The sequence below is a fragment of the Nocardia sp. No.11 genome (genome assembly GCF_038752175.1).
GTDB lineage: Bacteria > Actinomycetota > Actinomycetes > Mycobacteriales > Mycobacteriaceae > Nocardia > Nocardia canadensis.
The window spans coordinates 1-43,107 of sequence record NZ_JBCGFB010000047.1; the positions used below are offsets into that span (position 1 = coordinate 1).

Consider the following 43,107-nt stretch of genomic DNA (forward strand, 5'->3'; position numbering starts at 1 on the left):
CGGCGCCGCCGCCCGCTGCCGCCGCGCCTGCGCCCGCCGCGAAGCCGAATCCCGAGTTCAAGCCGACCAGCGACAACAGTGGTCTGCCCGAACCCGAGCTGCTGTCGGTGATCGGTGGCCTGATCGCGTTGACCCTGGCCGGAACCGGTTCGGGCGCAGTGAGTTTCCAAGGTGCCGCGGCAGCCCAAGCTCGGGTGAACGCGGCGCGTGCCGAATTCTTCGGACCGAGGTCGTGAGGGGATCTTCGATGAGCAAGAGCAAGACCCAGAGCACCTCCAGGTCCTATCGCCGCGTCGCCGCCGCCGTCGACGCCGTATGCGCGGTAGCCGCCGACTCCGACGCGACCACCCTCGATGAGGTGGTCGCGGCGATCTCGCTGGAGCGTCAGCGCGAAATCGAGATCACCAGTGCGCAATTGGGCCCGGGCGTGTGCGGTCAGCGGCGGTTCTACCCGGAACGCGACATCATCGTCCTGGCCGACGCCCTGCCGAGCCGCGATCACACCCTCGCGCACGAACTGGGCCATATCGTCTTCGACCACGAGGGTGCCCCCGCGGTCGAGACCACCCTCGAGGTCAGCGACGACCTGATCGCCTACATGCTCAGCCAGCGCGCCCACGCGCAGATCGTCGACGACGGCGCCGACGATCTCGCCGAGTGGGAGGCCGAGACCTTCGCGGCCATGCTCATGACCCGGCTGCGCGTATTCAACAACCGGGGCGCAGGCGTCTCGGTCCTTCGATTCGATGAGGCACTCGGATGACACTCTGGTTGACAGCCCTGCTGGTCTGGGTTGCCGCGGGTGCGCGAGTGGGGCGCGTGCTGGTGAAGCCCGCGACGACCGCCCGCGTCGCCATCGTCGTCGCGGTCTCCGCTGTCGCGCTCGCGGCGACCGTCGCCATTCCCGATATCGCGGTGGCGATCGATAATCTGCTGCCCGGCGGGGTGCGTAGCGGGTGGTTGTCCACCGGCATCGTGGATTCGGCGTGGATTTTGTTCACCACCGCCACCTCGGTGGTCGCCTCGGCTGCGTGGCCGGTGGTCTCGCGCCGCAATCTGCGCCAGATCGCCATGGTGGTCTACGGCATCGGCGCGCTCGCCATCGCCATCACCCTGGGGTGGTCGTTCACCTTCGGCTGGATCGTGGTCGCGCTCGGCGCGGTGTTCGTCGTGACCACCGGTCTGCGCAATCTGGACTGGACCACCCTGGGTCGCGGTATCGCGATCTACACGGCGGGAACGGCTTTGGTGGCCGTGCTCGCGGTCGCCAACGCGGGCCGCGCCTTCCAGCACGCCGAGCCCACCCCGCCCGGCGAGCCGACCTGGGGCTGGCAGGCCTGGGAGATCGCGAGTCTGCTCATCGCGTTCGGTGCGGTGTCGATCGTGATCGAGTTGTGGTGGCGGGCCCGGATTCTGCTGCGCCGGATCCGGCCGCTGCACAAGCTGATGATCGGCCGCTTCCCCGATGTGGTCGCGCCCGAACAGAACGCCACGTCGACGCAGCTCAAGGCATCCGACCACGTGGCCCAGGTGATGGACGCGCTATACCTGCTCTCCGGCAGCGGCATCGTCATCCCGGCGGCGGGCGAGCCGCCCACGTCGGTCGCGGAGCGGGCCGCGGTCGTCGCCGAGTGGGTACGAGATCCGTTGGGGGACTTGTTCGTCGACGCGCGCTGGATCGCGCCGCCGCCCGGGGTCAGCCCGCGCGGTTGGGTGCTGGCGATCGCGTCCGAGTACGACGCGGCGGTCGCCGCCGCCGGCGCCGCGCCGAAGAGCACCGCCGCCTCGAACTGAGCCGGGCACAGAGAACGGGCCTGAGCTGGTGGATCACACCGTCTCAGGCCCGTTCACTGTGCACGTATCCGTCTTTCACGGCCGGTCCCAGGACACCATCAGGTGCGTCAGGCCGACCGCGCTGTGGTTCCTATTCCGTTCCGTCCGGCGGAATTTCGGGCAAACCTTCGCTGGCCCGCAACTTCTCCGCCATGGAGGTGAGCAAATTCTGTGATTCTTCCGAGAGGTCGAATGCCCTGCTGGACAGTCGACGCAGCCCGTAGCCCTGCAGCTGCGCGAGCAGCTCCAGGTCGTGATCGATCTTGGCCGCGTAGATGTCGTTGAAGAAGTAGTCAGGCTTGACCTTGAAGAACTTCGCCAGGGCGGCCACCGTCTCGTCGGACGGGTTCGTTCGTTGTCCCGACCGCAACTGCGAGAGATACGGCTTCGAGATCGGATGCCCGGAGGCAGTCAGCGCAGCCGCAACCTCTGCGTTGGTGTGCGGCTTGCGCCCCGGGGGATGCACGGTTTCGAACAGCTTGTTCAGCCGCGCCGCGAAATCAGCCATTGTGAGCCGCCCAATTCCCTTCACTGTACTAACAGTCGTTATCTCGGATACGTATCATTGATATTAGCGGCTCAGTAACTGAAAACCTACGCCTGATTCGGGATTTCTCTACGGTTTCCGACGCTCACCTGCGTGCAGGGGCCGCGACGGTCGCGTTTGCGGGTCACGCCAACGACTCTTGTGGAGCCGGAGGGTGTCCGGGTTCGTGCCCGTCGCGGGGGTCTTCAACCTTAGGTCGATGGTAGCCCAATGTTAGCTGATGTCTCATGTTCCCCCTCGCCCCCTGGATTGTGTGGCGTACGACACGTTCCGGGCGCCCTGGGATGAATGTTCAACCTGGGCGCCCGGTTTCGGTGATCGTCAGTCTACAGGCGTTCGATGATCGTTCCGGTCGCGAGTGCGCCGCCTGCGCACATGAGCACCATGGCCGTGCCCTTGCCGGTCCGCTCCAGCTCGTGCAAAGCCGTGGTGATGAGCCGGGAACCGGTGGAGCCGACCGGATGCCCGATTGCGATCGCGCCGCCGTTGACATTTACCCGGTCCATGTCCGGCTGATGTACAGAAGCCCACGAAAGTGCAACGGAGGCGAATGCTTCATTGATCTCGAAAAGGTCGATATCCGAAATCTTCATTCCGGAGCGCTCGAGCAGCCGGGTGCACGCCTGCACCGGGCCGTCGAGGTGGAACTCCGGCTCCGCGCCGACGAGCACCTGGGTGTGGATGCGCGCCCGCGGCCGCAAACCCTTGTTGCGCGCGACGGTTTCGTCCATCAGCAGTACGGCGGCGGAGCCGTCGGAGATCTGCGACGAGGTGCCCGCGGTGTGGATGCCGTCGGCGACGACCGGCTTGAGCGCGGCCAGCCCCTCGAGCGTGGTGGCGCGCAGACCCTGGTCCCTGGTCACCTCGAGCTTCTCGCCGGTGGCATTGCCCTCGCTGTCGAGCACGGGCGCCGAGATCGGGAGCACCTCGCGGTCGAAGCGGCCCTCGGCCCAGGCCTGTGCCGCCAATCGCTGTGAGCGCACACCGAATTCGTCGATATCGGTGCGGGTGATGCCGCGCCTGCGGGCGATTCGCTCGGCCGCGCCGAACTGGTCGGGCAGGTCGATCGACCACGACGCGGGCCTGCGTGTGCCCGCCTCGGTGCCGACGTTCGCGCCCAGCGGCACCCGGCTCATGGCCTCGACGCCACAGGCGACGCCGACGTCGATCGCGCCGGTGGCGATGAGGCCCGCGATGAGGTGGTTGGCCTGCTGGGCCGAGCCGCACTGGGCGTCGACGGTGGTGGCGCCGGTCTGCCAGGGCAGCCCCGCGTGCAGCCAGGCCACCCGGGTGACGTTGTTGGACTGCTCGCCCGCCTGGGTGACGCAGCCGCCGATCACCTGCTCGACCTCGGCCGGGTCGATGCCGGCCCGATCGAGCAGGCCGCGCTGGGTCAGGCCGAGCAACTCGGCCGCGTGCAGTCCCGAAAGCTGTCCGCGGCGCTTGCCGATCGGGGTACGCACGGCCTCGACGATCACGGGTGTGCCCATGTGATTCTCCCTCGTAACTGCAACAAGTTCTGTTTCTAGGCCCAGGGTAAAACCGCGTGGTTCTTCCGTCACGGCAACCCCTGTGCTTGAATGATTGTAGAACGTGTTTCAGTTTGTCGAAGGAGACATCTGGTGGTAGATCCGCGCACCGAACACGCCGGCCCCGGTCACACGACGGGTTCCCGGCCGAACCTGCCGGACGGGTTCGACGTCACCGACCCCGATATCTACGCCGAGCGTGTCCCGGTGGAGGAATTCGCCGAGCTGCGGCGGGCCGCCCCCATCTGGTGGAACGCGCAGTCGCCGGAGGTCGGCGGTTTCCACGACGACGGCTTCTGGGTGGTGAGCAAGCACGCCGACGTCAAGGAAGTGTCGCGACGCAGCGACGTGTTCTCCACGTACGAGAACACCGCCATCCCGCGCTTCAACGACGACATCCAGCGCGAGCAGATCGAGCTGCAGCGCTTCGTCATCCTCAACAAGGACGCGCCGGAGCACACCAAGCTCCGCAAGCTGATCGCCAAGGGCTTCACCCCGCGCGCGGTCAACGGCCTGCGCGCGGAGCTGTCGGACCGGGCCGAGAAGATCGTGAAGGCCGCCGCCGAGGCGGGCTCGGGCGACTTCGTCACCCAGGTCGCGTGTGAGCTGCCGCTGCAGGCGATCGCCGAGCTGATCGGCGTGCCGCAGGAGGACCGGATGAAGGTCTTCGAGTGGTCCAACGACATGACCGGCTACGACGACCCCGACAACGTCGACATCGATCCGGTCGCCGCGTCGATGGAGCTGCTCGGCTACTCGTACCAGATGGCCGAGGCGCGCAAGGCCAACCCGACCGACGACCTGGTCACCACGCTGATCGAGGCCGACGTCGACGGCGAGGCGCTCACGCCGGAGGAGTTCGGCTTCTTCGTCATCCTGCTCGCGGTCGCGGGCAACGAGACCACGCGCAACGCCATCAGCCACGGCATGATCGCCTTCATGGAGAACCCCGACCAGTGGGAGCTCTTCAAGAAGGAGCGCCCGGCCACCGCGGTGGACGAGATCATCCGCTGGGCGACCCCGGTCACCTCCTTCCAGCGCACCGCGCTCGAGGACACCGAGCTCGGCGGCGTGCAGATCAAGAAGGGTCAGCGTCTGGTGATGCTGTACCGCTCGGCCAACTTCGACGAGGACGTCTTCGAGAACCCGGAGAAGTTCGACATCATGCGGGCCGACAATCAGCATCTGGCCTTCGGCGGCACCGGCGCGCACTTCTGCGTCGGCGCGAACCTGGCCCGGCTCGAAGTCGACCTGATCTTCAACGCGATCGCCGACCACCTGCCCGATATCACCAAGATCGGCGACCCCAAGCGCCTGCGCTCGGGCTGGCTCAACGGCATCAAGGAACTGCCGGTCGACTACAAGACCGCGGGCTGCCCGGTCGCGCACTGAGTTTTCGGAGCGCTGGCGCGCTCGAGGTCGCGGCCTCTTGGTCCCGCCGGTCAGGCACCGTTGCTTGCTCCGTCGTCGCCTACGCAACAGTGCCTGACCGGCGGGACGGCCGCGACGGCCGACTTCGTCGGCCTGCCCCTCCTCGGGGTCGGGGCGTGGTGGTCGGTTTGTCTTGATATGCAGAAAGCCCCGGTACCTCAACGGTGCCGGGGCTGTTCTGTGTGCTGTGTCAGGACACGGGACGGGTGGTGGCCATGGCGCGGTCCACCTCCCAGAACGCGCGCAGGGCGGCGATCTTGCCCTCGGCGTCGACCTTGTAGGTGAACACGCCCTCGGCGTCGATCACGTGGCCGGCCATGGTCGTGCGGATCATTCCGGTGAAGGCGATCTCGTTGCCGCAGGCGAAGGAGTCCTCGAAGAGGAACTCGATCGACTCGGTCAGCGCGATCGCCTTGTCCCAGAACGCGCCGATCGCCTCGTGGCCCCGGTGGCCGACGCCCTCAGGGTCGAAACCCGAAGGGCCGACGGGATCTTCGACGATCCCGTCGGTGGCGAACAGGGCGACCCAGGCTGCCCGGTCCTTGGCGCGCACCGCGGCCTGGGAGGCCAGGCCCGCCGCGCGCGCCGAGCGGTCGACGGCTGTCTCGGTCATGACTCGTCCTTCCCGATGACGGGGTCGGCGATGTACTTCGCGGCGAACTTGCGCAGCGAGTCCTGCTTGGCGGCGAGTTCGCCGTCGAAGCCGATGCCGTCGGACAGCCACGGCACCACGATGGTGTCGGTGACGCCGGCGTCGGCCAGATCCTGGTAGCCGTCGCGGCCGAACTTGTCGATGCACACGGCCTGGATCTCGAACGGCACGTCGGACCGGTCGTACTCCGCGCGCAGTTCGCGCAGGGTGGCGATGGTGGTGACCAGATCGTCGAACTTCATCATCGCCGAGGTCCAGCCGTCACCGATCTTGGCGGCCCGGCGCAGCGCCGGACCGGTGTGCCCGCCGACGTAGAACGGCACCCGCTCGCTCGGCGCCGGGCTGATCTGCAGCTCGTCGAAGTCGAAGAACTCGCCGTGGTACTCGACCATGCCGCCGTCGAGGACCAGCCGGATGATCTCGATCATCTCGTCGACGCGCGCGCCGCGGCGGGCATACGGCACCCCGCACCACTCGAATTCCTCCGGTGCCCAACCGATCCCGATGCCGAAGCCGAAGCGGTTGCCCGACATGTTGGCGATCGAGCCGACCTGGCGGGCCAGCAGCAGCGGATTGCGCGAGCCGAGCTTGAGGACATTGGTGTAGAACCGCAGCGTGCTGGTCACGGCGGCCATCGACGCCGCGGCGATCAGCGGGTCGACCCACGGCGTCTCCGGACCCCAGAACCGGCTGCCGTCCGGCGTGTACGGATAGTCGGCGGCCTGTGACTTCATGTAGAACAGCGAGTCGGGCAGGCCGATCGAGGTGAATCCGCACTCTTCGGCCGTCTTGGCCAGCTCGGTGAGCTGGTCGAGCGGGCTCAGCGCGACACCGAGGGTGAACTTCATTCCGGTCGCTCGCTTCCCACGACCCACATCGAGAAGTACTGGGAGCCACCGCCGTACGCGTGTCCCATCGCCTTGCGGGCGTTCTCGACCTGGTAGGCGCCCGCCCGGCCCATGACCTGCTTGGCCGCCTCGGCGAAGCGGATCAGGCCGGAGGCGCCGATCGGGTTGGAGGAGAGCACGCCGCCGGACGGGTTGACCGGGATCCGGCCGCCGATCTCGGTCTCGCCCTTGTCGGTGAGCTTCCAGCCGTCGCCCTCGGCCGCGAAGCCCAGGTTCTCCAGCCACATCGGCTCGAACCAGGAGAACGGCACGTAGATCTCGGCGACGTCGATCTCCTCGAGCGGATCGGTGATCCCGGCGGCCTTCCACAGCGCGGCGGCCGCGTCCCGGCCCGCCTGCGGATTGACCTGGTCACGACCGGAGAAGGTGGTCGGCTCGGTGCGCATCGCGGTGCCGTGCACCCACGCGACCTTCTTGCCCTGGGCCTCGACCGCCGCCGCGGCCTCGGCATTGCCGATCACCAGGGCGCAGGCGCCGTCGGAGGACGGACAGGTCTCGTCGAAACGGATCGGGTCCCACAGCATCTGGGAGGCGAGGACCGACTCGAGGGTGATGTCGGGCTGGTGCAGGTGGGCGAGCGGGTTCTTCGCGCCGTTGCGCCGGTCCTTCACCGCCACCATCGCGCCGATGTGCATCGGGGCGTTGGAGCGCCGGATGTAGGAGCGCACGTGCGGGGCGAAATAGCCGCCCGCGCCCGCGCCGACCGGCATGGTGAACGGCACCGGAATCGACAACGCCCACATGGCGTTCGACTCCGACTGCTTCTCCCACGCGATCGCCAGGACCTTGCCGTGCACGCCGGCCTGCACCAGGTTGGCGGCCACGACACCGGTCGAGCCGCCCACCGAGCCGGCGGTGTGGACGCGCAGCAGCGGCTTGCCGATGGCGCCGAGGGCTTCGGCGAGATACAGCTCGGGCATCATGACGCCCTCGAAGAAGTCGGGCGCCTTGCCGACGACGACGGCGTCGATCTCGTCGATGGTCAGGCCCGAGTCTTCGAGCGCGCGATCGATCGCTTCACGGCACATGCCCGCCATGGACACGTCCGCGCGCTTCGTCACGTGATGAGTTTGGCCGGTGCCGAGCACCGCCGCGGGGAAGCTCATCGTGCCTCCGATTCCAGAACGGCGACCAGGTTCTGCTGCAGCGCGGGGCCGCTGGTCGCATGAGCGAGGGTCCGGTCGGCGGTGCCGGAGATGATGGCCGTGGCGGCGTTGCCGATCCGCTCCAGGCCCGCCGCGAACATCGGGTTGCCCGCGAGCGCACCGCCGGACGGGTTGACCGGGGTCTCGGGGGACAGGCCGATCGCCTCGGCCAGGATCAGCTGCTGATGGCTGAACGGCGCGTGCAGTTCGGCCAGATCGAAGCTGGTCTCACCGCGGGTCGCGGCCGCGGCCGCCCTGGTGGTGGATGGCGAGCGGGTCAGATCGCGGCCACCGAGCGCCTGGGCGTCGATATTGTGCGCGATCCCGGTGATCCACGCGGGACGCTCGCACAGCTCCCTGGCCCGGTCGCCGACCGCGAGCACGATCGCGGCCGCGCCGTCGGTGATCGGCGCGATATCGTGCGCCCGCAGCGGATCGGCGACATACGGTTCGGCGAGCAGGGATTCGATGTCACCACCGGCGACGGCGGCCATCTCCCGCTCGGTCCAGCGGCCCGCGTCCAGTCCGGCGCGCGCCTGCAGGCCCGCGACCGAGACGGCGTCGGGCCACAGCGGACCGACCAGATACGGATCGAGCTGCCTGCTCAGCACCTGCCGCAGGGTGCCCGCCGACGACTTGCCGAAGCCGTAGACGAGCGCGGTCTGCGCCTGACCGGAGAGCAGCTTCACCCAGGCCTCGTAGAGCGCCCACGCGGCATCCATCTCCACATGCGACTCGTTGATCGGCGGCACCGCGCCGATCGCGTCGACGGCGGAGATGAACGAGAACGCCCGTCCCGCCAGGTAATCCGAGGACCCGGAGCACCAGAAGTCGATATCGGTCTTGGTGATGCCGAGGTCGGCGTAGAGCTGCTGGAAGCACGGCACGAGCATCTCGACGCCGTTGGTGGTGCCGAAGGTCTCCGGCACGTGCGGTGCGTGGGCGAACCCGACCACCGCGATTTCTGGTGTACTCAACGTCGCCTCTCAGAGGTGGTGCTGGTAGGACTCGTACGGAGCATCGGGCTCGCCGCTCGGCCGGAAGTGGTCGATATTGGCCAGCGCGTGGCCCCATTCCGCACGCGGTTTCCATACGGCTTCGACCCGCATGCCCATGCGTACCTCGGACGCCTCGCAGCCGAGGACCAGGTGCAGGAACGGGATGTCGGCGCCGTCGAGGAGCACGTAGGCGGCCACGTACGGCGGCTTGATCCGCTGGCCGAGGAACGGCACGTTCACGATGCAGAAGGTGGTCACGGTGCCCTTGTCGGGCAGCTCGACCAGGTCGTCGGTGGGCGTGCCGTCGGTCGGGTTGGCACCGCGCGGCGGGAAGTAGACCCGCCCGCCCGCCTCGGAGCGGCCGCCGATCAGCTTGCCCTCGGCGAGACCGCGCAGGTAGGCGCTCTCCTGCGGCGACGCCGTGTGCTTGTAGTGCATGTCGACCGGTGTGGTCAGCATGGTCACCGGCTCGGCGGTGTCCGCGGACGTCTCGGCCGGTGCCGCGGCACCTTCGCCCGGCTCGAAGCAGGCGATGTCGTGGATCGTGCCGGTCCGTTCCTCGGCCCAGCGCACCCGCACCCGCAGGCCCGTGCGCACCTGGCTCGGGTCGGTCACATCCAGCGCGTGCAACATCGCCGTGTCGGCGCCGTCCAGCTGGACGAGGGCCCACGCGAACGGGCGATCGAACGGCTGTCCGGGCAGCGGCTCGGCCACCCATGTCCACGACTGCACCGTGCCGGTCGGTTCGACCTGGACCAGCTCGGCCAGCGGGGCCGAGGTGATCGGGTCGTATTCCTGCGCCGGCACCAATACCCGGCCGTCACTGCCACGCACGCCGAGTATCCGGCGGTCGCGCAGTCCGGTCAGAAAGGCGCCGATGATGGGTCCGACGGACCTGGTGTAGTCGAACTGCACCCGAAGGGGTGCACTCAATACTTCCACTGCGGTATTCCCCTGGGTCACGATATCGAGTAGAACAGGTTCTTATTCTGCTGGCAAGGATTCGCCGGAAAGGGCGTCGGTCATGAAATTCGGACTGCAACTCGGTTACTGGGGTGCGCAGCCGCCCGCCAACGCCGGCGAGCTGGTGATCGCGGCCGAGGAAGCGGGCTTCGACGCGGTGTTCGCGGCCGAGTCGTGGGGCTCGGACGCCTTCACGCCGCTGGCCTGGTGGGGCTCCTCGACCGAGCGGGTGCGCCTCGGCACCTCGGTCGCGCAGCTCTCGGCCCGCACGCCCGCGGCGGCGGCGATGCACGCGCTCACCCTCGACCACCTCAGCGGCGGCCGGGCCATCCTCGGCCTCGGCGTCTCCGGCCCGCAGGTGGTGGAGGGCTGGTACGGGCAGCCGTTCGCGCAGCCGCTACGCCGCACCCGTGAGTACGTCGACATCGTGCGCAAGGTGCTGGCCCGCGAGGCCCCGGTGACCTCCGATGGCAAGCACTACGGCCTGCCCTACACCGGACCCGGCGCCACCGGGTTGGGCAAACCGCTCAAGCCGATCGTGCACCCACTGCGCGCCGACCTGCCGATCTGGCTGGGTGCGGAGGGGCCGAAGAATGTCGCCCAGACCGCCGAGATCGCCGACGGCTGGCTGGCCATCTACTACGCCCCGCGCCTGGCCGGCATGTACAACGAGTGGCTCGACGAGGGCTTCGCGCGGCCGGGCGCGCGGCGCGGCCGGGCCGATTTCGAGATCGCGGCGAGCGCACAGGTGGTGCTCACCGACGACCCGGCCGCCGAGATCGAGCGGATGCGGTGGGTCACCTCGCTCTACATCGGCGGTATGGGCGCGCCGGAGCTGAACTTCCACGCGCAGGTCTACAAGCGGATGGGCTACAGCGCCGAGGTCGACGAGATCTCCGCGCTGTTCCAGTCCGGCCGCAAGGCCGAGGCCGCCGCCGCGGTGCCCGACGAGCTGATCACCGACACCGCGATCTTCGGCGACGAGGCGCACGTGCGCACCCGGTTGAAGGAATGGGAGGACGCCGGCGTGACGATGATGCTGATCTCGGTTTCCGATGCCGAACAACTTCGTCGACTCCAAGCCCTTGTAACGGAGTAGAACAGGTTCTAAATTCGATGGGGTGAGCAGCCAGCAGACAACGGAAGTCCTCGGACTGTGGAATATCGCCGCGGCCGATCCCGAGCGGATCGCCGTCGTCGACCCGGACGGCAGGGAGATCACCTATCGAGAATTGGCCACCCTCGCCAACCGCTACGCCAACGGACTACGCGGCATCGGATTGCGCACCGGCGACGTGGTCGTCAGCATGCTGCACAACGGTGTGGAGGCGATCGCCGCGTACTTCGCCGCCTACCAGGCGGGCCTGTACATCGTCGCGGTGAACTGGCACCTCACCGCGCCGGAGATCGCCTACATCCTCGGCGACAGCGAGGCCTCGGCCTTCCTGGCCAGTGAGCGGTTCGCCGCCACCGCCGCCGAGGCCGCCGACCTCGCCGAACTGTCCGCCGACGCCCGCTTCTCCGCGGGCACCATCGAGGGTTTCCGCCCGGTGTCGTGGCTCGGTGCCGCCGACACCGGTCGTCCCGACGAGCGTTCGGTCGGCGCGCCGATGCTCTACACCTCGGGCACCACCGGGCGCCCCAAGGGCGTTCGCCGCCCGCTGACCGGCGCCGATCCCGACCAGGTCCCCGCGCCGAACAAGGCCTTCTTCGCCCTGTTCGAACTCGCGCCCTACGACGAGCACGTGCACATCTGCGGCTCGCCGCTCTATCACACGGCCGTGTTGAACTTCTCGACGATCTCCATCCAGATGGGCCACAAGCTGGTGCTGATGGACAAGTGGGACCCCGAGGACATGCTCGCCCTGATCGAGCGGCACAAGGTGACCCACAGCCACATGGTGCCCACCCAGTTCCACCGCCTGCTCGCCCTGCCCGAGGACGTGCGCGCTCGCTACGACGTGTCCTCGCTGCGCAGCATGGTGCACGGCGCCGCGCCGTGCCCGCAGGCCACCAAGCGGCAGATGCTCGAGTGGTGGGGTCCGGTCGTCACCGAGTACTACGCCGCCACCGAGGGCGGCGGCACGGTGATCAACGGGACCGAGTGGCTGTCCAAGCCCGGTTCGGTCGGCAAGGCCTGGCCGTGGTCGGTCATCAAGATCCTCGACGAGACCGACGGCTCCGAACTGCCCGCGGGCAAAGAGGGCATGGTCTACATGAAGATGGGCGTCTCCAGCTTCGAGTACCACCACGCCAAGGAGAAGACCGAGGAGTCGCGCGTCGGTGACCTGTTCACCGTCGGCGACATCGGCTACCTCGACGAGGACGGCTACCTGTTCCTCTGCGACCGCCGCTCCGACCTGATCCTGTCCGGCGGCGTGAACATCTACCCGGCCGAGATCGAGGGTGTGCTGATGAGCCACCCGAAGGTGGCTGACGTGGCGGTTCTCGGTGTGCCCGACCCGGATTGGGGCCAGCAGGTCAAGGCGTTCGTGCAGCCGGTCGACGGCACCGCGGGCGACGAGGCGCTCACCGCCGAGATCCTCGAGTTCGCGGCCGGTCAGCTCGCCAAGTACAAGCTGCCCCGCACGGTGGAATACCGCGCGGAGCTGCCCCGTGATCCCAACGGCAAGCTGTACAAGCGCCGCCTGCTGTGAACGATGTTCCCGCTCAGACGGCTTCGCGCCACTCCGGCGCGAGCCCGAAGAGCGGGAACAACTTCTCGGTGTCGAGGAAGAAGTTCAGGCCCGAGATGATGTCGCCCTCGAGCTCGAGCACCGTGATCGACCACGGCACCCACACGCCGGGCTCTTCGCTCGGCTTGTAGTGGCCGAAGGCGGGCAGCCCGTTGGCGCCTTCCAGGGGAACCATCCGCGAATTGCGGCACGCGCTGCCGGTGCTGAGCATGAACGCGGCCACATTCTCCGGCCCGGAGATCCAGAGATCGAACGGCGGCATCGACAGCGCCACATCGGCTTTCAGCAGGGTGGTGAGCGCGTCCATGTCGTAGGCCTCGAAGGCCTTCACGAAATCGTCGACCAGCTTGCGCTGCTCGGGATCGCTCTCGTCGAACCCGTCGGTGACGGTCGGCTGCACCTTCGACATGGTGGCGCGGGCCCGTTGCAGCGCGCTGTTCACCGACGCGGGCGACATCATCAGCGCCTCGGCGGTCTCGCCCGCGGAGAAGCGCAGCACCTCGCGCATGATCAGGATGGCGCGCTGGGTGGCGGGCAGATGCTGGCAGGCGGCCACGAAGGCCAGGCGCAGCGTGTCCTTGGCCGAGGCGTGCTCGGCCGGATCGGCGCCGAAGGCCAGGGCGTTGGGGATCGGCTCGATCCACACGTAGTCGGGCTGCGGGGCGGGCAGCGGGGAGTCGGGGCGACCCGGACCGTTGAGGTCCATCGGTCTGGCTCGGCTCTGCGGCCGGTCGAGCATGTCCAGACAGATATTGGTGGCGATTTTGTACAGCCACGAGCGCAGACTCGCGCGGCCCTCGAACGAATCGTAGGAGCGCCAGGCGCGGGTGAAGGTCTCCTGTACCGCGTCCTCGGCCTCGAACGAGGAGCCGAGCATGCGGTAGGCGTACGCGCACAATTCGCGCCGGTGAGTTTCGAATTCGGCCAGTACGGCGGGGTCCGGGCCGGTGGTAGCGGTTGTGGCGTCGCTCATAGTTTCCCACGATGCCACAGGGGTCCGACAGCCGACAGAGGAGAAAACGGACCAGCGAGATTTCGGGAAGTTCACCGCTCGGCGATGAATCGGCGGGCATCGCGGCGTCTACATGAACGAGACCGCAACGACGCCCCCGAAAGGCTGACACCCATGAGCAGCAAGATGATCTTCATCAACCTCCCCGTCGCCGACCTCGACCGCTCGAAGAGCTTCTACGAGGCGCTGGGCTGGAAGGTCAACGAGGACTTCACCGATCAGAACGCGTCGTGCATCGTCATCGACGACAACATCTGTCTGATGCTGCTGACCAAGCCGTTCTTCTCGACCTTCAGCACCCGCCCGATCGCCGACACGATCACTACCGCCGCCGCGGGCTACGCGCTCTCGCTGGCCAGCGCCGAGGAGGTCGACGCGCTGACCGACGCGGCCGTCGCCGCCGGCGCGACCGAGCAGGTCAACGAGGACAAGCGCGCCCAGGAGGCCCAGGTGGGCATGCACGGCCGCACGTTCCTCGACCCCGACGGTCACCAGTGGGAGCCGTTCTACATGAACTACCCGGGGTAGTTGGAGCGCCGGCGCGCTCGAGCTCGCGGCCCCTTGTGTCCCGTCGGTCGGGCACCGTTGCTTGCTCCTACGTCGCCTACGCAACGGCACCTGACCGGCGGGACGGCCGCGAACCACCACTGCGCGGCGGCCTCTCCTCGAGGTCGGGGCGCAGCGGCAGTGCGACCGGCGACCGTGCTACTGCCCGGTGAAGTTCGGCTTGCGCTTCTCCGCGAAGGCGCGCGGCCCTTCCTTGGCATCGGCGGATCTGAACACCTCGATGCCGATCTTCGCCTCGATGGGGAACGCCTCGTTCTCCGGCATCGCCTCGGTTTCGCGCAGCGTGCGCAGCATCGCCTGGACGGCGAGCGGGCCGTTGTCGGCGATCTGGCCGGCCAGCGCCAAGGCCTTGTCGAGTGCGGTGCCATCGGGGACCACGTGGCCGATCAGGCCGATCTCCTTGGCCTCGGCGGCAGTGATGTGGCGACCGGTCAGCAGCAGATCAGCGGCCACCGTGTACGGGATCTGCCGGGCCAGCCGCACCGCGGAACCGCCGAGCGGGAACAGGCCCCAGCGGGCCTCGGAGACGCCGAACTTGGCGCTTTCCCCGGCCACGCGCAGATCGGTGCCCTGCAGGATCTCGGTGCCACCGGCGATGGCCGGGCCCTCGACCGCCGCGATCAGCGGCTTGGACAGTCGCCGCCCCTTCAGCAGCGCGGGGAGGTAGGCGGGGTCCCAGCTGCCCTCGGAGGCGGTGTCCCCAGGATGCTGTGAGCTCATCGCCTTCAGGTCCATCCCGGCGCAGAAGGCCCCGCCCGCGCCGGTGAGGATCGCGACGCGGATATCAGGATCGCTGTCCACCTGGTCCCAGGCGTCGCGCATGATCGCCATCATCTCGCCCGAGAGGGCGTTGCGCGCCTCCGGTCGATTCATGGTGACGATGAGGACGTGGCCTCGCTTCTCGACCAGACAGTGGGCCATTCGATATCTCCTGACGTTCGAGCTGTGTCACGGCGCGCTGACGCGCCACCCCCTTGTCAGAAACAGTAACACGTTCTATTTTTGTTCCTGTGAGCTACAACATAGCCGATCTCGTCGAACACGCCGTCGACCTGATGCCCGACCGGATCGTGCTGGTCGGCGAACATCGCGAGTCGACCTACGCCGAACTGGAGGAGCGGGCCAACAAACTGGCCCACTACCTGCTGGAACAGGGTGTGAAACCCGGCGACAAAGTCGGAATCTACTCCCGCAACACTGTCGAAGCCGTCGAAGCGATGGTCGCGATCTTCAAGGCGCGGGCGGTGATGATCAACGTCAACTACCGCTACGTCGAGAACGAGTTGCTGCACATCTTCGACAACTCCGACATGGTCGCGCTGATCCACGAGCGCCGCTACACCGACAAGGTGCAAGCGGTCCTGCCCAAGGTGCCCGACCTGAAGACGGTGCTCGTCGTCGAGGACGGCACCGACGGGCCGACCGCGCCCGGCACCGTGGAGTACGAGGCGGCGCTGGCCGCCTCCTCCGGTGAGCGCGACTTCGGCGAGCGCTCGCCCGACGACATCTACATGCTCTACACCGGCGGCACCACCGGCCTGCCCAAGGGCGTGATGTGGCGCCACGAGGACGTGTGGCGGGTGCTCGGCGCCGGCATCAACTTCATCACCGGCGAGTACACCAAGGACGAGTGGGAGCTGGCCAAGATCGGCGCGGCCAACCCGCAGATGGTGCGCTACCCGATTCCGCCGATGATTCACGGCGGCGCGCAGTGGGCCACCTTCCACAGCCTGTTCGGTGGCGGCAAGGCCGTGATGATCCCCGAGTTCAGCGGGCACGGGGTCTGGCAGGCCGTCGACAAGCACAAGATCAACCTGATCTTCATCACCGGCGACGCTATGGCGCGGCCGATGCTCGACGCGCTCGAGGAAGGCAACCCGGAAACCGGTGAGCCCTACGACCTCTCGTCGCTGTACGTGCTCGCCAGCAGTGCCGCGCTGTTCTCGCCGCCGCTGAAGGACAAGTTCCTCGAGCTCCTGCCCAACCGGCTGCTCACCGACTCCATCGGTTCCTCGGAGACCGGTTTCGGTGGTCTGGCCACGATCGCCAAGGGCCAGACCCACACCGGCGGCCCGCGGGTGAAGATCGACGCGGCGACCCAGGTGCTCGACGAGGAAGGCAATCCGGTCGAGCCGGGTTCCGGCGTCGTCGGTCTGCTGGCGCGCAGCGGCCACATCCCGCTCGGCTACTACAAGGACGAGGTCAAGTCGGCCGCGACGTTCAAGGAGTTCAACGGCGTTCGCTACGCGATCCCCGGCGACTTCGCGCGCGTCGAGGAGGACGGCACCGTCACCATGCTCGGCCGTGGTTCGGTCAGCATCAACAGTGGTGGCGAGAAGATCTACCCCGAAGAGGTCGAGGGCGCGCTCAAGGCGCATCCGGACATCTTCGACGCGCTCGTCGTCGGTGTCGAGGACGCGCGCTGGGGACAGCGGGTGGTCGCGGTCGTGCAGTGTCGCGGTGACAAGCGCCCGACCCTGGCCGATCTGAAGCCGGTGCTGACCCAGGAAATCGCGTCGTACAAGCAGCCGCGCAGCCTGTGGTTCGTCGACGAGATCAAGCGCTCGCCCGCGGGCAAGCCGGACTACCGGTGGGCCAAGGCGCAGACCGACGAGCGGCCTGCCGACGAGCACGCCGACGCCGGCTCGGCGTAGGTATCGACAGGGAGCGGGGGGCTTCCGGCGATGTCGCCGGAAGGGCCCCGCTCGTGTGTCAGCGGTTGGCGAGTTCGGCGAGCTGGTAGGCCAGCTTGCCGCGAACCGCGGGGATGCCGGTGAGCAGGCGCAGCGCGGTATTGCGCGCGGTGCGAGCCGNAGGCCAGCTTGCCGCGAACCGCGGGGATGCCGGTGAGCAGGCGCAGCGCGGTATTGCGCGCGGTGCGAGCCGGCGCCGATTGCAGGGTGGCCATGCGGGTCATCCGGTCGGTGAAGGCGACGACGTCCAGCGCGATCGGCCTGCGCACGGTCTCGTACTCGTCCAGCAGCGAATCCGGTTCGCCTGATACCACTTTCGCCAGCAACTGGGCGAGCAGCGCGGCGTCCTGGATTCCGGTGTTCATGCCCTGGCCGCCCGCCGGGCTGTGTACGTGGGCGGCGTCGCCCGCGAGCAGGACCCGGCCCGCGCGGTAGTGGTCGGCGACGCGGTGGTGCACGCGGAACCGCGAGCTCCACAGCACTTCGTCGACCCGTACCTCGCCCGCCGGACCCCGGGCGTCGAGGAGAGTCTGGATGTCGTCGAGGGTCGGGTGCTCGGGAGCCTCGTCGACGGTGGCGACGACGCGGTAGCGCTGCTGCGCCGCGTCGGGCAGCGGCGCGACCACGGTGACGCCCTCCGGTGAAAGATGCAGCGAGACTTCGGTTCGCGGGGTCGGCCAGCTCATCCGGACATCGGCGAGGACGAACGACGCCGGGTAGGTGTCGCCGGTGAAGCCGATGCCCGCCTGCTCGCGGACGACGCTGTGCATGCCGTCGGCGCCGATCAGGTAGTCGGCGGTGATGGTGCCCACCGTGCCGTCGGCGGTGGTGTACTCGACTGTCACACAGCCGTTCTCGTCGGTGACCCGCTCGACGGTGAGCGGGCGGTGGACAGTGCCGCCCAGCTGGTGCAGCCGGTCGAGCAGGACCTGCTCGGTGACGTCCTGGGGGATCATCAGGGTGTAGGGGTAGGCGGTCGGCAGGTCGTCGAAGGCGATGGTGGCCAACGTCTTCGGGCCGTCGTGCACCTTGAAGGTGGGGACCTTGATGCCGCGCGCGACGAGTTCTTTCGCGATGCCGAGTTCGTCGAGCACCTCCAGGGTCCTGGCGTGCACGACCGCGGCGCGCGAGGTGTTGGCGCCTTCGCCGAGCCGATCGACGAGGACGTGGTCGACGCCCGCTGCCGCGAGCACGATCGCGGCGGTGAGACCGGCGGGGCCCGCGCCGACGATGACGACGGACGTGGCTTCGGGCAGGGAGGTGGCGGTCATGACGACTCCTGGTCAACGCTTGTTTGCCAACGCTTGTAGGCATAACGGTAGGTCGAGGTGCTCGCGATGTCAACAGTTGTTGGCCTACACTTGTTGGCGTGAAGTCCGCCGAGCAGAATTCCCCGGTCCGCCGCTCCGACGCCACCAAGGCCGTCATCCTCGACGCCGCCCGCGCGCGGTTCGCCGTCGACGGTTATGCGAAGGCGACCATCCGTGCCATCGCCGCCGACGCCGAGATAGACCCGTCCATGGTCATGCGCTATTTCGGGAACAAGGACGGGCTCTTCGCCGCGGCCGTGCAGATCGACCTGGACCTGCCCGACCTGGCCGCGGCACCTCCCGATGCCATCGGTGAGGTGCTGGTCCGGCGGTTCCTGGCGATCTGGGAGGGCCACGACAGCGCGGTCATGCTGATCTTGCTGCGCTCGGCGATCACCGACGACAAGGTGGCCGACCGCGTCCGCGCGATCTTCGCTGAACAGGTCCTGCCCGCGGTCCTGTGCTTCGGCGACCCCGCCGACGCCCCCCGCCGCGGCGGCCTGGTCGTCACCCAGCTCCTCGGCCTCGCCCTGTGCCGCTACATCCTGCGCCTACCCCCGGTCGTCGAGATGCGCCCCGATGCGATCGTCGCCGACGTCGCCCCGGTCATCCAGCGCTATCTCACCTCGTCGCCGATCGACTGATCGGGGAACTACTGCTTCAGGACGGCTATCAGGCGGGCGGCGATGGTCGAGACGTCGTCGATCTTGCCGCTGGCGACATCGATCATGAGGTCGTAGGCCAGGTCTTCGTCGAGCGCTGTCGTATCGATCCCGTTGCGGGCCAGGAGGATGATCGCCGCGGCGATGGCGAGCCGCTTGTTCCCGTCGACGAGCGGGCGGTTGGCCGCGATCGAATGGAGCAGCGCCGCAGACTTCTCCCAGAGCGTCGGATAGGCGTCGGCGCCGAAAACTGTGGCCTGCGGACGGGCCGCGGCTGAAGCGAGCAGGCCCGCATCGCGGACAGTGTGCTGTCCCGTCACATCGTCGGCGATGGCGCGGAGATCGGCGTCGGCGAGGTAGTAGATCTCCGCCGCGGTCATTCGGCGAGCCTGTCGAGCAGGCTCCTATGACGCTCGGCGAATTGTTTCGATAGTGCCCGGACCTGGCTGTCGGCCGCTTCGGCCATGGACTCGGGTACCACGGCGGCAACGCGTCGGCCGTGCCGAGTCAGATGCACGACCTTGCCGGACTCTGCGGCCGCGATGACCTCTGCCAGGCGATCCCGCGCTTCACTGACGGGGATCTCCCTTGACCCGAACCTCGCTCGTCGGAACGACAGCGGGCCGGGCTGATCGAACAGCCCGGCCCGCCGCCGTCACCGGTTGGGGTTCAGCCCGCCAGTTCCGCGCCGAGGGCGAGGAGGTGGGGAGTGGCGCCGCCGAGGGCGAATTCGTGGTGTTTGGCGGCGGTGAAGTAGTTGTGGACGATGTGGTCGCGGTCGATGCCGAGACCGCCGTGGACGTGGACGACGGTGTGGGCGACCTTGTGGCCCGCGTCGGCCGCCCAGAACTTGGCGATGTGGATGGCCTCGGCGGCGGGGAGGTCCTCGGACAGGCGCCAGGCGGCCTGGGTGACCGTCAGGCGCAGGCCGCCGATGTCGATGTAGGCGTCGGCGAGGCGCTGGGCGACGGACTGGAACGAGCCGATCGGCTTGCCGAACTGCTCGCGGGTGCGGGTGTGCTCGGCGGTCAGCTCGAGCGCGCGCTCCAGGGTGCCCAGTTGCAGGGCCGACAGGCCCAGCCAGGCGTGTTCGCGCAGCCAGGTGAGGACGTCGGCGCCGGACTCGATGCTGCCGAGCAGAGTGGCCGGGGTGGCGGCGAGCTCGACGACGAATTCGGGGCTCAGGTCGACGACCTGCTGGGCGGTGCGGGTGACCGAGGCGTGGTCCGGGTCGATCACGAAGACGCCGACACCGTTGGAGGTGATGGCGGGCACCAGGATTCGGTCGGCGCGATCGGCGTAGGCGACGGTGGTCGCGCTGCCGGTCAGCGTCCAGGCCGCACCGGCGGGCTCGGCGACGATGCCCGGCGCGGCGGTGGTGGCACGCAGTTCCTCGGCCAGCGCCGCGGTGAGCACGACCTCGCCCCGGCCCGCTCGCGCGGCCAGCTGACGCTGGTCGGCGTCGCCGAACTTCGCCAGCGCGCCCGCGCCGATGACGATCGACCACAGGTAGGGGACCGCGGCGACGACGCGGCCGAGTTCACGCAGGATCGCGGTCTGCTCGAGCATGCCGAAATCGCTGCCGCCCAGGTCTTCCGGCAGGGCCGCGGCCAGCACGCCGGTCTCGGCGAGCGACTTCCACAGCTGCTCGTCGTAGCGGCCCGCGGTGTCGAGCTCGCGCAGGCGGTCGGCGGTGACCAGCTTGGCGCAGATCTCGCCGGTCAGCCGGGCGAGATCGGTCTGGGCTTCGGTAGGGGTGAAATCCATGAGGGGATACCGGCTTTCTCAGGTCAGCGGGCGGACGCGGGCTGGCGCAGGGCGGTCATGGCGATGATGTCGCGCTGCACCTCGTTGGTGCCGCCGCCGAAGGTGAGGATCAGCGCGGCCCGGTGCATCCGCTCGAGCCGGCCGAGCATCGCCGCGCCGGGGGAGTCCTGGCGCAGGTAACCGTGCGAGCCCACGACCTCCATCAACAGGCGGTAGGCCTCGGTGGACAGCTCGGTGCCGTAGACCTTGCACGCGGAGGCGTCCCACGGCTTGGGCGCCGCCTCGCCGCCCTGGTCGGCACGGCTGGCGATCTCCCAGTTCAGCAGCTTGAGGTATTCGACCTTGGCGTAGACGCGCGCCAGGTTCAGGCGCACCCACTCCTGGTCGATCACCCGCTTGCCGTCGGGCCCGGTGGTCTCGCGCGCCCACTGGACGGTCTGGTTGACCGCGAGCGAGAGCGGCCCGGCCGAGGTCAGCGCGACGCGCTCATGGTTGAGCTGGTTGGTGATCAGCGACCAGCCGCCGTTCTCCGGCCCGACCATCGAGGAGGCGGGCACCCGCACGTCCTGGTAGTAGGTGGCGCTGGTGTCGGGCCCGGCCATCGTGTGCACCGGCGTCCAGGAGAAGCCCTCGACGTCGGTCGGCACGATGAACATCGAGATGCCCTTGTGCTTCTTGGCCGTCGGGTCGGTGCGCACCGCCAGCCAGATGTAGTCGGCGTAGGCGATGAGGCTGGTCCACATCTTCTGGCCGTTGATGACGAAGTCGTCGCCGTCGCGCACCGCGGCGGTGCGCAGCGAGGCCAGGTCGGTGCCCGCGCCGGGCTCGGAGTAACCGATGGCGAAGTGCAGTTCACCCGAGGCGATCTTGGGCAGGAAGAACTTCTTCTGCTCCTCGGTGCCGTACTGCATGATCGTCGGCGCGACCGAGTTGAGCGTCAGGAACGGCACGGGCGCGCCGGCGATGGCGGCTTCCTCGACGAAGATCAGCTGATCCATCGTCGTGCGGTCCTGGCCGCCGTACTCCTTGGGCCAGCTCAGCGTCAGCCAGCCGTCGCGGCCCATCTGGCGCACGACCTCGCGGTAGACATTGCCCTCGCCGTACTCGCCGGTCTGCAGGCTCAGCGCCGCGCGCCGTTCCGGCGTCATCAGCTGGGCGAAATACTCGCGCAGCTCGGCGCGCAATTCTTCCTGCTGCGGCGTATACGCGACGCGCATGGTTCCTACCTCGGTCTCAGCTGCGAAAACGGACGTCGGCGGGGCGCAGGGGGTGGGCCCCGCCGAAACCGATCATTGCATATGAACTGGAACATGTTCCAGTATTGACAGTGAATCGGCAGCTGTTCCGCCTCGCGGACCGTGCTGTCTGGGTTAGTGTCGCGGAGACCGCGTGGAAGGAAGTTCTCATGAAGATCATCGTCGATTTCGACCGCTGCGAAGCGAACGGCGTGTGCGTAGGAATCGCCCCTGACATGTTTGAACTCGATGACGACGACAACCTGCACGTGCTCGAGGGCGATGTGGCCGACGATCGCGTCGCCGACGTCGAGGAGGCGGTGGCGCAGTGTCCCAAGGCTGCGCTGAGGTTGGCGTGATCGACTCTTGTCGGATAGTGAAACACGTTCTAGAGTCGGCCCGATGAGTGTGATGCAGACTTCACTGGACGGCCGGGTCGCGATCGTGACCGGCGCAGGCACCGGTCTCGGCCGCGCCGAGGCCCTCGCGCTGGCCGCGGCGGGTGCGGCGGTGGTCGTCAACGACCTCACCGAGGATGCCGCTGCCGAGACCATCGCCGCGATTCGCGAGCTCGGCGGCAAGGCGGAGTTCGTCGGCGGCAGCATCGCCGAGCGCGCCACCGCCGACGCCCTGATCTCGACCGCCCAGGAATCCCTCGGCGGCCTCGATATCGTCGTCAACAACGCGGGCATCACCCGCGACCGCATGCTGTTCAACATGTCCGACGAGGACTTCGACGCGGTGATCGCCGTGCACCTGCGCGGACACTTCCTGCTCTCGCGCAACGCGGGCGCCTACTGGCGCGCGGCATCCAAGGCCGCGGGTGCGCCGGTCTACGGTCGGCTGGTCAACACCTCCTCGGAGGCGGGCCTGCTCGGGCCGGAGGGTCAGGCGAACTACGGCGCGGCCAAAGCGGGCATCACCGCGCTGACGCTGTCGGCCGCGCGTGGCCTGTCCCGCTTCGGTGTGCGGTCCAACGCGATCTGCCCGCGGGCCAGGACCGCGATGACCGAGGCCGTGTTCTCCGATGCGCCCGAGGGCTCGGTCGACCCGCTCGCGCCCGAGCATGTGGCCAAGCTCGTCGCCTATCTCGCCTCGCCCGCCGCCGAGGCGGTGAACGGCCAGGTCTTCGTCGTCTACGGCCCGATGGTCGCCCTGATGGCGGCTCCCGAGGTGGAGGCCCGCTTCGACGCCGCGGGCGCCGAATGGTCCGAGGCCGACCTCGCCTCGACGCTGCACGGCTACTTTGCCGAGCGTCCCGCCGACCACACGTTCTCGGCCCGCTCGCTGCGCGATCTGGGCTGATCGCCGAACCACCGATTTGCCGGGTGTTGGCTCGCCGCGCGCCACGACGGGCATGTCTGCCGAGTTGTGTTGATCACAGGTCCAGGTGTTGGTAGACATGAGCGTCGGGGTGTGTGACGGCTCACAGGAGGTAAAAGGCATTCGGTCAGTTTTCGTTTCAGTTTCGACGGCACATTTCGTGAAAAAGTCCTGGTAATAGTCTCCCCAAATGGCAGACATCAACAGGAACATGTTCTAGTCTTTGGGCAGTCTTCAGAACGGGGTGGCAGTGCAGTACGGGTACGCGGGTCGATCGATCCGCCCGTCCAAGAAGGAGGAATTCGCGTGAACGACCTCCTTGCTGTCCCGTTGCGGGCGGTCGGCGGATTCTTCGAACTCGGCGCGGACGTGGCCAAGGCCGCGGTCCGGCGCCCGTTCCAGTGGCGTGAGTTCATCGACCAGTCGTGGTTCGTCGCTCGCGTGTCGATCGTGCCGACGCTGTTGGTGGCGATTCCGTTCACGGTGCTGGTTGTCTTCACTCTCAACATCCTGTTGCGCGAGATCGGTGCCGCCGACCTCAGTGGGGCGGCCGCCGCGTTCGGCGCCGTCACGCAGGTCGGGCCCATCGTCACGGTGCTGATCGTGGCCGGCGCGGGCGCCACCGCGATCTGCGCCGACCTCGGTGCGCGCACCATCCGCGAAGAGATCGACGCGATGAAGGTGCTCGGCATCGACCCGGTCAGCCGCCTGGTCGTGCCCCGCGTGCTCGCCTCGATGTTCGTGGCGTTGATGCTCAACAGCCTCGTGTGCACCGTCGGCATCGTCGGTGGCTTCGCCTTCTCGGTCTTCCTGCAGGGGGTGAACCCCGGTGCGTTCGTCAACGGCATTCCGCTGCTGACGAACCTGCCCGAGCTGATCATCTCGGAGATCAAGGCCGGTCTGTTCGGGCTGATCGCCGGAATGGTCGCCTGCTATCTCGGATTGCAGGTGAAAGGCGGCCCCAAGAGTGTCGGTGACGCGGTGAACCAAACAGTGGTGTTCGCCTTCATGGCCCTGTTCGTGGTGAATGTTGTCGTCACCGCGATCGGCTTGAAATTCACGGTGCGGTGACCGAAATGGCATTCATTGTTCGCAGCAAGTTCCCGCGCACGGTCCGTCGTTTCGAGCGCGCCTCGAAATCCGTGGATTCCCTGGGTGACAAGGCGATCTTTTTCGTCAAGGCGCTCGCCTCGGTGCCGCGCGCACTGGTGCACTACCGCACCGAGACCATCCGGCTGATCGCCGAGATCAGCATGGGCAGTGGCGCTTTGGCGGTGATCGGCGGCACGGTCGTGATCGTCGGCTTCCTGACGCTGATGGCGGGCGGCACTATCGCGGTGCAGGGCTACAGCTCGCTCGGCAATATCGGCGTCGAGGCGCTGACCGGCTTCTTCGCCGCCTTCATCAATGTCCGCATCGCCGCGCCGGTGATCTCCGGGATCGGTCTGGCCGCCACCATCGGCGCCGGTGCTACCGCCCAGCTGGGCGCGATGCGGGTGGCCGAGGAAATCGACGCGCTGGAATCGATGGCGATCCGGCCGGTTCCATTCCTCGTCGGTACCCGGGTGCTGGCCGGCCTGATCGCGATCGTGCCGCTCTACGCGCTCGCGGTGATCGCCTCCTTCCTCGCCAGCCGCTTCGCGACGGTGGTGATCTACGGACAGTCGGCCGGTGTCTACGACCACTACTTCTCGACGTTCCTCATTCCGAGCGACATTCTGTGGTCGTTCATCCAGGCGATCGTCATGGCGCTGGCCGTCATGCTGATCCACACCTACTTCGGTTTCACCGCCGCGGGCGGCCCGGTGGGCGTCGGTGTCGCGGTCGGTAACGCGGTGCGGGCCTCGCTGGTCGCGGTCGTCACAGTGACGCTGCTGATCTCGCTGGCCATCTACGGCACCTCCGGCAACTTCCACCTCTCGGGATAGCGCGATGGATACCAATCGGTTCGTTGCCGCCATGCAGGGCGGGCTCGGGCGCAAGCTCGCCGCGCTCGCGCTGGTCGGCCTGCTCGTCGCGGGCGCCTGGCTCGCGATAGCGCTGTTCCAAGGCGCGTTCACCAACACCGCTGTGGTGCTGGTCGATACGCCACGCACCGGCCTGGTCCTCGACCCCGACGCCAAGGTGAAGGTGCGCGGTGTCGAGATCGGCCGGGTCACCGACATCGACCTGCGCGCCGACGGGGCCCAGCTGCGGCTCGAAGTCGACCCCGACCAGCTGAAACTGGTGCCCGCCAACGCCGGCGTCGACATCCGCTCGACCACGGTGTTCGGTGCCAAGTACGTGAACTTCGTCGTCCCCGAGCAGCCGTCCGCCACGGCGCTGGCCCCGGGCAGCACGGTGGCGGTGAGCTCGGTGACCGTCGAGTTCAACACGCTGTTCCAGCATCTGTCCGATGTGCTCGCCCAGGTCGAGCCGGAGAAGCTCAACGCGACGCTGACCGCGCTGGGCACCGCGCTGGAAGGCCGAGGCGACAAGCTGGGCGATCTGCTGGTGCGTTCGGATCGCTATCTGCGCGAACTCAATCCGTACCTGCCGACCCTGCAGTCCGATCTGGACAAGACCGCCGCCGTGACCGGCCTCTACGCCGAGGTCACCGATCCGCTGTTGCGCACGGTCGACAACGCGACCGGTACGTCGCAGACGATCACCGAGATGCAGGGCCAGCTCGACAACGTGCTGGTCAACGTGATCGGGCTGTCCGACACGGTGGGATCGGTACTGCGCGAGAACGAACGCGATCTGGTGACCGCGCTCGACCTGCTGCGGCCGACGACCGGCCTGCTGTTCGAGTACGCCCCCGCACTGCGCTGCATCATCGACGGCCTCGGCCCGCTGGTGCCGATCGCCGAGGAGATGATGGGTGGACGACTGCCGGGTGTCGGCATGAACGCCAGCTTCATGCTCGGTGCCCAGCCCTACACCTATCCGAACGACCTCCCCAAGGTGAACGCCACCGGCGGCCCGCGCTGTGAGGGCGTGGTGGACCGGGTACCGAACAGCCATTCGAACTATCTGGTGACCGATACCAGCGAGGGCACGGTGTACACGCCGAACACCCAACACGAATTCCACGGTGTGCCAAAGGTATTCCAGCTGCTGCTGGACGGATTGCCGGGAGTGACGCGGTGAGGAACACGGGAACGACGATCAAACTGGCGATCTTCACCGTGGTGATGACGCTGGTGTTCGCCGGCCTGGCCATCGTCTTGAGTCAGGCCCGGTTCTCCAGCGAGAACGGCTATCGCGCGGTGTTCACCAGCTCCTCGGGCATGTTGCCGGGCGCCAAGGTACGCATCGCCGGTGTGCCGGTGGGCTCGGTGACCTCGGTGAAGGTCGGCGACGACAACTTCGCGCACGTCGAGTTCGACGTCGACACCAAGTACGCGGTGCTGGCCAGCACCCGGGCGGCGATCAAATACGAGAACCTGGTCGGCGACCGCTACCTGGAACTGATGGAGGGGCCGGGCTCGGCTCGGCGCCTGTCCGATGGCGACACCATCGGTCGCGAGCAGACCTCGCCCGCACTGGATCTGGACCTGCTGCTCGGCGGATTCAAGCCGCTGCTGCGCGGGCTCGATCCGGCACAGGTCAACGACCTCACCGAGGCATTGCTGCAGATCTTCCAGGGACAGGGCGGCACGCTGGTCTCCCTGCTGAACAGCGGCGGGAACTTCGCCAGGACCCTGGCCGACCGGGACGCGTTGATCGGCAGCGTGATCGATAACTTGAACACCGTGCTGGCCACCATCGCCGACCGCGGTGATCAGTTCGCCACCACCATCGACGAACTGCAGCGCCTGGTCAGCGACCTGTCCGCGCAGCGTGACCCGATCGGCAACGCGTTGCCGCGGATCGCGGGCGCGACCCAGGAACTCAACGACCTGCTGGTGCAGGCTCGCCCCGATCTGCGCAACACCATCGAACAGACCGGCAGGCTCGCCACGAATCTGGACGAGGGTTCCGACCACATCGAATGGGTGCTCGGAAAGCTGCCGGACACCTACAAGAAGCTCATCCGGATCGGTGCCTATGGTTCTTTCCTGCAGCTGTACATCTGCGGTACCAACTTCCTGATCAGCGGCCCCAACGGCGAGCCGATGGAAGTTCACGCACCGGGTCTGCAGGCGACCGGAAGGTGCACGCCCAATGAATGAGAACAAGTCGTCAGCGGCGACGATCGGTATCGTCGGTGTGGTTCTGGCGGTGACGATCTCGCTCGCGACGCTGCAATTCACCGAGCTGCCCTTCATCCGTTCGGGAGCGACCTTCACCGCGAACTTCCTCGATGCGGGCGGCCTGGTGCCGGGCGACCCGGTGCACGTGGCCGGTGTGCGTTCCGGCGAGGTGCGGCAGGTCAGCCTCGACGGTGACAAGGTCCTGGTGAAGTTCGACCTCGACGAGTCGATCGTGCTGGGCGAGAAGACGACCGCCGCGATCAAGACGAACACGGTACTCGGCCGCAAATCCTTGGACGTGGTGCCGAACGGTCCCGGCGCGATCGACACCGGCGACACCATTCCGCTCGACCGCACCACCTCGCCCTATTCGCTCAACGAAGCACTGAGTGATCTCGGCGGGACCGTGCGCGATCTCGATCTGGATCAGGTCGACCAGACCCTCGACACCCTGTCGACGGCCTTCGCCGATACCCCGGGCCCGCTGCGCAACGCGCTCGACGGTGTCACCGCGTTGTCGCGCAGCATCAATGTGCGCGACCAGGCGCTGACCGACCTGCTGGCCCGGGCGCAGAACGTCACCAAGATCCTGGCCGACCGCAGCACCCAGCTCAATACGCTGCTCATCGACGGCAACGAACTGCTCGGCGAACTCGATCGGCGCCGCGCGGCGATCAACCAGCTCGTCGTCTACATCGACGACGTGGCCAGGCAGCTCTCGGGCCTGGTCGCCGACAACGAGCCGCAGATGCGGCCGACGCTGGACCGCCTGAACTCGGTGCTCGCGCTGCTCCAGCGCAACGAACAGAACCTCAACCAGGCACTCGACGGCCTCGGCCCCTACGCCGCAGCGCTCGGCGAACAGGTCGGCAACGGGCCCTGGTTCAACGCCTACGTGGTGAACGCGACAAGTACCGAATTGCGTCCGCTCGTCGATGCGCTGGTCTGGCCGGAACAGGTGCCGCAGGACGTGATCGACATCTTCACCAACCCGAGGACGCCCTACATCGCTCCTGCTGAAAAGGATCCCCCGCGATGAGCTTGAGCCAGCAGGTGCGCGGGTTGCCGCGCTGGACGATCGCGGTGGCGGTGGTGGTGATCGCGGCATTGGTCGCGGTCGGCGTCTACCTCGTCACCGGCGCCGGGAAGAACACGGTGACCGCGTCGTTCACCTCCACCACCGGCCTGTACGCCGGCGACGAGGTCCGGGTACTCGGCGTCACCGTCGGCAGCATCGACTCGATCGAACCGGGCAAGGGCCAGGTACGAGTGAAGATGAGCATCGACAGCGATGTCGATCTGCCCGCGGACGCGCGCGCCGTGATCATCGCGCCGTCACTGGTGGCGGCCCGCTTCGTACAGATCGCGCCCGGCTACAACGGTGGCCCGAAACTGGCCGACGGGGCCCAGATTCCGCTCGAGCGCACGGCGGTGCCGGTGGAGTGGGACGAGATCAAGGCCGAGCTGACCAAGTTGTCGGCGGCCCTCGGTCCGGTCGGTGACGACGAGCAGGGCTCCTTCGGCCGCTTCGTCGACACCGCGGCCGACAACCTCGACGGGAACGGGAAGAAGTTCCGCGACACCCTGCGTGAACTGTCCGCGACCATGACCACCCTGTCCGACGGGCGAACCGACCTGTTCGGCACCATTCGCAACCTGCAGAAGTTCGTCGAGGTGCTCTCGGCGAGCAACGAGCAGATCGTGCAGTTCAGTGGCCGCCTGGCGTCGGTGTCCTCGGTGCTGGCCGGCGCGTCGCAAGAACTCGGCGCCGGGCTGGACAGTCTCGATGTGGCGCTCGCCGATGTGAAGCGGTTCCTCGACGGCACCGGCGGCGAGCTGACCGAGGGTGTCGAGCGGCTCGCCGATGTCACCCAGACGCTGGTCGACAAGCGGCCCCAGCTCGAACAGGTGCTGCACTCCGGCCCGACCGCGATGGTGAACTTCTATCAGCTCTACAAGCCCGCTCAGGGCTCGCTCACCGGCGCGGTCGCCCTGAACAACAGCGCGAGTCCACTCAGCTTCCTGTGTGGTTCGATCCGGGCGCTCGAGAACAACAACTCCGACAAGTCCGCCGACCTGTGCGCGGAGTTCCTGGCACCGGTGATCAGTTCGCTGGCTATGAATTACGTGCCGGTCATGACCAACCCGGCCAGCGGCGTGACGGCTTTCCCGGAGCAGCTGGTGTACAGCGACCCGAGCCTGGCCGGTGCCGGCCAGCCGAACTCGGCGCCCGCCGCCGCCCCGATCACCGTGCCCGAAGGTCTTGCCGGGCTTGCCGTTCCAGGAGGACAGCGATGAGGCGCCAACGCGCACTCGCCGGGCTGGCCGTCGGCGTCGCCGTCGCGCTCGGCACCACCGGCTGTCAGTTCGACGGGCTCAACTCCCTGCCCATGCCCGGTTCCGAGGGCCGCATGGCCGGCTCCTACACCGTGCGGATCCAGATGCCCAATGTCACCACCCTGACCCGGAATTCGCCGGTGCGGGTGGACGATGTCGAGGTCGGCAACGTCACCGGGATCGAGGTCGAGGGCTGGCACGCGCTGGTGACGGTCTCGCTCAACCCCGATGTGCGCCTGCCCGCCAACGCGGTCGCCAAGATCGGCCAGACCAGTCTGCTCGGCAGCAACCACGTCGAGCTGTCCGAGCCGACGACGGTCGCGCCGACGGGCCAGTTGCGCGACGGCGACGTCATCCCGCTCGAGCGGGCCGGCGCCTATCCGACCACCGAGCAGGTGCTGTCCTCGTTGTCGGTGGTGCTCAACGGCGGTGGTATCGCCCAGCTCGAGACCATCACCACCGAGCTGAACGCGATGGTGAACGGCCGCGAGGCCGAGATCGCCGACCTGTTGCCCCAGCTCAACGAGCTGACCACCGGTCTGGAGCGGCAGACCGGCAGCATCATCGCCGCGATGGAAGGCCTGGACCTGCTCGCGGTGCGCCTGGCCGATCAGCGTGACGTGATCGCCGAGGCGATCGAGCAGATCCATCCCGCGCTCACCGCGCTGGCCGACCGGTCGGCGAACATCACCACCGCGATCACCGCGCTCGGTGAGCTCGGCGACGTCAGCGAACGACTCATCAAGACCAGCGGCGACGATCTGGTGGCCAATCTCCGCAGTCTCGGTCCCGTGCTGAAGACGCTGGCCGACACCGGCAACAACCTGGTCCAGGCGCTGGGCATCCTGCCGACCTTCCCGTTCCCGATCCGGAACATCGACAACGCGATCATGGGCGACTACATGAACTTGTTCATCACGTTCGACCTGACCGCCAGTCGGCTCGACAGCAACTGGCTCACCGGCACTCCGCTGGGCGGTCGCTTCGGTGGCGTCGAAGGCGTCGTCGGCTCGTTCGCGCCGTCGACCGCGACCGACGCGGGCAACCCGGCGACCACGCCGCTGGGCGCACCGGCGAGCCCGGGGCCCACGCTCAATCTGCCCGGGCTGCCGCCCATCCCCGGTCTGCCCGCCATCCCCGGACTCACCGCGCCACTGCCGGGCCAGGAAGGGGCGGGTCGATGAAACTCACCCGGTTCGTGCGAGCCCAGCTCGTGATCTTCGCGGTGCTCACGGTGATCGGCCTCGTCGTGATGAGCGTCAGCTACCTGCAGTTGCCCGCGATGTTCGGCATCGGCCGATACGCGGTGACCGTGCAGCTGGCCGCCACCGGCGGTCTCTACCCCACCGCGAATGTCTCCTACCGCGGGCAGAACATCGGCAAGGTCGAGGCGGTCCGGCTGACGACGGCCGGAGTCGAAGCGGATCTGTCGATCGACAGCGACTACAAGGTGCCCGCCGATGCGAGCGCGTGGGTGCGCAGTGTCTCGGCGATCGGCGAGCAGTATGTCGACCTGGTGCCCACCGAGCAGCCGTCGGAGGCGAATCTGCGTGACGGCTCGGTGATTCCGGAGCAGCGTACCCATCTGCCCCAGGACGTCGGCACGATGCTGGACCAGGCCGACAAGCTGCTCCAGTCGGTCGCCGACACCCGCCTGCGGCAGGTCATCGACGAGGCGTTCCTCGCCTTCAACGGCGCGGGCCCCGATCTACAGCGGTTCATCGACTCGGCCGCGCTGCTGGTGCAGCAGGCCGAAACCGATATCGAGCCCACCAAGAAGCTGCTCGACCAGATCGGTCCGCTGCTGGACACCCAGACGCGTTCCGCGGACGATATCCGTTCCTGGACGGCGGATCTGGCCACGGTCACCGATCAGCTGCGCGAGCACGATCCGGCCCTGCGCAGCCTGTTGAACAACGGCCCTTCCGCGATGGAAGTGGTGAACAAGCAGTTCCAGGGGCTGCGCCCGACCCTGCCGCTGCTGGCCAGCAACCTGGTGAGCCTCGGACAGGTCGGGGTGACCTACAACGCGAGCGTGGAGCAGCTCCTGGTTGTCTTCCCGCCGCTGATCGCGGCGCTGCGGACCGCTATCCGCGGGCCGATCCAGTACGGCGTGATGGTCGACTTCATGACCGTCCTCAACGACCCGCCCGCCTGCACCACCGGCTTCCTGCCCGCGGATCAGTGGCGGGAACCGAGCGACCTGACCCCGATGGACACCCCACCCGGGCTCTACTGCAAGGTGCCGCAGGACTCGAACATCGCGGTTCGCGGCATCCGCAACACCCCGTGCATGGAATTCCCCGGCGTCCGGGCACCCACGCCCGAACTGTGCCGGACGGGGTTCGTGCCGCAGGGCAACAACCCGCCGTTCGGGCCGGTTCAGCCGGTCGCTCCGGCGTCGGCACCGGCAGGCGCATCGACGGGCGGTGTGACCCCCGCCGCAGCGCGCCCCTATGATCCGTCCACGGGCAGCTATCTGGGCACGGACGGACGCACGTACCGCCAAGGTGACATCGCCGAGGACGGCTCGGGCACCGTGCCGGCCAGCTGGCAGGCGATGTTGGAGGAGCAGCAACGATGAACGACAACGACAACCGCCGCCCGCGCAGGCGGGCCGCACGCTCGGCCGGGCCACCGGTCGAGGAGACGGCGGCCGAGACAGTCACCATCAGCAAGAGCGAAACCGCATCACCGTCGGCGGCGCTGGACGCGGAGGCCACGGCGAAGATCGCCGGAAACTCGGCCGCCGGCACAGCGGTGAAGCCGGCGGATGTCACCGTCCAGCTCGCGGCGAGCGAGCCTGCCGAATCCGGCGGCGCGGCGGCGCCTCGCGCGCGTGGCGGCATCCTGGCGCTCACCGCGGCGATCCTGCTCGTCCTCGCCCTGGTCGCCGGGGCCGGCTACGCGGCCTTCACCGCCTACTCGGTGAACCGGGACGAGGATCTGCGAGCGCAGTACACCGAGACCGCCCGTCAGGCGGTGCTGAACCTCACCACGATCCGCGCGCAGACGGCCAAGGAAGACATCGACCGCATCCTGGCGGTGGCCTCCGGTGACTTCAAGACCGAGTTCGACGGTCGCGTCGATCCGTTCATGGACGTCGTCAAGCAGGCGAATGTGGTCTCCTCCGGCGAGGTCGTCGAATCGGGCATCGTCACCGCCGACGCCGACTCCGCGCAGGTTCTCGTCGCCGCCAAGCAGACGGTGAGCAACAACGGCTCGCCCGAACCGCAGTCGCGGCAGTACCGATTCCGGGTCACCGTGTCGAACAGCGACACCGGCATGACCGTGTCGAAGGTGGAGTTCGTCGGATGAGCCAGCGTATGAAGATCGTCTTCGGCGGCCTCGCCGCCCTCGGCCTGATCGCGGCGGTGGTGCTCGGGGTGAGCGGCTACCAGCTGTGGCAGCACGACCGGACCGAGCAGGCCCGCAGCGACGCGATGAGCACGGCGAGCCGCACGGTCAGCGCCATGTTCACCTACGAGCCCGCCACCGTCGACACCGAGCTGCCCAAGGCGGCCGACGGCCTGACCGAGTCCTTCCGCAACGACTACCTGAAGCTGATCAAGGAAGCCATCGCGCCGGGCGCGAAGGAGAAGCAGCTCACCGTCAAGGCCACGACCCAGGCCGAGGGCATCGTCTCGGCCGAGCCCGAGCATGCGGTGGTGCTGCTCTACCTGAACCAGCTGACCACCAGCAAGGACACCCCGAACGGCACCGCCTCCGGCAGCCGGGTGCGGGTAACGATGGACAAGTCCGGGGACCGCTGGCTGGTCGCACAGGTCACGCCGGTCTGAATCCCCGCGAGAATCGCTGTTTCCGTGGCCGTCGGCCCGGCCTGACTCAGGCCGGGCCGCGGTTGTCTCGGGGTAGCCGCACGACGAAGGTCGCCCCGCCGCCCGAGGTCCGCCGCACCCGGACCGTGCCGCCGTGTGCGGCGACCAGCGCGGCCACGATGGACAGCCCGAGGCCCGTGCCGCCGCTGCTGCGGGTGCGTGAGGAGTCGGCGCGATAGAACCGCTCGAAGATCCGCGCCGATTCCTCCGTGGACAAGCCGGGGCCGGTGTCGGCGACTTCGAGGAGTACCTCGTCCTGGGCGGGGGTCAGTCGCACCGTGATCGCGGTGCCGTCGGGGGTGTGGGTCCGGGCGTTGTTGAGCAGGTTGGTCAGGATCTGGCGCAGCCGGTGGTCGTCGCCCAGGATCTCCAAGGTGCCCGTGCCGTCGGCGATCTCGAGGGTGATCGGCCGGTGCTCGCCCTGCGCGGCCTCCACCGCGCGAGCGCTGTGCACGGCGTCGCCGGCGATCGCGAGCAGGTCGACCGGCGTCAGGTCGACGGGGCGTTGCGCGTCGAGCCTGGCCAGCATGAGCAGGTCTTCCACCAGCAGGCCCATCCGCTGTGCCTCGTGTTCGATGCGATTCATGAACATCGCCGGATCGCCGGTCGCGCCCTGCCGGTACAGCTCGGCGAAACCGCGGATGGTGGTGAGCGGAGTGCGCAGTTCGTGACTGGCGTCGGCGACGAAACGCCGCATCCTGGCCTCGGATTCGCGCGCGGCGGCCTCGGAGGCCGCGGTCGCGGCGAAGGCCTGCTGGATCTGGGTGAGCATGCTGTTGAGCGAGCGCGAGAGCCGGTCGACCTCGGTGTCGGTGCCGCGCACCGGAACCCGGCGATGCAGTTGACCCTCCGCGATCGCCGCCGCGGTGGCCTCGACCCGGCGCAGCGGCCGCAGACTACCGCGCACCACGAAGTAGGCGGCCACGGCCAGGGCGATCAGCACGATCGCGCCCACCACCAGCTGCAACACGACGAGATTGCGCACGGTCTCGATGTTCTCGGTGAGCGGCCACGCCACGGTCGCGGTCGCGCGATGCCCGTTGACGGTCAGCACGCGCCACTGATCGGTCGAATCGCCCTGCGAGCCGACGGTAACCGGTTGGAGCGCAGGGGGATTCGGGAGGTCAGGAATGGCGTCGGTGCCGAAGACGTTGTCCAGCGTGATGTTTCGGGTGCCGTCGGTGCTCGCGGCGGTGAGGTAGTACCGTCCCGGCGGCTGCCGATCCGACGACGGGGTGGGCAGGGGTGGCGCGGGCAGCCCGACCCGGCGCTCCCATTCGATCGCGGCATCGGTCAGCTGCTGGTCGGTGCGGTTGCGCAGCGAGTTCTCCATCGCCTTGGTGACGACGAAACCCGAAGCGATCAAACCGAATCCGGCCAGGGCGACCAGCATCAGCACCAGCGTCACGCGCAGCGGGATCGCCGAGAACCTGCGGGCGACGCGGGCGCGCAGACTCATCGCGCGACCGGCTCCCGCATGACGTACCCGACGCCACGCAGGGTGTGGATCAACCGCTGTTCACCGGTGTCGACCTTCTTGCGCAGATACGACACGTAGGTCTCCACCACGCCGACCTCACCGCCGAAGTCGTAGCGCCACACGTGATCCAGGATGCGGGGTTTGCTGAGGACGCTCCCCGCGTTCACCATGAAATAGCGCAGCAGCGTGAACTCGGTGGGGGACAGGGCGACCGGCTCGCCCGCCTTCCACACCTCGTGGGTGTCGTCGTCGAGTTCGATGTCGGCGAAGCGCAGCCGGGTACTGGCCTGTTCGGGTGCGGTCCGGCCGGAGCGGCGCAGGATCACCCGCAGCCGGGCCACCACCTCCTCGAGGCTGAACGGCTTGGTGACGTAGTCGTCGGCGCCCAGGGTCAGGCCGGTGATCTTGTCCTCGACCTCGTCGCGGGCGGTCAGGAACAGCACCGGCGCGTCGATGCCGTCGGCGCGCAACCGGCGCAGCAGGCCGAAGCCGTCCATGCCGGGCATCATCACGTCGACGATCAGCGCCTCCGGGCGGAACGCGCGGGCCTTGTCCAGGCCCTCGGCGCCGTCGCTCGCCGTCGCCACCTCGAAGCCCTGGTAGCGCAGGCTCACCGCCAGCAACTCGACGATCATCGGTTCGTCGTCGACGACGAGCACCCTGGCCTCGGGTGCTTCCGGCACACCGCTCATGGATCTCATGGTCCACCACCCGGCTGGGAGGTGGCTGCCACCACGCTGTGAGGTCGCTGTGAGCGCCTCAGCGCGACTCGCGGTACACGTCCTCGTCCTCGCTCAGCAGGGCCGCCCCGGCGACGTTGCCCTGGGAGAGGGCGTCGAGGAAGGCGCGCGCCCAGCGTTCGACGTCGTGGGTGAGCACCTGGCGGCGCATCGAGCGCATCCGGCGGCGCTTGGTGTCGCGGTCGTCGTCGAGCGCGCCGATGATGGCGTCCTTGACGCTGTCGAGGTCGTGTGGGTTGCACAGGTAGGACTGGCGCAGCTCGGCCGCGGCGCCGGTGAACTCGCTCAGCACCAGGGCGCCGTTGAGGTCGCTGTGGCAGGCCACGTACTCCTTGGCGACCAGGTTCATGCCGTCGCGCAGGGGCGTGACCAGCATGGCGTCGGCGGCGACGAAGAAGGCGATCAGTTCGTCGCGGGGGATCGGGCGGTGCAGGTAGTGCACGACCGGGTAGCCGACCCGGGCGAACTCGCCGTTGATCCGGCCCACCTGGCGTTCGATGTCGCCGCGCATCTTGATGTAGCTCTGCACCCGCTCACGGCTCGGGGTGGCCAGCTGCACCATCACCGTCTCGGCGGGGTCGACCCGGCCCTCCTCCAGCAGTTCCTGCAGGGCGTTGAGCCGGATGTCGATGCCCTTGGTGTAGTCCAGGCGGTCGACGCCGAGCATGATGTTCTTCGGATTGCCCAGCTCGGCGCGGATCTTGGCGGCCCGCTCCCGCACCGACCGGCGCCGGGAGTGTTCGTCGAGCTCGGCGGAGTCGATCGAGATGGGGAACGCGCCGACGCGCACCGTGCGGAAGCCGACCTGCACGACGCCCAGCTTGGAGCGCACGCCGATGGTGCCCCGGGAGGTGGGCTGCCCGGCTAGTCGGCGGGCCAGGTAGAGGAAGTTCTGCGCGCCGCCGGGGAGATGGAAGCCGATCAGGTCGGCACCGAGCAGGCCCTCGACGATCTCGGTCCGCCACGGCATCTGCATGAACAGCTCGACCGGCGGGAACGGGATGTGCAGGAAGAAGCCGATGGTGAGGTCGGGCCGCAGCATGCGCAGCATCTTCGGTACCAGCTGCAGCTGGTAGTCCTGCACCCAGACGGTGGCGCCCTCGGCGGCCACCTTCGCGGTCTCCTCGGCGAACCGGCGGTTGACCTCGACATAGGCGGCCCACCAGGCCCGGTCGTAGACCGGACGCACGATCACATCGTGGTAGAGCGGCCACAGCGTGCCGTTGGAGAACCCCTCGTAGTAGTCCTCGACCTCCTGCGCCGTCAGCGGCACCGGGTGCAGTTCCAGACCGTCTTCGATGATCGGCTCGACTTCGACGTCCGGGACGCCCGCCCAGCCGACCCACGCCCCCTTGTTGCTGCGCAGTACCGGTTCCAGGGCGGTCACCAGACCACCCGGGCTGCGCTTCCACCTGGTCGTTCCGTCGGGCAGGCGCTCGAGGTCGACCGGCAGCCGGTTCGCGACGACGACGAACCCCGAGCCCGCACCGGTCGGTGTGGCCGCGACGGACTCGCTGTTCTCGGACGGACGGTCGTTGGACTGTTTATCGATCATCTGGTCCACTCACGCATCCTTTGCGCGTCGCAGGGTTCGCTTTGAGGTTGTGGTAGTCGGAGGGTCAGCTGGGGCCGATGCCGAGCATCGACAGCAGCATCCGGCACTCGTCGGCGTCTTCGGCGTATGCCGCGACGACGCGCTGTGCCTGGCGAGCGGTCTCGTCGGCCAGTGGCTCGAGCTCGTCGTCGGCGATGTCGTTGGCGCTGCTCTTGGCGGCCATAGTGGTTCGTCCTCCCGGTTTCCAAACGCTCTGCGTGCGAGTAGTCAATACTATCGGTCGCCCGTGCACGGCCGATGAACTCCCGACCCGATCACCCCACCCCGGTGCAGGGTCGTGGCGGTCCCGTTACCGTGAGTGTCGGACAGCTCAACCCCGCAGAGAGGTTTGTTTCATGCCAGTGGCCACGGTGAACGGCATCGCACTGAACTATCAGGTCAAGGGCGACCGTACCAAGGGCACCGACGTCAAGGGCGGCGGTCCGCTGGTGGTGTTGATCATGGGCACCGGATCGCCCGGTCGGGTGTGGGAACTCCATCAAGTGCCCGCGCTGGTTGCGGCCGGGTACCGGGTGTGCACCTTCGACAACCGGGGTATCGCGCCGTCGTTCGAGGCACCCGGCGGCATGCGGATCGAGGAGCTGGTCGCCGACACCGCGGCGCTGATCGAATTCCTCGACGAGGGTCCCGCGCTGGTCGCTGGCACCTCGATGGGCGCCCGGGTCGCCCAGGAACTGGCGCTGGCCCGTCCCGACCTGGTCCGCAAGGCCGTGTTCATGGCCGGGCACGGCAGGCTCGACCAGTTCCAGAAGACGCTGTCGGCCGGTGAGCAGGATCTCGACGCCGCCGGTGTGCAGCTGCCCGCCAAGTTCGAGGCGGCACTGACCGCGGTGATGAATCTGTCGCCGGCGACCATGTCCGACACCAATGCCGCCCGCGACTGGCTCGACCTGTTCGAGTTCACCGGCGGGCCTGCCACGCCGGGCATCCGCGCGCAGCGGGCCATGGATCACGAGTTCAACCGGGTGGCCGCCTATCGTGCGATCACGGTGCCCTGCCTGGCAATCGGCTTCGCCGATGATAGGATGATTCCGCCTTATCTGTCGCGGGAAGTCGCCGACGCCATCCCCGGCGCCAGGTACCAGGAAATCCCGGACACCGGCCACTACGGCTACCTGGAACGCCCCGAGGCGGTCAACAAGATCCTCCTCGATTTCTTCGCGGCTTGACCGCCGAGGCTGAGGTAACCACCTACACGTAACGTCAGCCTTGCTAGGGTCGACACAACGCCCGGGGTTCGCCCCCCGAAGCGATCCCGTACACAGCGCCAGTATCCAGTGAGGTGAAATTGAGCACCAACCCCTTCGACGACGAGGACGGCCGCTTCTTCGTTCTGGTCAACGACGAAGAGCAGCACTCCCTGTGGCCCGCGTTCGCCGAGGTCCCGGCGGGTTGGCGTGTCGTGTTCGGCGAAGAGAGCCGGGCCGCGTGCGTCGAGTACGTCGAGAAGAACTGGACCGATATGCGTCCCAAGAGCCTGCGCGACGCGATGGCCGCCGACGATGCGGCTCGCGCCCAGTCCTGAGCAGTAACACCGATACTGCGCCGGGACCTCGCTGAGCGCGACGGCCGCGTGGCACCTCTACCGATGCCACGCGGCTGCCGCGTCCCGCTATGATGGTCGCTGCCCTTCGGGGCGCCTGTTCGTACCCGCCTCCTTAGCTCAGTGGTAGAGCACCGCTCTTGTAAAGCGAAGGTCGTCAGTTCAATCCTGACAGGGGGCTCTCACGGAACCCGGCCCGACAACGGGTCGGGTTCTTTGTCGGTCAGGGGCGGTCGACCCCAAGACTTTTGGGGCCACCCCGCGTCCATGCGCTGCGGTATCTTCCATGCGATCGCCGCACCAGCCGGCGCGCAGAGGGAGACGCTCCACATGTTCGACAAGTCCTTTGCGGCCGCCGTGCTCTCGGTGAGCGCCGCTGCCGTCCTCGCGGCACCGCCCGCCACCGCCGACCCGGTCAACTGGGGCGCCGTTTCCCTCAGCGTGTGGGGCAACGTCTACGCGTTTTCGGTCAACCACCCCACGGAAGCCGACGCGATTCGAGCCGCGGACCGAGCGTGCAAGGGTCAAGGCATCATCGACTGCCGGACGATGGTGACGTTCGCGGACGGCTGCGGTGCGGTCGTGACCAGTCCGCTCGCGATCGTCGCGGGATTCCCGATCGTGGGCTTCGGTAAAGGGGCGAACCCAGGGGAGGCGATTGCGGACGCCACCCGCAACCTCCCCACCGGCACCGGGAGCGCCGGTTCGTTCGATCGTGACCACGCCTGCACCTGGCTGTGATCGACAGGCCGCCGGCTCGGTCCTGACGTGGCTCCGAGTTGTTCGTAGCGCGCGACGGCAGCTCGTGCCCCAGAAAGCAGGGGCGATCGATCCACTCCGAAACAGTGGCGTTTCTCACTAGGCTCACTCGCACGCCGAACCCCGGCGTACCTGTTCGAGAGGGATCCTCGTGAAACGCTTCGCCATCCTCGCCGCCGCGGTCACCGCGTTCGGCGCCGCCTCCGCCGGGCTCGCCACCGCGACCCCGGCGCAGTCCGCCTCGGGTCAGCCGACGACGGCCCAGCCGGTCGTCCTGCAGACCGGCTCGGCCGTGATCGACCTGCTCGCCTACTTCGCCGCGGGCTGCTTCGGCAGCTGGAGCCCCGCCCCGCCCCCGCACTGCGTCACGCAGTGACCGCTCGATCCTGACCGGTCAGGCCCCCGACCTGTGTCGACGCGGCGGGGGCCGTACGGCCTGGCCGCCTCAGGCCGGGACGTTGGCCTCGTAGCCGAGTTCCCGGAGGGCGGCCTTGATCTTGGCCTGGGCCTCGTCGAGGGACTCGGGTGTGGGGGCGGTGTCGGCGCCGGAGATGTCGAAGTCGCCCATGGTGTAGGCGGGGAAGACATGGGTGTGCAGGTGGGGGACCTCCAGGCCGGCGATGAGCAGGCCCGCGCGGGGCGCGTCGAAGGCGATGCGGACGGCCTGGCCGATCTTCTGGGCGAGGCCGGTCAGGCGCGCCATGACGGCGGGGTCGACGTCCTGCCACTGGTCGATCTCGGCGCGCGGCACGATGAGGGTGTGACCCTGGGTGACGGGGGCGATGGTGAGGAAGGCGACGAATTCGTCGTCCTCCCAGACGAAACGGCCGGGAAGCTGTCCGGCGATGATCGCGCTGAAGACGGATGCCATAGCGGCGAGCCTAGCTAGATCGCGACGAAATGCGACAGGATGCCCTGCACCTCGTAGATGTCGACCTGGCGGTTGAACCGCTGCCTGACCGGCTCGTTCCCGCTGCCGATCCAGATGTGGAGCTCGGCGTCGAGATCGAAGGTGCCCGCGGTCTCGACGGCGAAATGGGTGATCGAGCGGTAGGGGATGGAGTGGTAGCTGACCTTGCGGCCGGTGACGCCCTGCTTGTCGACCAGGATCAGCCGGCGATTGGTGAACAGCATCGCGTCGCGCACCAGCAGGTAGGCCGAATAGACCTGCTCACCCTGGCCGAACAGCTTGGCGTACTCCTGCTGCGCGGCGGCCGGGTCGATCCGGCCCGCATTGCCCATCATCCCGTCGAGCAGACCCATGCTTGCTCCCCTCGCCTTCCCCGGCGGCCGTGTCGTCGCGCCAGCCCCATTGTCCCCCAAGTGAACCCGATGCGGGTGGTGTGCGCGGGTGAATTCCCGACGCCGGGGCAGGGTTCGGATCCGTCGCCGCGGCCCGGTGACCGCTACCGGATATCGCGACGCGGTAGCGGGCTGGGGCGTGCGCAGCGGGCGTGAAGAGCGCGACTAATCTGTGACCGTGCGCGTACTCGTCATCGGTTCCGGAGCCCGTGAACATGCCCTCGTCCTGGCGCTACGCCGGGATCCGTCGGTGACGGCGGTGATCGCCGCCCCGGGCAATCCCGGCATCGGACAACATGCCGAACTACGTCCGGTCGACCCGTGCGCGGCCGAGGACGTCGTCGCGCTGGCCACCGAGGTCGCCGCCGATCTCGTGGTGATCGGCCCCGAGGTGCCGCTGGTGCTCGGCATCGCCGACGCCGTGCGTGCGGCCGGATTCCCGGTCTTCGGCCCGTCCAAGGACGCGGCCCGGATCGAGGGCTCGAAGGCGTTCGCCAAGGACGTGATGGCGGCCGCCGGTGTGCGGACCGCGCACAGCGAGATCGTCGACACCCCGGCCGACCTGGACGCCGCGCTCGATCGCTTCGGTCCGACCTGGGTCGTCAAGGACGACGGGCTGGCCGCGGGCAAGGGCGTCGTGGTGACCGACGACCGTCGCGCGGCCCGCGATCACGGCGCCGAGCTGCTCGAACAGGGCCACCCGGTGCTGCTCGAGTCGTTCCTGGACGGCCCGGAGGTGTCGCTGTTCTGCCTGGTCGACGGCGAGACCGTGGTCCCGCTGCTGCCCGCGCAGGACCACAAGCGCGTCGGCGACGGCGATTCCGGCCCGAACACCGGCGGCATGGGCGCCTACACGCCGCTGCCGTGGCTGCCAGAGGAGACGCTGACCGAGATCGTCGAGGATGTGGTGAAGCCGGTCGCGGCCGAGCTGGTCCGCCGGGGCAGCTCGTTCTCCGGGCTGCTGTACGCCGGTCTGGCCGTCGGCACCAACGGTCCCGCGGTCGTCGAGTTCAACTGCCGCTTCGGCGATCCCGAGACCCAGGCCGTGCTGGCCCTGCTGGACAGCCCGTTCGCCGAGCTGCTGCACGCCACCGCCACCGGTCGCCTGGCCGAGGTCGAACCGCCGCGCTGGAAGGACGGCTCCGCGATCACCGTCGTGCTGGCCGCCGAGAACTACCCCGCTCGCCCGCGCACCGGTGACGTGATCACCGGCGCCGAGGACGGTGCGCTGGAAGGCGAGACGCTGGTGCTGCACGCGGGCACCGGGCAGCGCGAGGACAAGACGCTGGTCTCGGCCGGCGGCCGGGTGCTCAATGTGGTCGGGGTCGGCGCCGATCTCGCCGAGGCTCGCGAGCGCGCCTACGCGCGGCTCGCCCAGATCAAGCTGCCCGGCAGCCACTTCCGCACCGATATCGGCGCGACCGAGGTGGTCGTCCCGGAGCGCAAAGCGCAGTAGCGCGCGAATCGCGAACGAGGGGCATCGGGTCCGGAGCGGGTCCGATGCCCCTTGTCGTGTCGTCAGGTGAGCTGGAGGCCGTGCGTGGCGAGCCAGGCCTGCGGGTCGACGTGGTTGCCGTTCTGGACGATCTCGAAGTGCAGGTGCGGGCCGGTGGAGTCGCCGCGGTTGCCGATGCGGGCGATCTGCATGCCCGCGGGGACCCGTTCGCCGGGGGAGACGAAGAAGTCGTACATGTGGCCGTAGATGCTGATGGTGCCGTCGTCGTGCCGGATGCGCACCCACAGGCCGAAGCCCTGGGCCGGACCCGCTTCGACGACCGTGCCGTCGGCGACGGCGTAGATGGGGCTGCCGATGGGGGCGGCGATGTCGATGCCGCGGTGCATGGTGCCCCAGCGGGAGCCGAAACCCGAGGTGAACGCGCCCTTGGCGGGCAGACTGAAGCCGCCGAGGGAGGGGGTCGCCCCCGGCGTCACGGTCCCGGGGACCACCGGCGCCCGCGTCCCCATCCAGTCCTGCCACTCGCCCGAGGCCGCGGCCGCCGCCTCGGCCTTCGCGCGCTCGAGGGTGGCGCGGGCCGCCGCCGC

The 43,107-nt window shown here is 68.3% G+C and carries 45 protein-coding genes, 1 tRNA gene and 1 pseudogene; 27 read left to right on the forward strand and 20 right to left on the reverse strand.

What is annotated here, in order from left to right; translation table 11 throughout:
- From V8688_RS16465 to V8688_RS16475, 3 genes and pseudogenes are all read left to right on the forward strand, one after another.
- A pseudogene (locus V8688_RS16465) lies at positions 1–236 on the forward strand (cell surface protein); the annotation flags it as partial.
- Between the two features lie 11 nt (positions 237–247).
- Positions 248–763, forward strand: coding sequence for an ImmA/IrrE family metallo-endopeptidase (locus V8688_RS16470; RefSeq protein WP_019044757.1), 516 nt, complete (start codon positions 248–250; stop codon positions 761–763).
- Positions 760–1,794 carry a hypothetical protein gene (locus tag V8688_RS16475; protein ID WP_218718693.1) on the forward strand — a complete coding sequence of 345 codons (1,035 nt, stop codon included), beginning with the start codon at positions 760–762 and terminating at the stop codon, positions 1,792–1,794. The genes V8688_RS16470 and V8688_RS16475 overlap by 4 nt, the downstream gene beginning before the upstream one ends.
- 130 nt (positions 1,795–1,924) lie before the next feature.
- Here V8688_RS16475 and V8688_RS16480 read toward each other — a convergent pair whose 3' ends face one another.
- Positions 1,925–2,341 carry a helix-turn-helix domain-containing protein gene (locus V8688_RS16480; protein ID WP_019044759.1) on the reverse strand — a complete coding sequence of 139 codons (417 nt, stop codon included), beginning with the start codon at positions 2,339–2,341 and terminating at the stop codon, positions 1,925–1,927.
- A 365-nt stretch (positions 2,342–2,706) separates the two neighbouring features.
- Positions 2,707–3,870: a steroid 3-ketoacyl-CoA thiolase gene (locus tag V8688_RS16485; protein WP_218718694.1), complete on the reverse strand. Its 1,164-nt coding sequence runs from the start codon at positions 3,868–3,870 to the stop codon at positions 2,707–2,709.
- A gap of 132 nt (positions 3,871–4,002) precedes the next feature.
- Between V8688_RS16485 and V8688_RS16490 the strand changes: the two genes are divergently transcribed.
- A complete protein-coding gene (locus tag V8688_RS16490; RefSeq protein ID WP_218718695.1) occupies positions 4,003–5,301 on the forward strand; it encodes a cytochrome P450 in 1,299 nt (432 codons plus the stop codon).
- Between the two features lie 229 nt (positions 5,302–5,530).
- On the opposite strand, the gene V8688_RS16495 is transcribed toward V8688_RS16490, so the two are convergent.
- Genes V8688_RS16495 through V8688_RS16515 form a run of 5 tightly spaced genes read right to left on the reverse strand, consistent with a single transcriptional unit; the run spans position 5,531 to position 10,006 of the window.
- The gene (locus V8688_RS16495; RefSeq protein WP_218718696.1) at positions 5,531–5,953 is read right to left on the reverse strand and encodes a nuclear transport factor 2 family protein; all 423 of its coding nucleotides are present in this window, start codon (positions 5,951–5,953) and stop codon (positions 5,531–5,533) included.
- A complete protein-coding gene (locus V8688_RS16500) occupies positions 5,950–6,840 on the reverse strand; it encodes a TIGR03619 family F420-dependent LLM class oxidoreductase (protein WP_218718697.1) in 891 nt (296 codons plus the stop codon). The genes V8688_RS16495 and V8688_RS16500 overlap by 4 nt, the downstream gene beginning before the upstream one ends.
- Complete coding sequence (locus tag V8688_RS16505) at positions 6,837–8,006, reverse strand: thiolase domain-containing protein (RefSeq protein WP_218718698.1); 1,170 nt, start codon at positions 8,004–8,006, stop codon at positions 6,837–6,839. Before V8688_RS16505 ends, V8688_RS16500 begins: the two co-directional genes overlap by 4 nt.
- Entirely contained in the window at positions 8,003–9,022 is a 1,020-nt protein-coding gene (locus V8688_RS16510; protein WP_218718699.1) for a thiolase domain-containing protein, read from the reverse strand. The genes V8688_RS16505 and V8688_RS16510 overlap by 4 nt, the downstream gene beginning before the upstream one ends.
- A gap of 9 nt (positions 9,023–9,031) precedes the next feature.
- The gene (locus tag V8688_RS16515; RefSeq protein ID WP_218718700.1) at positions 9,032–10,006 is read right to left on the reverse strand and encodes an OB-fold nucleic acid binding domain-containing protein; all 975 of its coding nucleotides are present in this window, start codon (positions 10,004–10,006) and stop codon (positions 9,032–9,034) included.
- Positions 10,007–10,067: 61 nt separating this feature from the next.
- On the opposite strand from V8688_RS16515, the gene V8688_RS16520 reads away from it, so the two are divergent.
- Both V8688_RS16520 and V8688_RS16525 read left to right on the forward strand, forming a co-directional pair.
- Entirely contained in the window at positions 10,068–11,105 is a 1,038-nt protein-coding gene (locus V8688_RS16520; RefSeq protein ID WP_316573410.1) for an LLM class F420-dependent oxidoreductase, read from the forward strand.
- A gap of 22 nt (positions 11,106–11,127) precedes the next feature.
- Positions 11,128–12,663 carry an acyl-CoA synthetase gene (locus tag V8688_RS16525; RefSeq protein WP_218718702.1) on the forward strand — a complete coding sequence of 512 codons (1,536 nt, stop codon included), beginning with the start codon at positions 11,128–11,130 and terminating at the stop codon, positions 12,661–12,663.
- Between the two features lie 13 nt (positions 12,664–12,676).
- Here V8688_RS16525 and V8688_RS16530 read toward each other — a convergent pair whose 3' ends face one another.
- Positions 12,677–13,675 carry a sigma-70 family RNA polymerase sigma factor gene (locus tag V8688_RS16530; RefSeq protein WP_218718703.1) on the reverse strand — a complete coding sequence of 333 codons (999 nt, stop codon included), beginning with the start codon at positions 13,673–13,675 and terminating at the stop codon, positions 12,677–12,679.
- Positions 13,676–13,828: 153 nt separating this feature from the next.
- Between V8688_RS16530 and V8688_RS16535 the strand changes: the two genes are divergently transcribed.
- On the forward strand, positions 13,829–14,242 hold the full coding sequence (locus V8688_RS16535; protein WP_218718704.1) for a VOC family protein: 414 nt from the start codon (positions 13,829–13,831) through the stop codon (positions 14,240–14,242).
- A 177-nt stretch (positions 14,243–14,419) separates the two neighbouring features.
- Here V8688_RS16535 and V8688_RS16540 read toward each other — a convergent pair whose 3' ends face one another.
- The gene (locus tag V8688_RS16540; protein WP_218718705.1) at positions 14,420–15,202 is read right to left on the reverse strand and encodes a crotonase/enoyl-CoA hydratase family protein; all 783 of its coding nucleotides are present in this window, start codon (positions 15,200–15,202) and stop codon (positions 14,420–14,422) included.
- Between the two features lie 89 nt (positions 15,203–15,291).
- On the opposite strand from V8688_RS16540, the gene V8688_RS16545 reads away from it, so the two are divergent.
- The gene (locus V8688_RS16545) at positions 15,292–16,935 is read left to right on the forward strand and encodes an acyl-CoA synthetase (protein ID WP_218718706.1); all 1,644 of its coding nucleotides are present in this window, start codon (positions 15,292–15,294) and stop codon (positions 16,933–16,935) included.
- On the opposite strand, the gene V8688_RS16550 is transcribed toward V8688_RS16545, so the two are convergent.
- Positions 16,866–18,245, reverse strand: a complete 1,380-nt coding sequence (locus V8688_RS16550; protein ID WP_342801164.1) for an FAD-dependent monooxygenase — start codon at positions 18,243–18,245, stop codon at positions 16,866–16,868. The two genes, V8688_RS16545 and V8688_RS16550, sit on opposite strands and share 70 nt — an antisense overlap.
- Before the next feature lie 98 nt (positions 18,246–18,343).
- Here V8688_RS16550 and V8688_RS16555 point away from each other — a divergent pair, with 98 nt between their 5' ends.
- Complete coding sequence (locus tag V8688_RS16555) at positions 18,344–18,928, forward strand: TetR family transcriptional regulator (protein ID WP_218718708.1); 585 nt, start codon at positions 18,344–18,346, stop codon at positions 18,926–18,928.
- 8 nt (positions 18,929–18,936) lie between these two features.
- Here V8688_RS16555 and V8688_RS16560 read toward each other — a convergent pair whose 3' ends face one another.
- From V8688_RS16560 to V8688_RS16570, 3 genes are all read right to left on the reverse strand, one after another.
- Positions 18,937–19,326 (reverse strand): type II toxin-antitoxin system death-on-curing family toxin, encoded by a 390-nt coding sequence (locus V8688_RS16560; RefSeq protein WP_342801165.1) that lies wholly within the window; start codon positions 19,324–19,326, stop codon positions 18,937–18,939.
- 289 nt (positions 19,327–19,615) lie between these two features.
- Complete coding sequence (locus tag V8688_RS16565; protein WP_218718709.1) at positions 19,616–20,713, reverse strand: acyl-CoA dehydrogenase family protein; 1,098 nt, start codon at positions 20,711–20,713, stop codon at positions 19,616–19,618.
- A 23-nt stretch (positions 20,714–20,736) separates the two neighbouring features.
- Positions 20,737–21,930, reverse strand: a complete 1,194-nt coding sequence (locus V8688_RS16570; RefSeq protein ID WP_218718710.1) for an acyl-CoA dehydrogenase family protein — start codon at positions 21,928–21,930, stop codon at positions 20,737–20,739.
- A 188-nt stretch (positions 21,931–22,118) separates the two neighbouring features.
- Here V8688_RS16570 and V8688_RS16575 point away from each other — a divergent pair, with 188 nt between their 5' ends.
- The 12 genes from V8688_RS16575 to V8688_RS16630 all read left to right on the forward strand — a co-directional run bounded on the left by V8688_RS16575 (position 22,119) and on the right by V8688_RS16630 (position 33,586).
- Positions 22,119–22,307, forward strand: coding sequence for a ferredoxin (locus tag V8688_RS16575; protein WP_019044780.1), 189 nt, complete (start codon positions 22,119–22,121; stop codon positions 22,305–22,307).
- Between the two features lie 43 nt (positions 22,308–22,350).
- The gene (locus tag V8688_RS16580) at positions 22,351–23,253 is read left to right on the forward strand and encodes a 3-oxoacyl-ACP reductase (protein ID WP_342801166.1); all 903 of its coding nucleotides are present in this window, start codon (positions 22,351–22,353) and stop codon (positions 23,251–23,253) included.
- A 324-nt stretch (positions 23,254–23,577) separates the two neighbouring features.
- Entirely contained in the window at positions 23,578–24,342 is a 765-nt protein-coding gene (locus V8688_RS16585; RefSeq protein ID WP_019044782.1) for an ABC transporter permease, read from the forward strand.
- A gap of 5 nt (positions 24,343–24,347) precedes the next feature.
- A complete protein-coding gene (locus tag V8688_RS16590; RefSeq protein ID WP_218718712.1) occupies positions 24,348–25,199 on the forward strand; it encodes an ABC transporter permease in 852 nt (283 codons plus the stop codon).
- A gap of 4 nt (positions 25,200–25,203) precedes the next feature.
- Positions 25,204–26,403, forward strand: coding sequence for an MCE family protein (locus V8688_RS16595; protein WP_218718713.1), 1,200 nt, complete (start codon positions 25,204–25,206; stop codon positions 26,401–26,403).
- Entirely contained in the window at positions 26,400–27,428 is a 1,029-nt protein-coding gene (locus V8688_RS16600) for an MCE family protein (protein ID WP_218718714.1), read from the forward strand. Before V8688_RS16595 ends, V8688_RS16600 begins: the two co-directional genes overlap by 4 nt.
- Positions 27,421–28,488: an MCE family protein gene (locus tag V8688_RS16605; RefSeq protein WP_218718715.1), complete on the forward strand. Its 1,068-nt coding sequence runs from the start codon at positions 27,421–27,423 to the stop codon at positions 28,486–28,488. Before V8688_RS16600 ends, V8688_RS16605 begins: the two co-directional genes overlap by 8 nt.
- Positions 28,485–29,747, forward strand: coding sequence for an MCE family protein (locus V8688_RS16610; protein WP_218718716.1), 1,263 nt, complete (start codon positions 28,485–28,487; stop codon positions 29,745–29,747). The genes V8688_RS16605 and V8688_RS16610 overlap by 4 nt, the downstream gene beginning before the upstream one ends.
- On the forward strand, positions 29,744–30,970 hold the full coding sequence (locus V8688_RS16615; protein ID WP_316573415.1) for an MCE family protein: 1,227 nt from the start codon (positions 29,744–29,746) through the stop codon (positions 30,968–30,970). The genes V8688_RS16610 and V8688_RS16615 overlap by 4 nt, the downstream gene beginning before the upstream one ends.
- The gene (locus tag V8688_RS16620; protein WP_218718718.1) at positions 30,967–32,370 is read left to right on the forward strand and encodes an MlaD family protein; all 1,404 of its coding nucleotides are present in this window, start codon (positions 30,967–30,969) and stop codon (positions 32,368–32,370) included. The genes V8688_RS16615 and V8688_RS16620 overlap by 4 nt, the downstream gene beginning before the upstream one ends.
- Positions 32,367–33,104, forward strand: a complete 738-nt coding sequence (locus V8688_RS16625; RefSeq protein ID WP_342801167.1) for a hypothetical protein — start codon at positions 32,367–32,369, stop codon at positions 33,102–33,104. The genes V8688_RS16620 and V8688_RS16625 overlap by 4 nt, the downstream gene beginning before the upstream one ends.
- Positions 33,101–33,586 carry a h domain protein gene (locus V8688_RS16630; RefSeq protein WP_255587827.1) on the forward strand — a complete coding sequence of 162 codons (486 nt, stop codon included), beginning with the start codon at positions 33,101–33,103 and terminating at the stop codon, positions 33,584–33,586. Before V8688_RS16625 ends, V8688_RS16630 begins: the two co-directional genes overlap by 4 nt.
- Positions 33,587–33,632: 46 nt before the next feature.
- Here V8688_RS16630 and V8688_RS16635 read toward each other — a convergent pair whose 3' ends face one another.
- The 4 genes from V8688_RS16635 to V8688_RS16650 all read right to left on the reverse strand — a co-directional run bounded on the left by V8688_RS16635 (position 33,633) and on the right by V8688_RS16650 (position 37,623).
- Positions 33,633–35,084, reverse strand: a complete 1,452-nt coding sequence (locus V8688_RS16635; RefSeq protein ID WP_342801168.1) for a HAMP domain-containing sensor histidine kinase — start codon at positions 35,082–35,084, stop codon at positions 33,633–33,635.
- Positions 35,081–35,797 carry a response regulator transcription factor gene (locus V8688_RS16640; protein WP_342801169.1) on the reverse strand — a complete coding sequence of 239 codons (717 nt, stop codon included), beginning with the start codon at positions 35,795–35,797 and terminating at the stop codon, positions 35,081–35,083. Before V8688_RS16640 ends, V8688_RS16635 begins: the two co-directional genes overlap by 4 nt.
- 67 nt (positions 35,798–35,864) lie before the next feature.
- On the reverse strand, positions 35,865–37,400 hold the full coding sequence (locus V8688_RS16645) for a trehalose-6-phosphate synthase (RefSeq protein ID WP_218718722.1): 1,536 nt from the start codon (positions 37,398–37,400) through the stop codon (positions 35,865–35,867).
- Between the two features lie 64 nt (positions 37,401–37,464).
- Positions 37,465–37,623, reverse strand: a complete 159-nt coding sequence (locus V8688_RS16650) for a hypothetical protein (RefSeq protein WP_019044795.1) — start codon at positions 37,621–37,623, stop codon at positions 37,465–37,467.
- A gap of 172 nt (positions 37,624–37,795) precedes the next feature.
- On the opposite strand from V8688_RS16650, the gene V8688_RS16655 reads away from it, so the two are divergent.
- From V8688_RS16655 to V8688_RS16675, 5 genes are all read left to right on the forward strand, one after another.
- Complete coding sequence (locus V8688_RS16655) at positions 37,796–38,629, forward strand: alpha/beta hydrolase (protein WP_218718723.1); 834 nt, start codon at positions 37,796–37,798, stop codon at positions 38,627–38,629.
- 119 nt (positions 38,630–38,748) lie between these two features.
- The gene (locus V8688_RS16660) at positions 38,749–38,985 is read left to right on the forward strand and encodes an MbtH family protein (RefSeq protein WP_022565839.1); all 237 of its coding nucleotides are present in this window, start codon (positions 38,749–38,751) and stop codon (positions 38,983–38,985) included.
- 127 nt (positions 38,986–39,112) lie between these two features.
- Positions 39,113–39,184, forward strand: a tRNA-Thr gene (locus V8688_RS16665).
- Between the two features lie 149 nt (positions 39,185–39,333).
- Positions 39,334–39,744 (forward strand): DUF4189 domain-containing protein, encoded by a 411-nt coding sequence (locus V8688_RS16670; protein ID WP_218718724.1) that lies wholly within the window; start codon positions 39,334–39,336, stop codon positions 39,742–39,744.
- Between the two features lie 169 nt (positions 39,745–39,913).
- Positions 39,914–40,138, forward strand: coding sequence for a hypothetical protein (locus tag V8688_RS16675; protein ID WP_218718725.1), 225 nt, complete (start codon positions 39,914–39,916; stop codon positions 40,136–40,138).
- Between the two features lie 69 nt (positions 40,139–40,207).
- Here the strand turns inward: V8688_RS16675 and V8688_RS16680 are convergent, their stop codons facing one another.
- Entirely contained in the window at positions 40,208–40,633 is a 426-nt protein-coding gene (locus V8688_RS16680) for an HIT family protein (RefSeq protein WP_316573419.1), read from the reverse strand.
- A gap of 14 nt (positions 40,634–40,647) precedes the next feature.
- Positions 40,648–41,025: a PH domain-containing protein gene (locus tag V8688_RS16685; RefSeq protein ID WP_218718727.1), complete on the reverse strand. Its 378-nt coding sequence runs from the start codon at positions 41,023–41,025 to the stop codon at positions 40,648–40,650.
- 217 nt (positions 41,026–41,242) lie between these two features.
- Between V8688_RS16685 and purD the strand changes: the two genes are divergently transcribed.
- Positions 41,243–42,520 carry a phosphoribosylamine--glycine ligase gene (purD, locus tag V8688_RS16690; protein ID WP_218718728.1) on the forward strand — a complete coding sequence of 426 codons (1,278 nt, stop codon included), beginning with the start codon at positions 41,243–41,245 and terminating at the stop codon, positions 42,518–42,520.
- A 62-nt stretch (positions 42,521–42,582) separates the two neighbouring features.
- Here the strand turns inward: purD and V8688_RS16695 are convergent.
- On the reverse strand, positions 42,583–43,107 hold a 525-nt coding region (locus V8688_RS16695; RefSeq protein ID WP_342801170.1), incomplete at its 5' end, for a M23 family metallopeptidase.

Excerpts from the sequence above, each read along its gene's own strand:
- V8688_RS16610 (WP_218718716.1), top strand. The coding sequence starts at position 28,485 with ATGAGCTTGAGCCAGCAGGTGCGCGGGTTGCCGCGCTGGACGATCGCG.
- V8688_RS16605 (WP_218718715.1), top strand. The coding sequence starts at position 27,421 with ATGAATGAGAACAAGTCGTCAGCGGCGACGATCGGTATCGTCGGTGTG.
- V8688_RS16625 (WP_342801167.1), top strand. The coding sequence starts at position 32,367 with ATGAACGACAACGACAACCGCCGCCCGCGCAGGCGGGCCGCACGCTCG.
- V8688_RS16540 (WP_218718705.1), bottom strand. The coding sequence starts at position 15,202 with ATGGCCCACTGTCTGGTCGAGAAGCGAGGCCACGTCCTCATCGTCACC.
- V8688_RS16470 (WP_019044757.1), top strand. The coding sequence starts at position 248 with ATGAGCAAGAGCAAGACCCAGAGCACCTCCAGGTCCTATCGCCGCGTC.
- V8688_RS16685 (WP_218718727.1), bottom strand. The coding sequence starts at position 41,025 with ATGGGTCTGCTCGACGGGATGATGGGCAATGCGGGCCGGATCGACCCG.
- V8688_RS16595 (WP_218718713.1), top strand. The coding sequence starts at position 25,204 with ATGGATACCAATCGGTTCGTTGCCGCCATGCAGGGCGGGCTCGGGCGC.
- V8688_RS16590 (WP_218718712.1), top strand. The coding sequence starts at position 24,348 with ATGGCATTCATTGTTCGCAGCAAGTTCCCGCGCACGGTCCGTCGTTTC.
- V8688_RS16635 (WP_342801168.1), bottom strand. The coding sequence starts at position 35,084 with ATGAGTCTGCGCGCCCGCGTCGCCCGCAGGTTCTCGGCGATCCCGCTG.
- V8688_RS16575 (WP_019044780.1), top strand. The coding sequence starts at position 22,119 with ATGAAGATCATCGTCGATTTCGACCGCTGCGAAGCGAACGGCGTGTGC.
- V8688_RS16640 (WP_342801169.1), bottom strand. The coding sequence starts at position 35,797 with ATGAGCGGTGTGCCGGAAGCACCCGAGGCCAGGGTGCTCGTCGTCGAC.
- V8688_RS16620 (WP_218718718.1), top strand. The coding sequence starts at position 30,967 with ATGAAACTCACCCGGTTCGTGCGAGCCCAGCTCGTGATCTTCGCGGTG.
- V8688_RS16650 (WP_019044795.1), bottom strand. The coding sequence starts at position 37,623 with ATGGCCGCCAAGAGCAGCGCCAACGACATCGCCGACGACGAGCTCGAG.
- V8688_RS16570 (WP_218718710.1), bottom strand. The coding sequence starts at position 21,930 with ATGCGCGTCGCGTATACGCCGCAGCAGGAAGAATTGCGCGCCGAGCTG.
- V8688_RS16485 (WP_218718694.1), bottom strand. The coding sequence starts at position 3,870 with ATGGGCACACCCGTGATCGTCGAGGCCGTGCGTACCCCGATCGGCAAG.
- V8688_RS16670 (WP_218718724.1), top strand. The coding sequence starts at position 39,334 with ATGTTCGACAAGTCCTTTGCGGCCGCCGTGCTCTCGGTGAGCGCCGCT.
- V8688_RS16500 (WP_218718697.1), bottom strand. The coding sequence starts at position 6,840 with ATGAAGTTCACCCTCGGTGTCGCGCTGAGCCCGCTCGACCAGCTCACC.
- V8688_RS16475 (WP_218718693.1), top strand. The coding sequence starts at position 760 with ATGACACTCTGGTTGACAGCCCTGCTGGTCTGGGTTGCCGCGGGTGCG.
- V8688_RS16535 (WP_218718704.1), top strand. The coding sequence starts at position 13,829 with ATGAGCAGCAAGATGATCTTCATCAACCTCCCCGTCGCCGACCTCGAC.
- V8688_RS16615 (WP_316573415.1), top strand. The coding sequence starts at position 29,744 with ATGAGGCGCCAACGCGCACTCGCCGGGCTGGCCGTCGGCGTCGCCGTC.
- V8688_RS16530 (WP_218718703.1), bottom strand. The coding sequence starts at position 13,675 with ATGAGCGACGCCACAACCGCTACCACCGGCCCGGACCCCGCCGTACTG.
- V8688_RS16560 (WP_342801165.1), bottom strand. The coding sequence starts at position 19,326 with ATGACCGCGGCGGAGATCTACTACCTCGCCGACGCCGATCTCCGCGCC.
- V8688_RS16565 (WP_218718709.1), bottom strand. The coding sequence starts at position 20,713 with ATGGATTTCACCCCTACCGAAGCCCAGACCGATCTCGCCCGGCTGACC.
- V8688_RS16680 (WP_316573419.1), bottom strand. The coding sequence starts at position 40,633 with ATGGCATCCGTCTTCAGCGCGATCATCGCCGGACAGCTTCCCGGCCGT.
- V8688_RS16655 (WP_218718723.1), top strand. The coding sequence starts at position 37,796 with ATGCCAGTGGCCACGGTGAACGGCATCGCACTGAACTATCAGGTCAAG.
- V8688_RS16480 (WP_019044759.1), bottom strand. The coding sequence starts at position 2,341 with ATGGCTGATTTCGCGGCGCGGCTGAACAAGCTGTTCGAAACCGTGCAT.
- V8688_RS16630 (WP_255587827.1), top strand. The coding sequence starts at position 33,101 with ATGAGCCAGCGTATGAAGATCGTCTTCGGCGGCCTCGCCGCCCTCGGC.
- V8688_RS16580 (WP_342801166.1), top strand. The coding sequence starts at position 22,351 with ATGAGTGTGATGCAGACTTCACTGGACGGCCGGGTCGCGATCGTGACC.
- V8688_RS16505 (WP_218718698.1), bottom strand. The coding sequence starts at position 8,006 with ATGAGCTTCCCCGCGGCGGTGCTCGGCACCGGCCAAACTCATCACGTG.
- V8688_RS16520 (WP_316573410.1), top strand. The coding sequence starts at position 10,068 with ATGAAATTCGGACTGCAACTCGGTTACTGGGGTGCGCAGCCGCCCGCC.
- V8688_RS16645 (WP_218718722.1), bottom strand. The coding sequence starts at position 37,400 with ATGATCGATAAACAGTCCAACGACCGTCCGTCCGAGAACAGCGAGTCC.
- V8688_RS16495 (WP_218718696.1), bottom strand. The coding sequence starts at position 5,953 with ATGACCGAGACAGCCGTCGACCGCTCGGCGCGCGCGGCGGGCCTGGCC.